Source organism: Paenibacillus faecalis, assembly GCF_900289175.1.
In the GTDB taxonomy this organism is placed as follows: domain Bacteria; phylum Bacillota; class Bacilli; order Paenibacillales; family Paenibacillaceae; genus Paenibacillus_AQ; species Paenibacillus_AQ faecalis.
Genome location: NZ_LT985747.1, coordinates 3,255,624 through 3,313,294, shown reverse-complemented (window position 1 = coordinate 3,313,294; position 57,671 = coordinate 3,255,624). Strand labels below are relative to the sequence as shown.

Annotated in this window: 50 protein-coding genes, 1 tRNA gene and 2 other annotated features (2 of these 53 cut by a window edge); of the genes, 47 read left to right on the top strand and 4 right to left on the bottom strand. The window is 46.0% G+C overall.

Features of this window, described 5'->3' with window-relative positions; translation table 11 throughout:
* Both C8268_RS15690 and C8268_RS15685 read right to left on the bottom strand, forming a co-directional pair.
* A protein-coding gene (locus tag C8268_RS15690; RefSeq protein ID WP_106768537.1) for an arginine--tRNA ligase crosses the window boundary here: on the bottom strand, positions 1–1,641 show its 5' portion. It extends 225 nt beyond the left edge of the window; the window shows 1,641 of its 1,866 coding nt (coding positions 1–1,641); its start codon is at positions 1,639–1,641; its stop codon lies off the left edge, out of view.
* A gap of 42 nt (positions 1,642–1,683) precedes the next feature.
* Positions 1,684–1,903: a binding site (T-box leader), on the bottom strand.
* A 95-nt stretch (positions 1,904–1,998) separates the two neighbouring features.
* Positions 1,999–2,427, bottom strand: a complete 429-nt coding sequence (locus tag C8268_RS15685; RefSeq protein ID WP_106768536.1) for an EamA family transporter — start codon at positions 2,425–2,427, stop codon at positions 1,999–2,001.
* 410 nt (positions 2,428–2,837) lie between these two features.
* On the opposite strand from C8268_RS15685, the gene C8268_RS15680 reads away from it, so the two are divergent.
* Positions 2,838–3,917, top strand: coding sequence for a matrixin family metalloprotease (locus C8268_RS15680; RefSeq protein ID WP_106768535.1), 1,080 nt, complete (start codon positions 2,838–2,840; stop codon positions 3,915–3,917).
* A 547-nt stretch (positions 3,918–4,464) separates the two neighbouring features.
* Here the strand turns inward: C8268_RS15680 and C8268_RS15675 are convergent.
* A tRNA-Arg gene (locus tag C8268_RS15675) sits at positions 4,465–4,538 on the bottom strand.
* A 333-nt stretch (positions 4,539–4,871) separates the two neighbouring features.
* On the opposite strand from C8268_RS15675, the gene C8268_RS15670 reads away from it, so the two are divergent.
* From C8268_RS15670 to ispG, 5 genes are all read left to right on the top strand, one after another.
* Positions 4,872–5,702, top strand: a complete 831-nt coding sequence (locus C8268_RS15670) for a hypothetical protein (RefSeq protein WP_106768534.1) — start codon at positions 4,872–4,874, stop codon at positions 5,700–5,702.
* A 145-nt stretch (positions 5,703–5,847) separates the two neighbouring features.
* Positions 5,848–7,197, top strand: a complete 1,350-nt coding sequence (tig, locus tag C8268_RS15665; protein ID WP_106768533.1) for a trigger factor — start codon at positions 5,848–5,850, stop codon at positions 7,195–7,197.
* A gap of 373 nt (positions 7,198–7,570) precedes the next feature.
* Positions 7,571–8,161 carry an ATP-dependent Clp endopeptidase proteolytic subunit ClpP gene (gene clpP, locus C8268_RS15660; RefSeq protein WP_106768532.1) on the top strand — a complete coding sequence of 197 codons (591 nt, stop codon included), beginning with the start codon at positions 7,571–7,573 and terminating at the stop codon, positions 8,159–8,161.
* 13 nt (positions 8,162–8,174) lie between these two features.
* Positions 8,175–9,434 (top strand): ATP-dependent protease ATP-binding subunit ClpX, encoded by a 1,260-nt coding sequence (gene clpX / locus C8268_RS15655; RefSeq protein WP_106768531.1) that lies wholly within the window; start codon positions 8,175–8,177, stop codon positions 9,432–9,434.
* 98 nt (positions 9,435–9,532) lie between these two features.
* Positions 9,533–10,642, top strand: a complete 1,110-nt coding sequence (gene ispG, locus C8268_RS15650; RefSeq protein ID WP_106768530.1) for a flavodoxin-dependent (E)-4-hydroxy-3-methylbut-2-enyl-diphosphate synthase — start codon at positions 9,533–9,535, stop codon at positions 10,640–10,642.
* A gap of 87 nt (positions 10,643–10,729) precedes the next feature.
* On the opposite strand, the gene C8268_RS15645 is transcribed toward ispG, so the two are convergent.
* Positions 10,730–12,084 (bottom strand): IS3 family transposase gene (locus tag C8268_RS15645; RefSeq protein WP_106768529.1). Its coding sequence is split into 2 segments (ribosomal slippage): positions 10,730–11,631 and positions 11,631–12,084, totalling 1,356 coding nucleotides; the frame shifts between segments, so codons are not numbered across the junction.
* A 299-nt stretch (positions 12,085–12,383) separates the two neighbouring features.
* Between C8268_RS15645 and lonB the strand changes: the two genes are divergently transcribed.
* The 41 genes from lonB to C8268_RS15440 all read left to right on the top strand — a co-directional run.
* Entirely contained in the window at positions 12,384–14,111 is a 1,728-nt protein-coding gene (lonB, locus tag C8268_RS15640) for an ATP-dependent protease LonB (protein WP_106768528.1), read from the top strand.
* A gap of 84 nt (positions 14,112–14,195) precedes the next feature.
* Complete coding sequence (gene lon, locus C8268_RS15635; protein ID WP_106768527.1) at positions 14,196–16,532, top strand: endopeptidase La; 2,337 nt, start codon at positions 14,196–14,198, stop codon at positions 16,530–16,532.
* A 15-nt stretch (positions 16,533–16,547) separates the two neighbouring features.
* Positions 16,548–17,150, top strand: coding sequence for a ribosome biogenesis GTP-binding protein YihA/YsxC (yihA, locus tag C8268_RS15630; RefSeq protein WP_106768526.1), 603 nt, complete (start codon positions 16,548–16,550; stop codon positions 17,148–17,150).
* A gap of 210 nt (positions 17,151–17,360) precedes the next feature.
* Positions 17,361–17,951, top strand: coding sequence for a non-ribosomal peptide synthetase module (locus C8268_RS15625; protein ID WP_106768525.1), 591 nt, complete (start codon positions 17,361–17,363; stop codon positions 17,949–17,951).
* Between the two features lie 293 nt (positions 17,952–18,244).
* Positions 18,245–18,643 carry an adenosylmethionine decarboxylase gene (gene speD / locus C8268_RS15620; protein ID WP_106768524.1) on the top strand — a complete coding sequence of 133 codons (399 nt, stop codon included), beginning with the start codon at positions 18,245–18,247 and terminating at the stop codon, positions 18,641–18,643.
* Positions 18,644–19,120: 477 nt separating this feature from the next.
* Positions 19,121–20,527 carry a glutamyl-tRNA reductase gene (hemA, locus tag C8268_RS15615; protein WP_106768523.1) on the top strand — a complete coding sequence of 469 codons (1,407 nt, stop codon included), beginning with the start codon at positions 19,121–19,123 and terminating at the stop codon, positions 20,525–20,527.
* A gap of 18 nt (positions 20,528–20,545) precedes the next feature.
* The gene (ccsA, locus tag C8268_RS15610; RefSeq protein ID WP_106768522.1) at positions 20,546–21,370 is read left to right on the top strand and encodes a cytochrome c biogenesis protein CcsA; all 825 of its coding nucleotides are present in this window, start codon (positions 20,546–20,548) and stop codon (positions 21,368–21,370) included.
* Between the two features lie 8 nt (positions 21,371–21,378).
* A complete protein-coding gene (locus C8268_RS15605; RefSeq protein ID WP_106768521.1) occupies positions 21,379–22,026 on the top strand; it encodes a precorrin-2 dehydrogenase/sirohydrochlorin ferrochelatase family protein in 648 nt (215 codons plus the stop codon).
* 2 nt (positions 22,027–22,028) lie between these two features.
* A complete protein-coding gene (gene hemC / locus C8268_RS15600; protein WP_106768520.1) occupies positions 22,029–22,985 on the top strand; it encodes a hydroxymethylbilane synthase in 957 nt (318 codons plus the stop codon).
* A 4-nt stretch (positions 22,986–22,989) separates the two neighbouring features.
* Entirely contained in the window at positions 22,990–24,552 is a 1,563-nt protein-coding gene (gene cobA / locus C8268_RS15595) for a uroporphyrinogen-III C-methyltransferase (protein WP_106768519.1), read from the top strand.
* Positions 24,553–24,587: 35 nt separating this feature from the next.
* Positions 24,588–25,592 carry a porphobilinogen synthase gene (gene hemB, locus C8268_RS15590; RefSeq protein ID WP_106768518.1) on the top strand — a complete coding sequence of 335 codons (1,005 nt, stop codon included), beginning with the start codon at positions 24,588–24,590 and terminating at the stop codon, positions 25,590–25,592.
* A 33-nt stretch (positions 25,593–25,625) separates the two neighbouring features.
* Positions 25,626–26,921, top strand: a complete 1,296-nt coding sequence (gene hemL, locus C8268_RS15585; RefSeq protein WP_106768517.1) for a glutamate-1-semialdehyde 2,1-aminomutase — start codon at positions 25,626–25,628, stop codon at positions 26,919–26,921.
* Positions 26,918–27,832, top strand: coding sequence for an RluA family pseudouridine synthase (locus C8268_RS15580; protein ID WP_106768516.1), 915 nt, complete (start codon positions 26,918–26,920; stop codon positions 27,830–27,832). Before hemL ends, C8268_RS15580 begins: the two co-directional genes overlap by 4 nt.
* Before the next feature lie 238 nt (positions 27,833–28,070).
* The gene (locus C8268_RS15575; RefSeq protein ID WP_106768515.1) at positions 28,071–29,507 is read left to right on the top strand and encodes a LysM peptidoglycan-binding domain-containing protein; all 1,437 of its coding nucleotides are present in this window, start codon (positions 28,071–28,073) and stop codon (positions 29,505–29,507) included.
* A 243-nt stretch (positions 29,508–29,750) separates the two neighbouring features.
* Positions 29,751–30,041, top strand: a binding site (T-box leader).
* Between the two features lie 183 nt (positions 30,042–30,224).
* The gene (locus C8268_RS15570; protein WP_106768514.1) at positions 30,225–32,891 is read left to right on the top strand and encodes a valine--tRNA ligase; all 2,667 of its coding nucleotides are present in this window, start codon (positions 30,225–30,227) and stop codon (positions 32,889–32,891) included.
* Positions 32,892–32,925: 34 nt separating this feature from the next.
* Positions 32,926–34,302, top strand: coding sequence for a bifunctional folylpolyglutamate synthase/dihydrofolate synthase (locus C8268_RS15565; protein ID WP_106768513.1), 1,377 nt, complete (start codon positions 32,926–32,928; stop codon positions 34,300–34,302).
* A 7-nt stretch (positions 34,303–34,309) separates the two neighbouring features.
* Positions 34,310–35,689: a UDP-N-acetylmuramate--L-alanine ligase gene (murC, locus tag C8268_RS15560; protein WP_106768512.1), complete on the top strand. Its 1,380-nt coding sequence runs from the start codon at positions 34,310–34,312 to the stop codon at positions 35,687–35,689.
* Positions 35,690–35,902: 213 nt separating this feature from the next.
* Positions 35,903–37,243: an SPOR domain-containing protein gene (locus C8268_RS15555; RefSeq protein ID WP_158702744.1), complete on the top strand. Its 1,341-nt coding sequence runs from the start codon at positions 35,903–35,905 to the stop codon at positions 37,241–37,243.
* Positions 37,244–37,374: 131 nt separating this feature from the next.
* A complete protein-coding gene (locus C8268_RS15550; RefSeq protein ID WP_106768510.1) occupies positions 37,375–37,617 on the top strand; it encodes a DUF4321 domain-containing protein in 243 nt (80 codons plus the stop codon).
* Positions 37,618–37,647: 30 nt separating this feature from the next.
* Positions 37,648–38,250: a Maf family protein gene (locus tag C8268_RS15545; RefSeq protein ID WP_199794969.1), complete on the top strand. Its 603-nt coding sequence runs from the start codon at positions 37,648–37,650 to the stop codon at positions 38,248–38,250.
* A gap of 38 nt (positions 38,251–38,288) precedes the next feature.
* On the top strand, positions 38,289–38,978 hold the full coding sequence (radC, locus tag C8268_RS15540) for a RadC family protein (RefSeq protein ID WP_106768508.1): 690 nt from the start codon (positions 38,289–38,291) through the stop codon (positions 38,976–38,978).
* A 39-nt stretch (positions 38,979–39,017) separates the two neighbouring features.
* The gene (locus C8268_RS15535; protein ID WP_106768507.1) at positions 39,018–40,052 is read left to right on the top strand and encodes a rod shape-determining protein; all 1,035 of its coding nucleotides are present in this window, start codon (positions 39,018–39,020) and stop codon (positions 40,050–40,052) included.
* 102 nt (positions 40,053–40,154) lie between these two features.
* Positions 40,155–40,982, top strand: coding sequence for a rod shape-determining protein MreC (mreC, locus tag C8268_RS15530; protein ID WP_106768506.1), 828 nt, complete (start codon positions 40,155–40,157; stop codon positions 40,980–40,982).
* A complete protein-coding gene (gene mreD, locus C8268_RS15525) occupies positions 40,979–41,512 on the top strand; it encodes a rod shape-determining protein MreD (protein ID WP_106768505.1) in 534 nt (177 codons plus the stop codon). Before mreC ends, mreD begins: the two co-directional genes overlap by 4 nt.
* Before the next feature lie 81 nt (positions 41,513–41,593).
* On the top strand, positions 41,594–42,256 hold the full coding sequence (locus C8268_RS15520) for a septum site-determining protein MinC (RefSeq protein WP_106768504.1): 663 nt from the start codon (positions 41,594–41,596) through the stop codon (positions 42,254–42,256).
* 3 nt (positions 42,257–42,259) lie between these two features.
* A complete protein-coding gene (gene minD / locus C8268_RS15515) occupies positions 42,260–43,054 on the top strand; it encodes a septum site-determining protein MinD (protein WP_106768503.1) in 795 nt (264 codons plus the stop codon).
* A gap of 150 nt (positions 43,055–43,204) precedes the next feature.
* On the top strand, positions 43,205–44,110 hold the full coding sequence (locus C8268_RS15510) for a M23 family metallopeptidase (protein WP_106768502.1): 906 nt from the start codon (positions 43,205–43,207) through the stop codon (positions 44,108–44,110).
* Complete coding sequence (locus tag C8268_RS15505; RefSeq protein WP_106768501.1) at positions 44,103–44,966, top strand: M50 family metallopeptidase; 864 nt, start codon at positions 44,103–44,105, stop codon at positions 44,964–44,966. The genes C8268_RS15510 and C8268_RS15505 overlap by 8 nt, the downstream gene beginning before the upstream one ends.
* A 102-nt stretch (positions 44,967–45,068) precedes the next feature.
* Positions 45,069–46,304, top strand: coding sequence for an Rne/Rng family ribonuclease (locus tag C8268_RS15500; RefSeq protein ID WP_106768500.1), 1,236 nt, complete (start codon positions 45,069–45,071; stop codon positions 46,302–46,304).
* 163 nt (positions 46,305–46,467) lie between these two features.
* Positions 46,468–46,779, top strand: coding sequence for a 50S ribosomal protein L21 (gene rplU / locus C8268_RS15495; RefSeq protein WP_106768499.1), 312 nt, complete (start codon positions 46,468–46,470; stop codon positions 46,777–46,779).
* A gap of 13 nt (positions 46,780–46,792) precedes the next feature.
* On the top strand, positions 46,793–47,137 hold the full coding sequence (locus C8268_RS15490) for a ribosomal-processing cysteine protease Prp (RefSeq protein WP_106768498.1): 345 nt from the start codon (positions 46,793–46,795) through the stop codon (positions 47,135–47,137).
* A gap of 5 nt (positions 47,138–47,142) precedes the next feature.
* Positions 47,143–47,454, top strand: coding sequence for a 50S ribosomal protein L27 (rpmA, locus tag C8268_RS15485; RefSeq protein WP_106768497.1), 312 nt, complete (start codon positions 47,143–47,145; stop codon positions 47,452–47,454).
* 154 nt (positions 47,455–47,608) lie between these two features.
* Positions 47,609–48,358 (top strand): Spo0B domain-containing protein, encoded by a 750-nt coding sequence (locus C8268_RS15480; protein ID WP_106768496.1) that lies wholly within the window; start codon positions 47,609–47,611, stop codon positions 48,356–48,358.
* Between the two features lie 13 nt (positions 48,359–48,371).
* Entirely contained in the window at positions 48,372–49,682 is a 1,311-nt protein-coding gene (obgE, locus tag C8268_RS15475; RefSeq protein WP_106768495.1) for a GTPase ObgE, read from the top strand.
* A 222-nt stretch (positions 49,683–49,904) separates the two neighbouring features.
* Complete coding sequence (locus C8268_RS15470) at positions 49,905–50,666, top strand: hypothetical protein (RefSeq protein ID WP_158702743.1); 762 nt, start codon at positions 49,905–49,907, stop codon at positions 50,664–50,666.
* A gap of 169 nt (positions 50,667–50,835) precedes the next feature.
* A complete protein-coding gene (locus C8268_RS15465) occupies positions 50,836–51,273 on the top strand; it encodes an ACT domain-containing protein (protein ID WP_106768493.1) in 438 nt (145 codons plus the stop codon).
* A gap of 57 nt (positions 51,274–51,330) precedes the next feature.
* On the top strand, positions 51,331–52,617 hold the full coding sequence (locus C8268_RS15460) for a homoserine dehydrogenase (protein ID WP_106768492.1): 1,287 nt from the start codon (positions 51,331–51,333) through the stop codon (positions 52,615–52,617).
* 64 nt (positions 52,618–52,681) lie between these two features.
* Positions 52,682–53,755, top strand: a complete 1,074-nt coding sequence (gene thrC, locus C8268_RS15455; protein WP_106768491.1) for a threonine synthase — start codon at positions 52,682–52,684, stop codon at positions 53,753–53,755.
* Complete coding sequence (gene thrB, locus C8268_RS15450) at positions 53,752–54,717, top strand: homoserine kinase (protein ID WP_106768490.1); 966 nt, start codon at positions 53,752–53,754, stop codon at positions 54,715–54,717. Before thrC ends, thrB begins: the two co-directional genes overlap by 4 nt.
* 4 nt (positions 54,718–54,721) lie before the next feature.
* Complete coding sequence (gene pheA / locus C8268_RS15445) at positions 54,722–55,624, top strand: prephenate dehydratase (RefSeq protein ID WP_106768489.1); 903 nt, start codon at positions 54,722–54,724, stop codon at positions 55,622–55,624.
* Positions 55,625–55,868: 244 nt separating this feature from the next.
* Positions 55,869–57,671, top strand: partial view of a LysM peptidoglycan-binding domain-containing protein gene (locus C8268_RS15440; RefSeq protein WP_106768488.1) — the 5' portion only. It continues 12 nt past the right edge of the window; 1,803 of the gene's 1,815 nt are visible here — the first part of the coding sequence; the start codon lies at positions 55,869–55,871; its stop codon lies beyond the right edge, outside the window.

Here is a 57,671-nt window from a genome sequence, read left to right as displayed (position 1 = left end):
GGCGCTGATGTGTCTCAGCAAGGCATGTTCCGCTTTTTCTAGAGTAGGAAATTGTGTTGGTATTAATGGCGTCATGCCTTTGTCAGTGGCTTTATTTAGTACACTCAATGCGCGGGCATAGGAATAGAGTAAGTAGACACCCGTATTTCCGGATATTTCGGCTGCTTGCTTCATATCAAATACCACTTCAGTTTGCAGAGCAAAACGCAGTAAATAGTAACGGATGGAAGCGGTAGCGATCTCTCGGCTGGACAAGCCCTCTTTATCGGAACGGGCTTCTTCGATGATGTTCTCCATCACGTCGATCAGCTCTGGTATTTTGATGCCGATACCTTGGCGTCCGGACATGGCATAAGAAGCTTTGCCATCCGATGTGTCCATTCCAAGGTCGGCTGCGGCAGATGGGCTCAAGGATACAACGCCGTAGCTGACATGGCGAAGTTTCTCGGCTTCTTTGGTAAATCCTAACCCTTCAAGCGCTTGCTTGACCATCGCCTGCGGATACTGCTGCCGATAATCAATCACGTTAATAACCATGTCACCCTTACCGAATGAATGCATCTCACCATGAGAGCTGGTTGTCCATAGATCTCCTGCGAACTTTTTGTACATAAAATCATTTTGCAGCAAGCCGTATTTCCAGAGATGGTAAGCTATATCCTTCGCAGTATAAGTTAAAATCCCGTTGGAGCGAACAAGCACCTTATCGACACTGTGTTCGGTTTCGTGATCATCTCCGGATTCCTGATCGGTTTGCTTTAACACCCAGCAGCCAGCCAGCTTGCCTTCTGTCTCTTGATGAAACAAGGAAGTTTTCTTAAGCAATTCAAACGCTGAAGCCCAAAATCCTTCTCTGACGATATTGCTTTCCCAGACGAGCAGATCATACTCTATGCCGAATTGCTTCATTTCTTCGATATGTTCACGTACGATTTTTTCAGCTACAAGATGCCCGATCCAGGACAAATTCTGATTGCCTTCTTCGAGTGCATGAAGCACCTCGCTTCTTTGGTTGACCAGCTCCGGATCTTTTTGATAAACCTTGTTTACTGCCGAGTAAATATCCCAGCAATAATCTCCAAAACGGATATGTTCTTTCGATAAGGGAATGTTCTGAAGACCGACGACGGTGTCTGCTAATTGATTGCCCAGATCATCGATGTAATTATGAACCTCCACTTCATAGCCGATTTTTTTCATTAACCGTACGAGCGTATCTCCGATACAAGAATTTCTCAGGTGACCGATATGTGCAGATTTGTTTGGATTGATCGAGGTATGTTCAATAACAACCTTTTTCGCTGGGGCCGGAGGCAGTTCAAATGTCGTTTGAGCCCATATGGACCAATCGATATAAAAATTAATGAAACCTGGCGGAACAACCTGGATACGAGGTATCAATTTTGCAAAAGACTCAGTTTGTTCAAGCTGACTTTTTATTTGCTCGGCAATACGTATGGGTGCATTGCGGAGGGTTTTGGTGAGCTTCATCGAAATATTGGTGGAATAATCGCCGTGATCCATATTGGCAGGCTGCTCGATTTGTACCGTAAGATCAGCCGGCAGAGCTTCTCCATGAACTGAGAGCACGACGTGCTGCACCGCTTGTTGGATGCTGGTAATAATGAATTGACTTAACATTTTTTGAGTCCTCCTTAAAAATAAAAAAAGCCCGTCATCTCATAAAGAGACGAGGACTGTTATGCTCGCGGTACCACTCTTGTTGCTAAACCACAGGTTTAACCACTTTCATACAATAACGGTGTAAGCCGGGACTTCCTACTTGTAGTTTCAGAAGACCTTCTCATGGGTCCGCTTCGTGACCGATTCTGTACCGGTTCCCACTCTCCCGGCTCTCTTGAACTAGACGCTCGATCAGTACTCTCCCAATCATTGAAGTTGTTTTTCGATTGTTACATATTATAACCAAACTATTTTAAAAATCAACCGCTAAGAAAAGGATCAATGTAAAGCCGTATGTAATCCGCATAAAAAAGATTATTTTACAGCTACCAAAAGAGCTCCAATAGCGATGAAAGCTACGCCAGCTGCGTTGATCCACGATATTTTCTCGCCGAGGAATAAGAAGGCCAGGATAACTGCGATCACAACGCTTAGTTTATCAATAGGACCTACCTGTGATACTTTTCCGTATTTTAATGCCAAAAAGTAAAATAGCCACGATAACGCACCGGCAATACCGCTCAGAACGATAAAGCTTAAAGCTTTTTTCTGAACTAAAATCTCACCCAGTTGAGCGAACTTTCCCTGAACGGCCACAACACCGAGTAAAAATAAAGCCATAATTACCGCCCGGATGGCGGTTGCAGAGTTGGCATCTATATTTTGCAGCCCGATTTTTCCGAAAATCGATACGAGTGCAGCTGTCACTGCTGATAGCAAAGCATATATAAGCCATAAAGGCATTATATCTTTCCTCCTTTAAAATAGATGATTTTATTTTTTCTAGTAAAAACTTACTACCTATGTAATCAGACGAAAATAACAATCGTAATAGTAGTAATGTTCTATCTTTTCTAATATTTTGTTAATTTATTAAATAATAGATTTTTGTCTGCTATAATTATTTGTGATTTTGTGCTTCAAGAGATGCAATCGAGTGAGGTGATACTATAGATAAAGGCATACACTAGTATACCTAACAAAATGGTTGAATGTCAGCTGCAAAATTCTCATACTTGCAAGCGATACGTCGCCGCTTGAACGAATGCAGCTGAAGAAGAAGATACTGTTGTATCGAATCGTTTCAACGAGACCTTTTTGCCATGGAAAACTGAACTTGGAGAACTAAAAATTCATTAAGGAGACAGGTTTTAATGTCAAAAAGAACATTACGTAAAATATTTTTACTTACGGTAACATTGGCTATTATTGTAAACGGTCATTTTGTAAATTCGACAAATGCACAGTCTCAATCGGAATATATCGCTGATTTTAACGGCGTATCCGCTCCAATCCCGGTTAATGTTCGCACAGCGCCATCAGATACCGCGCGTATTGTTGATCAGATAAATCCAAATACGCGTGTACAATTTTCTGGCTGGACAACAGGCAGTTCGTTTCAGAACTACTGGACAAATGCACCGGATAACCGATGGTTTTTTTATGAGAGAAATGGCGTAAAGCAATATGTTTCATCCGCTTTTATTAATGGGAATCCACCTGAGACAGTACAAAATGAGCCATCGGAATCGAATACTATTCAATTTAGCGGGATATCCGCCCCGATCCTGGTTAATGTCCGCACAGCGCCGTCAGATACCGCGCGTATTGTTGATCAGATAAATCCAAATACGCGGGTACAATTTTCTGGCTGGACAACAGGCACTTCGTTTCAGGACTATTGGACAAATGCACCTGATAATCGATGGTTTTTTTATGAAAGAAATGGCGTGAAGCAATATGTTTCATCCGCTTTTATTAATGGAAATCCATCTGATGCCAGTCAGCCAACTCAGCCAACTCAACCGACTCAACCGACTCAACCCAACCGAGCATTAGTTTCATATAATGTAAGAATTACTACGGATATTCCAGCTCTTGTACAGGCTTATGAAAATGCAATACGAAACTGGAATAATACCGGTGTTGTTTGGCTGTCACAATCACAAAATGCCCCCATAACTTTAGGTGAAGGCTATGCCAGAGGTTATGATGGATATGGATGGTGGCAATCGTATGGTTCAAATGTTACAGGCGGTACGGTCATTCAGTGGAATAGAGTCAGCCAGAGAAGCGCTTCTTATTTAGAAGCCTTGGCTACACATGAAATTGGACATGTATTAAAACTGAATCACAGGTCGGATTATTCTATAATGAATAACTATTGGTTAACCAGAACTACAAAGCCGACCGAAAACGATATTAATGACCTTAGAAGAATTTATAGTCGATAAAATTAAATGGATGCTTTTTGAGGCTGTCGAGAAAATCGACAGCCTTTTTTTTGAAGCCAATGTTCTGCTGAACCTGCACTACCTTCTGGAATACGCAAAAAACCGCCGAATGGCGGTTTACTTCAAGCGTCCCAATTCGGGATACAGCCTATTTAGGCCGACTGCGAAGTAATGCTATCGTAGCTTATGCTTCGACGAACCCCTATTTTGGGGTTCTCCCCCTTCTGGAATACGCAAAAAACCGCCGAATGGCGGTTACTCAAAAGCGTCCCAATTCGGGATACGGCCTATTTAGGCCGACTGCGAAGTAATGCTAACGAAGCTTATGCTCCGACGAACCCCTATATGGGGTTCTCCCCCTTCTGGAATACGCAAAAAAACCGCCCAATGGCGGTTTACTCAAAAGCGTCCCAATTCGGGATACGGCCTATTTAGGCCGACTGCGAAGTGAATGCTAACGAAGCTTATGCTCCGACGAACCCCTATATGGGGTTCTCCCCCTTCTGGAATACGCAAAAAAACCGCCCAATGGCGGTTTAACTTAAAGCGTCCCAGAAGGGATTCGAACCCCTGACCGACGGCTTAGAAGGCCGTTGCTCTATCCAGCTGAGCTACTGGGACATGATTTTTTCAAGCAAGAAATATCATACCATATGATAAAAGTGAATTCAATATATAAATTCAAAAAAATAACGATTAATCGCATCCGCATCGTGTTATATATTGTAGATATACGGTTTCATTATGTTCTTTATTATTTTTATGTTTAATTACTATCAGCTTTTTCTCTTGGTTTTCCGGTTTTTTAACTTTCCAGGGGATATGCTATAATCTACAATTATCAAAGCGGAAAAGAAAGGAGGTGTCCTTATAAAGGACTCGAGCTCCCCAGAAGAGAAGAACATCATCCTGTTCCCGAATACACTTGATTACTATCAGATTCAACTCACCGTTATGCTCGAAAACGAACGTTACGGGGAGGCCAAGGAGCTCCTCCAGTTTTTGCTTCAGTGCCAGGGCCAGAACGAGCGAAATTATGAAGAATGGCAAGCACTGCTGGAATGGCTGGAAGCTGCTTTTCCATCATCCGCTCCTGATTCAGATGAATCAGGTAACGAGAGTGTTGAGGATGAAGCCAGTATGGCTCGCCGTATGGCTCAGGACAAACTTGCCCAGGATGCGGGTTATGCGGATAAATTGCTTGATACCGTTATGAACGGACCGCTTACGGAGCAAACCGTGCTTGCACTGGAACAGCTTGCTTATCTTGATCATCCCGAAGTAGATGCGGCTTTAACAGGATGGCTTAAGGACCAGCCTCTTCATCCGCTTTTTCAATTCCGTGTGCTTCAAACTTTACGCCGCAGGGAGATGTCAGGGCTAGTAACGATCCAGAGGGACGAGGAAATCGTTGAGATCGAGATTGAACATGTTCCTTTGAGTCATAACGAATTTCCGGATGCCATTATGAAAATTTTGGAGCGTGTGGCTGAGAAGACAGAAATTCACGAACCGACTCTATATTATTTTGCTCAGGAACTGTGGACACAATTTGTTATGGCGATTTACGGTACAGCAACCTATCGTTCCATGCTGGATGGTGAAGAATCAACAATGGATATATGGGCTGCTGCCCTCCATGATATTGTGTCAGAGAGTTTGAAAGGGAACCGGAAAGAGGAGGAAATCCGTTCTTATTATGGAATTACCGATACGATGCGTTTCAAGTATGAAGGTGCGTATCGTTCCCTTAAACAATTTGTCTCGGCAGACGTAGATGATTGAGCGGGTAAGGGAAACGCTTACGGTATGGAGCCATAAGGGTTTGCCCTTGAAAAAGGAATTAATGTTGTTTATACTATAGTGGTTATTCGGTCGTGATATATTAATCTGCGCCGACCACGTGAAATTTTTGGAGGGGAAAGCATAAATGAAAGCAACTTGGGAAAAAATAGAGAAGAACCTTGGTGTTCTTGAAGTTGAGGTTGAATCAGACCGTGTAACGGCTGCCCTCGACAAGGCTTTTAATAAAGTAGTTAAACAAGTAAGTGTACCAGGTTTCCGGAAAGGTAGAGTACCTCGGTCCATTTTTGAAGCGCGTTATGGTGTAGAAAGCCTTTATCAGGATGCTATCGATATCCTGCTTCCAGAAGTATACAGCGAAGCTGTTGAGCAAGCGGACATCTTCCCGGTAGACCGTCCGGAAATTGATATCGAGCAATTCTCCAAAGGCCAAACGTTCAAGTTTAAAGCTAAAGTAACGGTTAAACCTGAAGTGAAGCTGGGAGAGTATAAAGGTATTGAAGTAGCGGCAGTGACTTCCGAAGTTACTGATGAGGAATTGAATCAGGAGCTTGAGCGTCTTCAAGAACGTCATGCAGAACTGATTGTAATCGACGAAGGCACAGCAACTTCCGGCGATATCGTAGTCATCGACTTTGACGGTTCAATTGACGGAGTTCCTTTTGAAGGTGGACAAGCAGAGCGTTATTCCCTCGAACTTGGAAGCAACACATTTATCCCAGGCTTTGAAGATCAGGTTATCGGAATGGGAACTGGAGATTTCAAAGACGTTGAAGTAACTTTCCCTGAAACGTACCATGCAGAGGAACTTGCTAACAAAAAAGCAGTCTTTAAAGTGAAAGTACATGAAATCAAGCGTAAGCAGCTTCCTGAGTTGGATGACGAATTTGCTAAAGACGTTAGCGAATTCGATACTCTTGATGAGTACAAGGAAGATCTGAAACAGCAGATTCTGAAACGCAAAGAGCAGGAAGCTTTGGGTGTTCAGGAGAACGAAGTTGTTGAAAAAGTGGCAGAAAACGCTGAAGTCGACATCCCTGAATCGATGGTTCAATCCGAAGTTCAAAACATGATGCGTGATTTCGACAACCGTCTTCGCCAGCAAGGCATGAACCTTGACATGTTCCTCAGCTTCTCCAACCAGTCCAAAGAGGATTTGGAAGCTCAAATGCAAGATGATGCGAAGAAGCGTGTTCGCAACAACCTTGTCCTTGAGCAAATTGCAAAAGAAGAGAAGCTTGAAGCAACTGAAGAGGAAATCAATAAAGAACTTGAAAATATGGCCGAGACGTATAAGCGTCCTGTCGACGAAATCCGTAACATCTTGGCTTCCAACGGATCTCTTGACAGCCTGCGTGAAGAGCTTGTTCTTCGCAAAACAATTGATTTCTTGCTGGAAAACAGCGTAGAAGGCGCTCCGGCTCCGAAAGAAGAGACAGAAACAAAAGAAGCAACTGAAGCGGAAGATAATAAATAAGGCGCTTAACAGAAGCTGCCATTTACATTGGATAAGGCACGTATTTCATGACGTGCCTTATTTTTAACCAGACACATCCAGTTTGCTGCTATATATGACATAAAATGGGCTGGTTTCTGAAACACAAGTTAAAGTACAAGTACATACTTTACTTATACTTGGCTTATCTTTCAGCGAGCGGTGCTGTAAGTCCCTCTCTAAAAGTCAGTCTGTTAAGGTTTATCGAAATACATAATGAGACAAGTTGGCAGGATATAATGTTTGAGAAATTCATAGAATGTAGCTATGGTTAAAAAATGACATGGAGCGTTGAACATGTTAGAATAACTTTTATAACGCGAAAGTATATTTTCAAGGAAAAGAGGTTGGTCGCATGAGTCTGGTACCTATGGTTGTGGAACAAACCAATCGAGGCGAAAGATCCTACGATATCTATTCTCGATTACTGAAAGACCGCATCATATTTCTCAGCGGTCCGATTAATGACGATGTCGCCAATCTTGTTATCGCCCAGTTGCTTTTCTTGACTGCGGAAGATCCGGAGAAAGACATCCATTTGTACATCAATTCTCCTGGTGGTTCTGTGACAGCCGGGATGGGTATATATGATACGATGCAGTATATCAAGCCAGATGTGTCCACGATTTGCGTCGGTATGGCTGCAAGTATGGGGTCACTGCTTTTGGCTGCCGGTGCGCCTGGTAAACGTTTTGCGCTGGAGAACAGTGAAGTTATGATTCACCAACCGCTCGGTGGAGTTCAAGGCCAGGCTGCTGATATTCAAATCCATGCAGATTGGATCATCAAGACCAGACAGAAACTTAACCGTATCTATGTGGAACACACGGGTCAATCCCTGGAAAAAATCGAACGTGATACGGACCGTGACTATTTCTTGAGCGCGGAAGAAGCAAAATCTTACCGTATAATTGATGAGGTCCTGTCTTCACCGATCAAATCTTAAGAGGTGGTATAGAATGTTTAAATTTAATGACGATAAAGGGCAGCTGAAATGCTCCTTCTGCGGCAAGTCGCAGGAGCAGGTTCGCAAATTGGTTGCAGGGCCCGGCGTTTATATATGTGATGAGTGCATTGATTTGTGCTCTGAAATTGTAGAAGAGGAGCTTGGCCACGAGGAAGAAATAGATCTGAAAGATATTCCGAAGCCACGGGAAATCCGTGATATTCTCGATCAGTACGTTATCGGCCAGGAACAGGCGAAGAAGTCGCTTGCCGTAGCTGTTTATAACCACTATAAGCGCATTAATACACAGAACAAGGTTGAAGATGTGGAATTGCAAAAGAGCAATATTTTATTGCTGGGACCGACTGGTTCCGGTAAAACTTTGCTTGCGCAAACGATGGCTAAAATCCTCAACGTTCCTTTTGCCATTGCTGATGCGACTTCTTTGACAGAGGCCGGATATGTAGGCGAGGATGTTGAGAACATATTGCTGAAGCTCATTCAAGCTGCAGATTTTGATGTAGAGAAAGCGGAGCGCGGCATTATCTATATCGATGAAATTGATAAAGTAGCCCGTAAATCCGAGAATCCTTCGATTACTCGTGATGTGTCTGGTGAAGGTGTTCAGCAGGCCCTTCTGAAGATTTTGGAGGGAACGGTAGCTTCCGTTCCGCCTCAAGGTGGACGCAAGCATCCACATCAGGAATTTATTCAGATCGATACGACGAATATTTTGTTTATTTGCGGCGGCGCTTTTGACGGCCTGGAGCAGTATATCAAGCGTCGGATCGGTAAAAAAGTGATTGGATTTAACGCTTCCGGTGAAGGTCATAAAGACCTTAAACCGGGTGAATACCTGAGCATGGTTCTGCCGGAGGATCTTTTGAAATTCGGTCTCATTCCGGAGTTTGTTGGACGCTTGCCAGTCATCTCCACACTGGAGCCGCTGGATGAGAAAACGCTCGTTCGGATTCTGTCCGAGCCGAAGAACGCTCTGACGAAGCAGTATCAAAAACTGCTTGAATTTGATAATGTCAATCTGAAGTTTGAACCGGAAGCTTTGGAGGCGATCGCTCGCGAAGCGATTAAGCGGAACACCGGTGCACGCGGTCTTCGCTCTATTATTGAAGGCATTATGTTGGATGTGATGTACGAGGTTCCTTCCCGTGATGACATTACGGATTGCGTCATTACTGAGAAGGTTGTCCAAGATAAGGTCATTCCTGAACTTTTGGGAAATGATGATGACAAGAAACAGGAAGAAAGCGCCTGATTCATGTTTTGAAATAAAATCAATGCTGATCTCCACTTCTGCCTGCAGTTATTGACGGGCAGTGGTGGAGCTTTGGTGTATATGGGAGAGGTTTAACCATGTTTTTGAGACAAGACACAAGGCCCGTAAAAGTGGGAAATCTCACGATTGGCGGAAGCAATGAAGTCATCATTCAAAGCATGTGCACGACCAAAACGGCAGATGTTGAAGCTACGGTTGCCGAAATATTGCGTCTGGAAGAAGCCGGATGTCAGCTTGTACGGGTAACCGTAAATAATGAAGAGGCAGCTGCAGCCATTAAAGAAATTAAGAAACGCATTCATATTCCATTGGTTGCAGATATCCATTTCAACTATAAGTTGGCACTTGCTGCTATTGAGAACGGAATCGATAAAGTTCGCATTAATCCGGGCAATATCGGAAAACGGGAAAAAATAGAAGCTGTTGTAAAGGCATGTAAAGAAAAAGGGATTCCGATTCGTATCGGAGTTAACGCAGGCTCTCTGGAGAATCACCTATTGGAGAAGTATGGTTATCCAACGCCTGAAGGTATGGTGGAAAGCGCCCTGTATCATATTGGTATATTGGAGGAACTGGACTTCCACGATATCATCGTATCCCTAAAGGCCTCTGATGTGCCTATGGCTATTGCTGCCTACACTAAAGCTGCGGAGGTTATACCATATCCTCTGCACCTTGGCATCACTGAAGCAGGAACATTGTTCTCCGGAACTGTAAAAAGTTCAGCTGGAATGGGTGCATTGTTATCCATGGGGATCGGAAGTACGATGCGCATTTCCTTGAGTGCTGATCCGGTTGAGGAAATTAAGGTGGGCCGTCAACTTCTGAAAACTTTCGGTCTGATTTCTGATGCTGCGACTCTTGTATCGTGTCCAACATGCGGCAGACTGGACATTGACCTGTTCTCCATTGCTAATGAGGTGGAAGAATATATCGCTGATATTAAAGTGCCGATTAAGGTTTCTGTTCTGGGCTGTGCAGTTAACGGTCCCGGTGAGGCACGAGAAGCTGACATCGGTATCGCAGGAGCACGGGGAGAAGGCCTGCTGTTCCGCTATGGGGAAATGATACGTAAAGTTCCCGAAGAAACGATGGTTGAAGAGTTGAAGAAAGAAATCGATCATATCGTCAAAGTGTATGAAGAAACCGGAGAAATACCTGGCCGGAAGCATAAAACGGGAGTGTAAGCACTCGAAATAACTATAACTTAAACAAAACAAACACAGGCTGCCTGAGGATGAAGTGACCCCCAAAAGTTAGACACGGTTATTTCATCAGGCAGCTTTCTCAAAATGAGTTCGGTACTGTACCGGACTCATTTTGAATTTTGCCTTCAACCGTTTAGTATTGTAGTATTCAATATATTTTTTCAGTTCTTTCTTGAAATGTTCCACATTTTCAAACTCTTTACAGTACAGAAACTCCGACTTGAGAATACCGAAGAAATTCTCTATGACGGCATTATCGTAACAATTCCCTTTTCGTGACATGCTCTGGAGAATGCCTCTCGACTTAAGCGCATGGCGATACGGCTTCATTTGGTAATGCCATCCTTGATCTGAATGAAGAAGAAGATGGTGCTCTTCCGGCAGACGCTTCAGTCCTGCATCCAGCATTTCAGATACCAGAGAATATGTTGGTCGTGAACCAATGGTATAGGTGATAATCTCCCCGTTGAATAAGTCCAAAATGGGTGATAGATACAGCTTTTCTCCAAACAACTTAAACTCCGTGATGTCCGTCACCCATTTCTCATTTGGCGCCTCCGCCGTGAACTGGCGGTCCAGATGATTCGGTGCAATCTTGCCCACTGTCCCTTTATACGACTTATACTTTTTCATGCGGACTAGGCATCTAAGGCCTAGCTTTTTCATGAGCCGCTGAACCTTCTTATGGTTTACTTTCCATCCACGGATTACCAGTTCATCACGAATACGGCGATATCCGTAACGCCCCTCATGTTCCGCGTAAATTGACTGAATTTCATCTTCCAAATCGGTATTCAAATCTGGTTGATTCATACGTGCTATAAGGTAGTAATAGGTGCTGCGCGGGACACCAGCCAGCTGTACGAGTGCCATCACCGGATATTTATGCCTCAGTTCCCAGACGACTTGTGCTTTGTCTTGTTTGGTGATTTTTCCTTGTTTCGAACTAAGGCATTCAACTTTTTTAGATACTCATTTTCCATTTCAAGCTGCTTGATACGTTCTTTAAGTGCTTCGTCAGACCCTTCAACTACGGATCGTTTGATAGACGAATTGGAATCTTTCTTCATGGATGGACGCCCCTTCTTTTTTGGCTCAAGGGCTTCTAGACCGCCTGTCTCCATCTTTTTCTGCCAGGAATACAACATGGAGAAGTCCGGAAGGTTGAACAGAGCAGCGGTATCCATGAGAGAAGCGTCTGATTGAGCCATATGATTGAGTACGTCCAGTTTAAAGCTTGCCGGATAATTTGTATAGCCGTTAATAAAGGCTGACTGACCATGCATCTCATAGAGCTTCAACCAATATTGGAATTGGGACTTAGTAACGCCCATTTGATTTGCGTATTCCGTCTGCGATATAAGATCAGGGTCATACCCTTGAATTATCGCCAATTTACTATCTTTCGTAAATTTAGTCATAAAAAAACTGCACCCCCAACTGTTAGAGTGTGTCTAACAATTGGGGTGCAGTTCAGGATTTATTCTTGGGTGGCCTTTTTTATCTTTGTGGTTTGCGCTTAAGCTTCATAAGCAGACGGATGGTTAAGGCAAGAGCGATTGTAGGAACGATTTCGTACGCTTAGCATCTTCCTTTCAGTGTACACTTTATTTTCAGATTCTTTGTTTTTCCTTTCCATGAGTCGTTTTACCAGCCGATAAACAGGCAATACTACCATGTATTAACGTTTTGACATAATGGAAAACGGGAGGAATAAATTATGAATCTGAATGTTTTGATCATGCTGGTTCAGCTGTTTTTTGCAGTGATTATCGGCATTTATTTTTGGAACTTGTTGCGAGGACAAAAAACGAGTAAAACAGCAGTCGATCGGGAGTCGCGTAAAGAGTTGGATAAACTCCGTAAGCTTCGTTCAATATCATTGACGAAACCGCTGGCTGAGAAGACACGCCCACAGACGATGGACGACATCGTCGGTCAAAAGGATGGCCTTCGTGCTTTAAAGGCGGCGCTGTGCAGTGCCAATCCCCAGCATGTTATTGTGTATGGACCTCCTGGGGTAGGCAAGACCGCAGCGGCACGGGTAGTCATGGAAGAAGCGAAGAAAAACCCGCAATCTCCTTTTAAGCAGGACGCCAAGTTTACGGAAATCGATGCAACAACTGCACGTTTTGACGAACGGGGGATCGCTGATCCGCTGATCGGTTCTGTCCATGATCCGATTTATCAAGGTGCTGGAGCGATGGGGGTAGCCGGGGTTCCGCAGCCTAAGCCAGGTGCTGTGACCAAAGCGCATGGGGGAATTTTATTTGTTGATGAAATCGGTGAATTGCATCCGATCCAGATGAATAAGCTGTTAAAGGTTCTGGAGGATCGCAAGGTGCTTCTCGAAAGTGCGTATTACAATTCAGAAGATGCCAACACGCCGGCGTATATTCATGATATTTTTCAAAACGGGCTGCCTGCCGACTTTCGGTTGGTCGGTGCGACAACGCGGTCGCCGGAAGAAATTACGCCTGCACTTCGCTCACGTTGTATGGAGATATTTTTCAGACCTTTGCTGCCAGAGGAGATCGGCAGGATTGCAGAGGATGCCATACAAAAAATCGGTTTGCTTCCTTGCCCTGAAGCGGTAGAGGTAGTCAAGCGGTATTCGACCAATGGGCGTGAGGCTGTGAACATGATCCAGTTGGCGGCCGGACTGGCGCTGACAGAAAATCGGGAGAGCCTTCGGGCAGCCGATGTCGAGTGGGTGGCGAGCAGCAGTCAGCTGCAGCCAAGACCGGATCGGAAGATTCCGGAAAGCCCTCAAGTTGGCCTTGTCAACGGGTTGGCGGTTTATGGGCCAAATATGGGAGCGCTTCTGGAGATTGAAGTGTCAGCCGTTCCTGCAGAAAAGGGCCAGGGCATTTTTAATATTACTGGCGTAGTGGATGAGGAAGAGCTTGGAGGCGGTTCCCGTAAGCTTCGGCGGAAGAGCATGGCCAAGGGCTCAATCGAAAATGTGCTGACTGTCCTTGGAGCGATGGGATACAGACCAAAGGATTTCGATCTGCATATCAATTTTCCGGGGGGGACGCCTATCGATGGTCCTTCCGCAGGGATTGCAATGGCAACCGCGATTGTATCTGCTATTAAAAACGTTGAAGTAGATAATAAAATTGCTATGACCGGTGAGATCAGCATTCACGGCAAAGTAAAGCCGATTGGCGGTGTTATAGCGAAAGTAGAGGCTGCGTTCCAGGCTGGAGCTACTACCGTGATCATCCCGAAGGATAACTGGCAGAGTTTCTTTGAGGACTTGAACGGTCTGCGGGTGATTCCGGTTGAATCTGTCGATGAAGTGTTGGCTCAAGTATTCAAGGGAGCTGTTTCCCCGGGAGTCGTTCAAATGCCTCAAACGGAATCATTTCCGGCGGCATCCCCTTCATTGCTCCAGGCCACGCCGCCGCGAAATGGGAAGATTACAGATGCCGGCAGCTGTTAACACCTACTTGAATGGTTTTTTATATGAAGATTTGATAAAATAGGAACAGTGTCAACATTGAGAGCCATTGGAGGTGTGAAAGCGATGGGACCAAGTAAATCCAAAGGTCGTCGTTTTCCTTTACTGCCTTTGAGAGGACTTCTGGTTTATCCAAGCATGGTGCTGCATTTGGATGTAGGGCGGGAGAAATCCGTTAAGGCATTAGAAAAAGCGATGGTTGAAGACAATTTGATTCTCCTATGTTCTCAATCGGAAGTGAACATTGAAGAACCAACGCAAGAGGATATTTTTCGGATTGGCACAGTAGCCAACGTAAGACAAATGCTCAAGCTTCCGAACGGTACCATACGTGTGCTTGTGGAAGGTATGGAACGGGCGGAGATTATTCAATATACGGATAACGAGGAATATTACGAAGTTCTTGCACGCGAACTTCCTGAAGAGGAGAACAATGATTCCGAAGTAGCCGCTCTCATGAGAACGGTTCTGAACCAATTCGAGAATTACATTAATCTGTCCAAAAAAGTGACGCCTGAGACACTGGCTGCGGTATCCGATATCGAAGAGCCGGGCCGACTTGCGGACGTGATTACAAGCCATCTATCTTTGAAGATTAAGGATAAGCAAGAGATTTTAGAAACGATCGATGTTCAGAAACGTCTTGAGAAGCTGCTTGATATTTTGAACAATGAGCGCGAAGTGCTGGAGCTTGAACGCAAGATCAATCAGCGGGTCAAGAAACAGATGGAAAAGACGCAGAAAGAATACTATCTGCGCGAGCAAATGAAAGCAATTCAGAAAGAGTTGGGTGAAAAAGAAGGACGTGCAGGTGAAGTTGAGGAGCTTCGCAGTCAGCTGAAGGAGCTTAACCTTCCAGAGCGTGTTAGCGAGAAGGTTGAGAAGGAAATTGAGCGTCTGGAGAAGATGCCTTCCAGTTCAGCTGAAGGTGGCGTTATTCGCAACTATGTGGACTGGCTGCTCACATTGCCATGGACCAAGCAGACCGAGGACGATCTGGATATTGTGAAGGCAGAGCAGGTTCTGGATGAAGATCATTACGGTCTTGAAAAGCCGAAAGAGCGTGTTTTGGAATACTTGGCAGTCCAGAAGCTAGTGAAAAAAATGAAAGGTCCGATTCTTTGTCTTGTAGGTCCGCCAGGGGTCGGTAAGACCTCATTGGCCCGATCTATTGCTCGTTCTCTTGAACGAAAGTTCGTTCGTATATCTCTGGGCGGCGTGCGCGATGAAGCGGAAATCCGAGGTCACAGACGCACCTATGTCGGTGCTATGCCAGGCAGAATTATTCAGGGTATGAAGAATGCAGGTTCAAAGAATCCTGTGTTTTTGCTTGATGAAATCGATAAAATGGCTTCTGATTTTCGAGGAGACCCATCTTCTGCTTTGCTGGAAGTGTTGGACCCAGAACAGAACAATACGTTCAGCGATCATTTTATTGAAATTCCGTTTGATCTGTCTCAGGTTATGTTTATTACGACAGCCAATGTGCTGCATAATATTCCACGTCCGTTACTGGATCGGATGGAAGTTCTTAATATTCCGGGGTATACGGAGCTGGAGAAGCTGCAAATTGCTCTGCGTTATCTGATTCCGAAACAGAAAAAAGAGCATGGGCTTGAGGCGGAGCAGCTGCAGATCGATGAGAATGCTATTCTTAAAGTGATTCGGGAATATACACGAGAGTCGGGTGTACGGAACCTGGAACAGCAAATTGCAGCATTGTGCCGGAAAACAGCCAAACAAATCGTAACTGATCATACGGAAAAAGTGACGATCGGTGAAGAGGATATCAAGGACTATCTTGGCATTCCGAAGTTCCGCTACGGAATGGCAGAGCTTGAAGATCAGGTGGGCAGTGTAACAGGGCTTGCTTGGACCGAGGTTGGCGGTGATACACTCACCATTGAAGTCACGGTTGTTCCGGGTACAGGAAAGCTGACGCTCACGGGTAAACTTGGTGATGTTATGAAGGAATCAGCTCAAGCCGCGTTTAGCTACACGCGTTCCAAAGCGCAGGAGCTTGGTATCGAGTCTGATTTTCATGAAAAGCTGGATGTACACATCCATATTCCGGAGGGAGCTATACCGAAAGATGGCCCATCTGCAGGAATTACAATTGCTACTGCGCTCATATCATCTTTAACCAAGCGCCATGTAGCACGTGATGTTGCCATGACCGGTGAGATCACTTTGCGCGGAAGGGTGCTGCCAATTGGCGGACTGAAGGAGAAGTCGCTTGCCGCTCACCGGGCCGGCTACAAAAAAATCCTGCTCCCAAAAGATAACGAAAGGGATTTGCGCGATATCCCGGACAGTGTAAAGAACGATGTTGAATTTATTCCCGTATCCCATATGGATCAAGTGCTTCAGCATGCGCTGGTGGAGCAGGCGGGAGTGCATTAGAGAGGAATACTGAATATGAAGGTTACAAAATCAGAGTTTGTCATCAGCGCTGTTCGTCCTGACCAGTACCCTGTAGACGCCTTGCCGGAGATTGCTCTGGCAGGGCGTTCCAACGTGGGCAAGTCTTCGCTAATTAACAGGATGCTTTCCCGTAAAAATCTGGCCCGTACTAGCGCGACTCCGGGTAAAACTCAGCAATTGAACTATTATCGAGTGAATGATGATCTATATTTGGTCGATTTTCCGGGGTATGGTTATGCGAAGGTGTCCAAAACACAGCGTGCTGCTTTTGGCGAAATGATCGAGAAATATTTGCTGAATCGCAAGGAGTTGAAGTTGGTCCTGCTTGTTGTTGATCTTCGTCATCCTCCTTCAAAAGATGATATCAACATGTACGGCTGGCTTCAGCATTACGGCCTGGATGTATGTGTGGTGGCGACGAAAGCGGATAAAATCCCGAAAACCCGTTGGCCCAAACATGTGAAGATAATAAAGGAAGCCTTGGGCTTTCAGCCGCAGCATTCGATGGTTATGTTTTCATCCGAAAACGGTTTGGGCAAGGATGAATTATGGGACATTATCAAGTCCTACGCCAACCTGGAATCGGAAAGCGAATGAGACGACCGAGAATTTTTTTATTCATACCGTAGAGATACAGTGTTTTTTCTGCATGAAAATGAGAATCCCGTTGATAACGTGAAGGAAATTCCCGCTTAATCCGTTTTTTTATGAAATTTGCTGAATAATCTCCATCTGCTGACAAGAAAAAAACTTTCTGCCTGCGTTATAATAATTGTAAGGATTGTTAAAAGAATTGAGGAGATTTTTATGGCTCATAGGTTAGCCACAGAGTATGTCAATGCAATAATGCAAATGACGGATGTTCAAATGACTCAATTTCTGCAAAGCACCATAGCATCCCAGATTAATTTTAGGGTTAAGGTAATGGAAGGCGGAGGGCAGGAGATTGTGCTCGAAGATGAAAGCGGGGAAGAAGTTCATATGCCTTTTGAACTACGGGGCGATGGCTTATATGTCTGTGAGCTGTCCTGCCGCGTGATAACTCCACATCTGACCAATGCTGTACGCAGGATTTTTACTGCGTTCAAAGGTTCGGGTAAGGTAAACCGCATTTATCGTGGATTTATCATGAGCTACGACTATCTTGGTGGAGCAGTAAGGCGCATTACACAGCTGTCAGAAGACGGATGCAGTCTGGTCTACGAGTACAAGGATACAGCAGGTGAACTGCAGCGTTTGTACAACAGCAATGAAACGGAGAAAGAGATCGAGTCCATCCACCGGAACATTAATGATCTTCTGGATCAGAGGATCGCTGCTGTTGCAGTGTCGGATATCGGGAATATCGATGAACAGCTTCGGAAATATAATCAGCGATTGTTCGTACTAGAGGCCTAAGCAAATAATGATGAATGAACAAAGCCTACCGTATTTATTCGGGGGCTTTTTTATATGATCGAAGTTGTAGGTTTTTCATTCCTGTAAAATAATTATTGCCATTTTTTAAAAAATGTATTGCATTTACCCCCTTTTGATGTTATTTTTAATCTCGTTGAAAAGAATATAGGAACCAGGATTCACTCAGGACATGTAATGTTGCGAGAGATTATTCCCTCGGGAAGTGAATGACGTAGGTCCTAGCGGATGAAATTTTTCAAACATTTTATTCCTAGGAAGGGGGAAGCCGGAAGATGGAATACTCAACTTTCGGAAGACACGTTGCTGTTGATACTTGGGGAGTCGACTTTGAACTGCTGAACAATGCTGAATTTTTGCAAGCTCAGATGGTGGAAGCCGCTGAAGCCTGCGGAGCAACGGTAATGTCCGTTCAGTCCAAGCAGTTTGAGCCGCAAGGTGCGACTGTGCTTGTACTGCTGTCGGAGAGCCATCTCTCTATTCACACCTACCCTGAGAGAGGGTTTGCTGCAATTGATTGTTATACCTGCGGGGAAACGGTAGATCCACAATTGGCAATTGATTACCTGGTATCCGTTTTGAAACCTGAAAAATGTTATGCGAAGAAGATCGTGCGCGGTTTAGGCGAACTGACTGTCGAAACGCCCGATATGAAACAGACCGAACTGGTGTAAGATGTCGTCTTAAATAACGTATACCGATAACCATGGATCTTCCATGGTTATTTATTTTTACAATCTTAGATTTCTTTCGCGAAACGAAGCTGTGCCTGTTAAAGGCGGCAAAGCCGTTTACGCTTGAATGATGAAGAAATGATGAATTTCATCCTGGCATATTGTCTCAAGAAACGCTTTTGTTTATATATAGAATGATGAAAGCGTTTCTTTTTTTGCTATTGGGGAGCTTAGGATTTTTTGTCGTATATGTCCAGTTGAAACATCTCACAATAACAAAGAAGGCATGCTTGATTAAGGGGAGTGTTATGAGATGAAGAAAATGGGGATTTCATAAACATTTCATAAAAAAGTCAAGGAATCCCGGCTGCCTGTGATATAATTATCATGGTCAAGCACGTTATTATCATTCTAGTCGTTATGTATTTAACAGAATTATACTAAATTCTCAAAAACCATTAGGCAGGTGAACATGCAATGCACATCGTCGTTGTTGGGTTGAACTATCGCACGGCGCCTGTGGAAGTCAGAGAGCGCTTTACGTTTGCTGAAAAGGATTTGCCCGAGGCGCTGAAGCAGTTGAAGTCAACCAAGAGCGTACTGGAGGGCGTCATTGTGGCTACCTGCAACCGAACGGAAATTTACGTTGTTGTAGACCGCCTTCATATGTGCGGCTATTTTATCCGCAGTTTTATGGAACAGTGGTTTGATATTAAGCGTGAGGAATTTACGCAACATTTATATATATATGAGGATGAACAGGCGATCGAACACTTGTTCAGAGTAACCTGTAGTCTGGATTCCATGGTGATCGGCGAGACACAAATTTTAGGACAGGTACGCAGCGCCTTCTTGAAATCCCAAGAGGAGAAAGCAACAGGTACTTGGTTTAATATGCTGTTCAAGCAAGCAGTCACCCTGGGCAAAAGAGTGCATTCCGAAACGTCCATCGGGGAAAGCGCAGTTTCTGTCAGTTATGCAGCTGTTGAGCTCGGCAAGCGAATATTTGGAACCTTTAAGGACAAGAAGGTACTTATTCTGGGTGCTGGTAAAATGAGCGAGCTGACTGTCAAGCACTTGTATTCCAATGGTGCTGCGGAAGTGATTGTAGCTAATCGCACGCGTGCTCGTGCCGAAGAGCTGGCCCGCAAGTTCCGTGGAACCCCTTGTGATATATCGGAAGCGATGGAGCGCCTTCATGAGGCAGATATCGTGATAAGCTCTACTGGCGCGGACGATTATGTTCTGAATCCGGCCCAGGTTAAGGAGAGTATGAAGAAGCGTCCGTCCCGGCCTCTTTTTATGATTGACATTGCTGTGCCAAGGGATATCGATCCTGAGGTGGGGGAAGTATCAAACGTGTTCCTTTACGATATCGATGATCTGGAAGGCATCGTGGAGAGCAATATGGAGATGCGCCGTACGGAAGCAGCCAAAATTGAAAGCATGATCGAAGAGGAAATGGATGCATTCCATCAATGGCTGAAAACGCTGGGTGTCCGACCTGTGATCCGGGCTTTGCAGGATAAATCAAACAGTATTCATGAAGAGACGCTCGAAAGTTTGTTTAACAAACTGCCTGAGCTCGATGATCGTCAGCGTAAGGTTATCCGTCGTCTAACAAAGAGCATTGTAAATCAGATGATGCATGACCCGATCAATCGTATCAAAGAAATGAGTGGTGGAAAACACGGTGGTGAAGCACTTGATTACTTCACGCAAATTTTCGCTTTGGAAAGTTTGATTGAAGATAACGAACAAGGAGCAGACAGTAAGGCTCTGAGCAATGCTGACCCATCAGAGATGGAATCTTTGGTCAAGTCGGAGGATCAACCTGCAGATCAGAAATCGGTCCGGGTTTCTTTGGCTCCTGCCGCTCTATAAGGCAGGTGACATTATTCCATGTCATTAAACCTAATTTATGATGTCGGCATTTGTATCTATGCCCTGAGCCTTCTGTTTTATATCTCGGATTGTGTGAAACGCAATCGGGCATCGAAGCGGATAGGCACAGGGCTTCTTGCTATTGCAGCACTTTTTCAGCTCGGTGCTCTTGTTGTACGAGTTGTAGAAACGGGCACATTTCCTGTATTTACTTCATTTGACTTTTTACTGCTCAGTTCTTTTAGTGTAACCGTAACTTCCATTGCCATTATTTTTACGAAGCGTGCGGAGTTTGCAGCACTTTTTATGAACATCATTGGTTTTTGCGTCATGCTGCTTAATGACTTACTGTTTACCGCAGGATTAAATCCGCTGGAGAGCTGGCAGACGGTTTACGGATTGTTGGTGCTGCATATTGCACTGGCAAGCCTGAGCTTTACAGCGTTAACCGTAGGTGCTGTTTTTGCGGGAATGTACATGTTTTTACACCGCAAGCTGAAAATCAAGAAGTGGAATGATATTGTTCGCAGACTGCCAAGCCTTGAGATACTGGACAAATATAGTTACTTTGCTTTGCTGATGGGCACACCGGTACTGATTTTATCTTTAGTTGTAGGTGGGGTGTCCATCGTTGCCGAGGGGCGCTGGACGTTGTTGGCAGATCTAAAAGTATTATCAACTTTAGTCGCGCTTGGTGTATATATTTACTACTTCGTTCGCCGGAATTTACAGCAGCGGTCGGGGCTGGAAACCGCTGTATGGGCATTAATCGGATTTGCTTTTATGGTGATTAATTTCATTCTTAACAATTGGTCCGAGTTCCATCGCTGGTCGGGAGTGTGATGAGTAATATGATTCGTTATGTTCCAATTATGCTCAACTGTGATGAGCAAACCTGCTTGATCATAGGCGGGGGACTGGTGGCTGAGCGCAAGGTTGATACGCTGCTGGGTGCTGGTGCCCAGATACATATCATTAGTCCTGTATTGAGTGAGAAGCTTCTTCAGCGGGTTGACTCGGGGCAAATTGAATGGACTGCTAGAGAATATAGAGAGGGCGACCTGACGGGAGCTTTTTTAGTACATGCGGCTACAGATGTTCCGGAAGTGAATGAGTTGGTCGCTAGAGAGGCACGCCGGCTTGGAATACTCGTTAATGTGGCAAGCAGTGGGGAATCAGGTACCTTTATTAATCCGGCTGTTATGAAGCGAGGCAGGCTGACGGTTGCGGTGTCTACGTCGGGTGCAGGTCCGCTGGCAGCGATGGATGTCTGTAATCATTTGGAAGAGCTGCTTGGGGATGAATTCGAGCCGTATCTTGAGTTTCTGCATACGATGCGCAGCGCGGTTAAGAAAGAGATTGCCTCTCCTTCTGCAAGGCGGAAAATTTTGCGAAAAATACATGAAATCGATATACTACAGGACATACGGCGAGGAACCTATACTCCGTGGAGTCCGGAACAGATCCAGCAGTGGATCAGTTACAATCGGGAGGAATAAGTATGCGTACAATTGTAGTTGGCAGCAGACAAAGCGCGCTTGCGCTTACCCAGACAGGACAGGTTATTGAGGATTTGAGGCGATTGGCCAAAGAAAATGGAATGGATGTTGATTTTAAAGTAAAGAAAATTGTAACAAAGGGAGACCGTATTTTGGATGTCACCCTGTCCAAAGTTGGCGGCAAGGGATTGTTTGTCAAGGAAATCGAGCAGGCGATGTTGGACGGTGAAATCGATATGGCCGTCCACAGTATGAAGGATATGCCTTCGATCCTGCCCGAAGGCTTGACGACAGGGGCTGTTCCCCGTAGGAAAGACCCGCGCGATTGCCTTGTTTCCCTCGAAGCAAATAACCTGGACAGCTTGCCGCAAGGAGCCAAGGTTGGGACAAGCAGTTTGCGCCGCTCCAGCCAGTTGAAGAAATATCGTCCGGATTTGCAGCTGGAGTGGATTCGGGGGAATATCGATTCCCGTTTGCGTAAGCTGGAGAACGGAGACTATCAGGCTATTATTTTGGCGGCTGCAGGTCTTCAGCGAATGGGATGGGAGGACCGAATAACGTCCTTTTTATCGATCGAGACATGTTTGCCTGCTGTAGGTCAAGGTGCGCTTGGCATTGAGTGCAGGGAAGAGGATACAGAGCTTTTATCGCTGCTTGCCCTTTATAATGATGAGGAGACATCCCGAACAGTAGCTGCTGAGCGCAAATATCTAAGTGAGCTTAACGGTGGATGCCAAGTGCCTATAGGTGCGTACGCGGTGCTGAAAGAGGCTCAAGGGGATCATTCATCCGCCGAACACGATATCATTCAATTAACCGGCATGGTAGGTACGCCAGATGGAGAGCTTGTATTGAAGGAAAGCGCTGAAGGTACAGATCCCGAGGCTTTAGGTATAGCGGTTGCTGATAAGCTGAAAGCCAAGGGAGCAGAGCAGATTCTGGCCCAGATTAGGGGATGATCGGATGGCAGGAAAGGTTTATTTAGTTGGAGCGGGTCCTGGCGATCCGCGGCTGATTACGATTAAAGGGAAAGAATGTATTGAGAAGGCAGACGTTGTAGTTTATGACCGTCTAGCCTCCCCTAGATTGCTGAAGTGGATGAAGCAAGGGGCTGAGAAGGTATATGTCGGCAAGCTTCCTGACAGGCATACGATGAAGCAGGAAGAAATCAATCAACTGCTGGTTGACCTGGCTTTGAGGGGAAAGACGGTGGTTCGGTTGAAAGGCGGCGACCCTACGATCTTTGGAAGGGTGGGGGAAGAGGCCGAGCAATTGTACCGCAACGGCATCGCCTTTGAAATCGTACCAGGAATCACTTCTTCAATCAGTGTACCTGCATACGCTGGTATTCCGGTTACCCATCGCGGCATTGCGTCCTCATTATCGATTATTACAGGCCATGAGAGTCCGGACAAGCTGGATCATATGATTCAGTGGGATAAGGTAACAAATGCAACAGGCACATTGATTTTTATGATGGGGGTAGCCAAGATTGGTTATATTAGCCGTCAATTGATCGCACATGGAAGACCGCCGGAAACCCCGGTAGCTCTTGTTCGCTGGGGAACCCGGGCTGAACAGGATACCATTACTGGCACGCTTGCCGATATTGAGGAAGTCGTCAAGGCTGCTGATTTTAAGCCGCCTGCGGTCATTATCGTTGGCGAGGTGGTGCTGAAGCGTCAGCTTCTGAAATGGGCCGAGCAGCTGCCTTTGTTTGGCAAGCGAATTCTAGTGACCCGGGCTCGAAACCAGGCCAGTCAATTAGTTAGACAGATTGAAGAGCTCGGTGGTGAGCCGTATGAATTCCCGGTTATTGACACGGTAATGCCGACCTCAACCCAGGTATTGGCGGATATCCATCAGGCGATGAACAACCTGAGTCAGTATAACTGGGTGTTTTTTACGAGTGTGAACGGTGTTGAATTTTTCTTCCGCCATCTTAATGAACTGGGCAAGGATATTCGCGCTCTGGCAGGTGCGAGAATCGCTGCGGTTGGACCAGCAACGGCGGGCGCATTGCGAGAACGGGGAATTACAGCCGAGGTGCTGAAGGAGCGTTTTCAGGCTGAAGGAATTATAGATGCCTTTGGGTCCGAGCTGAAGGCAGGTCAGCATGTGCTGCTTCCGCGTGGAGACCTTGGTCGGAACTGGCTGCCTGAGGAACTGACGAGGATGGGCCTTCATGTGACAGACATCAAAACATACGAAACGATCCTGTGCGGTGAAGATGATGATGAGCTTCTCAAGCTGTTTGAGGAAGGCGGAATCCATGCCGTTACGTTCACCAGCTCTTCGACCGTTACGAATTTGCTCCGTGTTTTGGAACGGATGGGTAAGGACGCTCAGGCTCCGCTCAGGCTGCTTCGTGACAGTGCAATTGCCTGCATCGGTCCGCTGACGGCTGAAACGGCGAAGGCAGCAGGGCTTAACGTGTCGATCATGGCTGAAGAAGCGACAATCGATAGCCTGGTTGAAGCTTTGTGTGCATGGAATAAAGATGAGCCGCGTCGTCGTAAGGATTGATTTTATACTATTTTCTTTGACCCGGAGGGATTAACATGAATTTTCCGATTGTACGCCATCGCCGGCTGCGTCAAAGTGCTGGCATTCGCAGCATGGTCCGTGAGACGGTACTGAATATTGAAGATTTGGTACAGCCTATCTTTGTAACCTATGGGACCGGGGTGAAGACTGAGATTTCATCGATGCCCGGTGTATTTCACTTCTCACTTGATATGTTGAAAGCGGAAGTGGATGAAATAGCGGCTCTTGGAATTCCGGCTGTGCTTCTGTTTGGTATACCGGAGAGCAAGGACAGTAAGGGGACTTCTGGTTTTGCTGAGGATGGAATTGTTCAGGAAGCGACACGTCTCATTAAGAAGTGGCATCCTGAGCTGCTTGTGATTGCCGATACCTGCCTATGTGAATTTACGGATCACGGACATTGCGGCATGGTGCATACTTTTGAGCGTGACGGGCAGGTTTATGGTGACGTGTTGAATGATGAATCGTTAGAGCTTTTAGCGCGTACAGCGGTTTCTCAGGCCAAAGCCGGGGCAGATATCATCGCTCCTTCCAACATGATGGACGGTTTCGTGCAGGCCATTCGTACAGCGCTGGATGAGTCTGGATTTGAGCATATTCCGATCATGTCTTATTCCGTTAAATATGCTTCTGCTTTTTATGGACCATTCCGGGAAGCGGCCGATTCTGCTCCACAGTTTGGTAACCGGAAGACATATCAGATGGACCCTGCCAATATGCGTGAAGCCATACGTGAAGCAGAGAGCGATGTGCTTGAAGGAGCTGATATGCTCATGGTCAAGCCAGCTTTGGCATATATGGATATCGTCAGAATGCTGCGGGACCAGTTCGATTTGCCGATTGTAGCCTATAACGTCAGCGGGGAATACTCGATGGTGAAAGCAGCTGCCCAGCAAGGCTGGATTGATGAACAAGCGATTGTGATGGAAATGCTCACAGGTATGAAGCGCGCAGGCGCCGACATCATCATTACTTATTTCTCGAAAGACGCAGCCAGCTGGATTCGCAGCCGTTCATAAGGATTGTCATTAGGACAGATAGGAGTGTTAAGAATGAGTCAAAATACACGGAAAGAAGAAGCATCACGCACAGCTTTTGAAGAGGCTAAGCAGTATATTCCCGGCGGCGTTAATAGTCCGGTACGGGCATATAAATCGGTGGGCTTAACTCCGATCTATATGGAGCGCGGGGAAGGAAGCCGCGTGTTTGATATTGATGGCAACAGCTTTATTGATTATGTCGGCTCATGGGGACCGCTTATTATGGGACATGCCCATCCCGAAGTTGTTGAAGCGCTCCAGAAGACAGCGGCCAAAGGAACCAGTTTTGGAGCACCGACGCTGCTCGAAACCGAAATGGCCAAACTTGTCTGTGAACGTGTACCTTCTGTCGAAATTGTACGGATGGTCAATTCCGGTACCGAAGCGACGATGAGCGCGATTCGGCTGGCTCGCGGTTATACGGGCCGCAGCAAAATTATTAAATTCGAAGGCTCTTATCATGGACATGCCGACAGCCTGCTTATTAAAGCCGGTTCAGGCATTGCAACGCTCGGTTTGCCGGACAGCCCCGGTGTACCGGAATCGGTAGCAACCAATACGATTGCCGTTCCATATAACGATTTGGAGTCAGTAAAGCTGGCGTTTGAGCGCTTTGGTAACGAAATCGCCGCCTTAATTGTAGAGCCTGTTGCCGGAAATATGGGCGTTGTTCCTCCAGTTGAAGGATTTCTGGAAGGACTGCGCAAGATTACAGAAGATTACGGCAGCCTGCTTATTTTTGATGAAGTGATGACTGGCTTCCGTGTAGACCTTCACTGTGCTCAGGGAAGGTTTCATGTGATGCCGGATTTAACCTGTCTTGGAAAAGTCATCGGCGGAGGTTTGCCTGTAGGAGCTTATGGCGGAAAACGTGAAATTATGGAGCAAATCGCACCGACAGGTCCAATTTACCAAGCGGGTACTTTAAGCGGTAATCCGCTGGCTATGGCAGCTGGCTACACTACGCTTAAGCTGCTGACACCTGCTGTATATGAGCAGCTTGAAGAGCGGGGGGCGCAGCTTCAGGCTGGCTTTGAACGCAATGCCCGTGAATTCGGTATTCCGATGACAATTAACCGAATTGGATCGATGGTATGTCCGTTCTTCACAGATCAGAAGGTCGTTAATTTTGAGACGGCCAAGAGCAGTGACCTGGATCTGTTCCGTCGTTATTTTGCAGCGATGGTTCAGGAGGGGGTTAGTGTTCCTCCATCCCAGTTTGAAGGCATGTTTATATCGGCCGCGCATACAAAGGAAGACATTGATGCGACGATCGAAGCTAACTACAATGCCTTTAAAAGCCTGTGAGTTACGAGGGAAGCTGGGTCCGGCGTGGTGAATGGCTGGAGCTGACGCCGGGCAAAGCCTTGACGGGACATCCAGATCGTGAGGAAGCAACGGCAAAGTGGCTTCTGGACACACTTGAAATGCCGGAGAAGCTGCTGCGGAAGCTCCGGCATCATGAAGGGATTCAGTGGAGAGGAGACAGGCTGCGGCTACATCTTTTTCCACTAAGAGAAGCAGGGATTGAACCGGTATGGAGCGAGCTGGATATTTTGTACGAGGATGATTTCTGTCTTGTTGTGAACAAGCCGCCCGGGATGGCTGTACACCCGGATGATCGCGACCATGAGGTAACGCTCAACCATGTTGTTGCTGCTTATTATGAAGCAGCGGGAGAGGCGATCGCAGTTCGTCATATCCACCGGCTTGACAAAGATACAACGGGCCCCGTTCTATATGCAAAAAACGAATACGCCCAACTCAAACTTGATGAAGCGATGAGACAAAAAGAAGTCGGCCGTATTTATGCAGCTATTGTTCAGGGGCGAGTGTCGCCGGATTTGAAGGTGATCGATCTTCCTATTGGCCGAGATCGGCATCATGCCAAGCGTCGTCGGGTATCGTTAACCGGCCAGACAGCGGTGACCCGGATCATTAAATCCGAGGTGTATCGGCAGGCTAGTGTTCTATATTTGAGCTTGGAGACGGGAAGAACGCATCAGATTCGCGTTCACTTAAGTCATATGGGACATGCAATTCTTGGAGACTCACTCTATGGCGGATATTCTGTCAGCTTTGACCGTCAGGCGCTTCATGGTGCTAAGCTCATTTTTCCTCATCCTTTTACGGGAGAACGGATTGAAGTTACGGCTCCGTGGCCTGAAGATCTGCTTGAGCTGAAGGAAGAGGTGACGAGCAAGCCTTTTCCGAGGTAGTTCGAACCTGCTAATTTATATTATATTTTGAATGAACGCCTGCTGATCCTTGTTTTAAAGGATGAAGCAGGCGTTTTTCATACGGGAATATAGGGGGATGAACAGCGTTTTTCGCAAGTGTCTGTAAAAAAGTCATGCTCTTTTGAATTTGGGCATATAGATAAGTTGAGTGACAATTTATGGGCTCATGCCGCGGGACCAGCCTGCGGATAGTATATGCCGAAAGGAGGACATTTCCGTGTTCGACCAGTCCTACGGATTGCGATTTGATATTTACGAACGAATTATTTTATCCGAAAATCTGCCCGGAATTGAAGAACTGGAAGAGGTTGAATTAATTCCGCATATTCAAGTCATCAGTCAGGAGGAGCAGGCGACACTTCGCGGGCATCTTCTACTAGCGGGGTTGTATAAAGGAGATACTGATTCGGGAGAGTCCGCGCCGCTGGAGCACTGGATTCCGGTGGAAATCACGGTTCCGATGAATCGGGTGTCTTCGCTGGACGATATAGCAGTGGAGATTGAAAATTTCGATGTGGATCTTTTGTCCACTCGAAGTCTGAATATTACGGGGGTACTATCGTTAAAAGGTATTCAGGCTGCTGGTCAAGAAGCTGCTGATCGCCCATGGAATGACGAAGGATTTACAGTGGTACATGCTCCCGAGCCAACTTCCGAAGATGCTGCAGATCGTGAAAAGGCTGCTCACCAAGAGGACAATGTAGTAGCGGAAAATCCATCGCCCTTTCACTTTCCACAACCGCAGGAAGGTTTTGTTCAAGGTCAACAGGTGACAGGTTTTGAATCGGATACAAGGGCTAGTCATCAATATGAGGGGATTCAAGGAGATTCATATCAGCAGAAAAATGAGTTTGGATATCAGACACAGCCCTCTCATTTTTACACAGAAGACAGAGCTACGGAACATAACATACATAGGGAAGAACCGCCTCAGGAATTCGTTCCGGCCCAATCCGATGAACCGGAGTTTTCGGATTCAAATCATCCGATGACACAAAGCAAAACGGAACAGGAACCGGTTTCGAATCCGAATGTATGGAACTTTGAACGAAACAACGAACTTGTGAGTCATCACCAGAGCTCCTCGGATGATTTTCCAGAAGTGAATGAAAGAGAAGAGAATCAGCAGGAATCGGTGACGGAAGCTTCTTCTCATCAAGAGCTGAATGAGCCGTCCGACGAGAAGATTGACGCAGCAGCCCCTGATCAAGATGGTGCATTCCTTGCCGATGATGCTTCTAAAGCTTTGGCTCAAGAGGTTCAAGAGGTTCCCCCGGAAAAACCGGAGTTGAAAGTTGCATTTACGAGCAAGGATAGCACGCTTAATAGCTCACCAAGTGTCGGCTTTTCTTCCCTGCTGCCCTCAGGCCGTACTGCACAGGAGCAGGAAATAACAGCTATCGAGGAAGAAGAGGTGTTGGAGGATCATCAGGAGGAAGCTCTTGCATCGGAAGAAGTTCAATGGAAATCCCTTTTTCTTGGAGGTCGGCAGGAAGATACCCCTTTCCGTAAAGTTCGATTATGTATCGTACAGCGTGAGGAAACGTTAGAGGATATTGCTGAAAGATACCAGCTAAGTCCTAGAGAATTGTTACTTTATAACAGATTGTCCGAACAGAACGTAGAGGAAGGTCAGGTGCTCTATATCCCGTAAATGTGAAACAGCCCTTATTTAAGAATAGCTTTGAAAAAATAAAGTGTCGGCAGGCTGCTCGGGGGATTTATCCTGGGGTAGCCTGTTTTATGTTGTCCCAAGTTTTAAACAATCAAAACTGCCTGTGGGTATATATGGCTTGAAATATTGACTATGAACAATAAGCAAGTTATAGTTGACTATAGCCAATTCAGTTTTATTGGAATACAATCTGGTAATACTGTATAAAGCATTTGCAAATTACAAACAACTGTGAACGGGAATAGTAGGAAGAGAAATGGCCTTCAGAGAGCGGAATTGCAGCGCTGAGAGATTCCGTAGGAACCATCTTTTGCCGAAGTCGCCCCGGAGTTGCCTGCTTGAACTTTAGTACAGGGACCGCCATGTGTTAAAGTTAGAGCATGCCGGCTGCAGCCGTTACCTGTGTAAAGTGTCGCAAGCGCTAGGATGTGCCGATTGTTGGTGGCCATCATGAACCAGCGTTTGTGAAACAAAGGTGGTACCGCGAGAGAACAATGGTCTTTCGTCCTTTGAGGACGAAAGGCTTTTTTATTTGCTTATCTTTAACGAATGAGTAATTTGATATTTTCTCGAAAGCGCATCTTATGTGGATGCAGGTGCTATAATGCTTTCTTCTTATGAAAAGTTTCTGTAAGCTATAACGGCTAAAACCATGTTGTAAGGCAATGCTGATTAAGTAACGGAGGGACGAGAACGATGGAGCACAAGGAAACTCAAACCTCGGCACAAATGCCGACCACGTATGATCCTAAAACAGCAGAACAAAAATGGTACACCTACTGGAAAGAAGGCGGGTTTTTCAACGCCGGGCAGCGCCCGGATGCCGAGCCATATACAATTGTCATTCCACCGCCAAACGTAACCGGTATGCTTCACATCGGCCATGCTCTGGATTTCACACTTCAAGATATTTTGATCCGTGTTAAAAGAATGCAGGGATACGATGCTCTGTGGCTTCCGGGCTCTGATCATGCGGGTATCGCTACACAAACCAAGGTAGAGGAAAAGTTGCGTGAGCAGGGGATTACCCGCTACGATCTTGGACGAGAGAAATTTCTTGAGAAAGTATGGGAATGGAAAGAGCAATACGCCAATACGATCCGTGATCAATGGGCCAAGATGGGCCTTTCTCTCGACTATTCCAGAGAACGTTTTACGCTGGATGAGGGCCTTTCCAAGGCAGTTCGAGAAGTTTTTGTCAAGTTTTATGAAAAAGGTTTGATTTATCGCGGAAAATATATTATTAACTGGGACCCTGCGGCGCGTACAGCTTTGTCCGACATTGAAGTAGAGTACAAAGAGGTACAAGGGCATCTGTATCATTTGGCTTATCCGTTGAAAGATGGGAGCGGCAGCATTACGGTGGCGACAACCCGTCCGGAAACGATGCTGGGGGATACAGCCGTTGCTGTTCATCCGGAAGATGAGCGTTACAAACACATGATTGGCAAAATGCTTGTTCTTCCGGTTGTTGGACGTGAAATACCGATTATTGCCGATGAATATGTAGAAAAAGATTTCGGCAGCGGCGCTGTAAAGATTACGCCAGCTCATGATCCGAATGACTTTGAGATGGGGCTGCGCCATGATCTGCCGCAAATTACGGTGATGGATGAAACCGGAACGATGAACAGCCATGCGGGCAAGTATGAGGGATTGGATCGCAGTGAATGCCGGAAACAAATCGTGAACGACTTGAAAGAGTCCGGTGTCCTGATCCGAATTGAAGATCACGTTCACCAGGTAGGCCACAGTGAGCGCAGCGGTGCTGTCGTAGAGCCTTATCTGTCCACACAGTGGTTCGTAAAGATGAAGCCATTGGCTGAAAGAGCCATCGAAGCACAAAAATCAGGCAAAGGTGTAAACTTCGTACCTGAACGTTTTGAAAGAACATATCTTCATTGGATCGAAAATGTACGTGATTGGTGTATTTCCCGTCAGCTTTGGTGGGGCCACCGGATTCCTGCCTGGTATTGCGGTCAGTGCGGAGAGATGCATGTGGCGCATGAAGACGTAGCAACTTGTTCCAAATGCGGAAGCACGAATCTTAAGCAGGATGAGGATGTTCTTGATACGTGGTTCAGTTCCGCGCTCTGGCCGTTTTCGACCTTGGGTTGGCCGGAAGATACCGAGGATTTAAAACGCTATTACCCGACTAACGTTCTTGTGACAGGCTACGACATCATTTATTTCTGGGTAGCTAGGATGATATTTACAGCTCTTGAATTTACGGATGAAAAGCCGTTTAAAGACGTCTTGTTGCACGGTTTGGTTCGTGATGCCGAAGGCAAGAAGATGTCCAAGTCGCTTGGCAACGGTGTTGATCCGCTGGACGTTATCGAGAAATACGGTACGGATGCCATGCGCTTTATGATATCGACGGGCAGCACCCCGGGGCAGGACCTTCGTTTCCGCTGGGAGAGAGTGGAGCAGGCCCGGAATTTTGCTAACAAAATTTGGAACGCCTCCCGGTTTGCTTTGATGAATCTGGAAGGCTTTAAACATAGTGATATCGACATCAGCGGCGATCTCGGCACAGCTGACCGATGGATTCTTCACCGTCTGAACGAAACTTCACGGGATATTTCGCGTCTAATAGATGCCTATGAATTTGGCGAAACCGGTCGATTGCTATACAATTTTATCTGGGATGATTTGTGTGATTGGTATATTGAGTTTGCGAAGCTTTCACTTTACGGTGAAGATCAGGAAGCGAAGAAAAAGACCCAGTCCGTCCTAGCTTATGTTCTGGACCGTACTATGCGCTTGATCCACCCGTTTATGCCGTTTATTTCAGAAGAGATTTGGCAGCACCTGCCGCATGAAGGGGATACGGTTATGCTGGCTTCATGGCCGACTTATGACGCTTCCCTGGAGAATCAAGAAGCAGTGACCGAAATGAATTTGCTGATGGATGTTATACGTGCTGTTCGGAATGTTCGAGCTGAAGTCAATGTACCGATGAGCAAAAAGATAGAAATGATCATCAAGGCTGCAGATGAGAATGTACTTGGCATTGTTGAACGTAATGTTGATTACATCCGTCGTTTTTGCAACACTTCTGAGTTCCAATCCGGCCTTGGTCTTGAGACGCCTGATAAGGCGATGACCTCTATCGTGACAGGTGCAGAGATTTATTTACCTCTGTCCGGTTTGATTGATATCGCACAGGAAATTTCCCGCCTTGAGAAAGAGCTGAAGCATTTGAACAGTGAGGTCGAGCGCGTGGAGAAGAAGCTGAGCAATCAGGGCTTTGTTTCCAAGGCTCCAGCTAAGGTGATTGAGGAAGAGCGAGCCAAGCAAGCAGATTACACGGAGAAGAGAAATAAAGTTATCGCCCGGATTGAAGAGTTGAAGGGCTAAGCATATTTTAATTATAAACCTGAAGGTGAGAAGCATGGGTAACTTAACCGGGGCTGTTCAAACAGCCCCTCTTAGAAGCTATGAGGATGCTGTAGAGTGGATTAACGGTCTGATACCATTTGGTATCCGGCCGGGTTTGGTACGCATACAAGCGCTGCTTGAGCGGCTGGGCAATCCTGAGCGGCGCTTAAAGTTTGTTCATGTTGCAGGCACGAATGGCAAAGGGTCCACCTGTGCATTTTTGACAGAGGTTCTTCACCGGAGCGGATATGATGTGGGCACCTTTACATCTCCTTACATTACGAAATTTACTAATCGATTTCAGTATAACGGGGAAGATATTTCTGAGGATACACTTCTCAAGCTTGCCAATCGATTGCATCCGCTCGTTCAGGAAATCGCGGCAACAGAGCTTGGTTCTCCGACGATGTTCGAAGTTTCTGCCGCACTCGCCATTTTGTATTATGCCTCAGAGTGTGTTCCAGATGTCGTTGTTTGGGAAACCGGTCTTGGCGGTAGATTGGATGTAACGAACGTGATCCATCCGGTCATCTCCATCATCACCAACATCGGTATGGATCACACAGATATTTTAGGAGACACGATTGCTGAAATTGCCTCGGAGAAGGCAGGGATCATTAAACCGGGGGTTCCTGTTGTCAGCGCGGTCACTCAGCCGGAAGCGATTCAGGTGTTGAAAGATGCGGCTGAACGAAATCGTTCGACGCTGTATTTGGCAGGGGATCACTTTTCTTATGAGCGGACAGGTGGCCATGCAGAGAGCCAGACCTTTCATTTTTCGGGACCTTTCCGTCAGATGGATATAGAGATATCTTTACTGGGAGAGCATCAATGTGCCAATGCAGCTTGTGCGATGATGAGCCTTGAGGTGCTTCATTATTACATGGCTTTTGTGATTGAAGATGAGCATATTAAGCAGGGATTTCTTGCTACCAAGTGGGCTGGAAGGTTGGAGCAGATCAGCTCATCTCCTAGGATTGTTCTTGACGGGGCCCATAACCCGGAAGGAGCGGAATCTTTGGCGAAAAGCCTTCCGAATATTTTTCAATACAACAAACTGAACTTAATGATGGGAATGCTGGCAAATAAGCATCATGAAGCGTATTTGAAGCATATACTGCCTATAGTGGATACGCTTATCCTGACCGAACCGGATTTCCGGAGAAAAATGGACGTCAAGGCGTTAGGGGACATCGTAGAGCAGTTAAGGGAGAAACACGCCAAACAAACGCTGCAAATCATCATAGAACCAGATTGGAAAAACGCACTTGAATTATTGAAGTCACGGACGGAAGCGGAGGATCTTGGGGTGGTGTCGGGCACGTTATATCTGATTGCCGACGTGCGTTCCAACCTCCTGGGCCTTTCCGATTCTGAAAAAGGTTGGTGATTAATTTTTGAATACATCAGAACATGTTCATTTTATCGGAATTGGCGGCTACGGTATGAGCGCCATTGCAAGAGTTATGCTGGAGATGGGATATAAAGTCACGGGTTCTGACGTGGCCTCACAGGAATTGACAGAAAAGTTGGCAGCTAAAGGCGCTAAAATCTATATTGGCCACACGGCAGAGCAGGTACAAGGAGCCGATATGGTTGTATATTCAACAGCTTTGCCTAGAGATAATGTGGAGCGGGTCGCTGCAGAACAGCAAAACATCCCGGTTCTTCATCGTGCCCAAATGCTTGCAAGGCTGCTGAATGAAGGCAAAGGTGTTGCTGTAGCAGGTGCTCATGGCAAAACCACAACTTCTTCCATGATCGCACTTGTGATGGAAGAGTGCGGAGTTGATCCGACCTTCATTATCGGTGGAGAGATCATGAACGTCGGCACGAATGCCAAAGCTGGCAAAGGAGAATATGTGGTAGCCGAAGCGGATGAAAGCGATGGTTCATTCTTGCAATACCACCCATGGCTTGGTGTTGTATTAAACATAGAGGCTGATCATCTGGAAAACTACGATGGTGATTTTAATCGTTTAAAAGCAGCTTATGTACAATTTTTGAGCCAGATCAGAGAGGATGGCACGGCGATCGTATGTGCAGATGATTCGAACATACAGGCTATACTGCCGGAGCTGCATCGTATTGATGTCACCACCTACGGTATACATGCCGAAGCCGATTATACGGCCAGCGACCTGGTACTTGGGGATCGCCATGTTTCCTTTACGATGTCACATCAGGGGCAGCTGCTGGGAACTGTGCAGCTCTCGGTACCGGGAAAACATAACGTCTATAACGCAATGGCTACAGTGATCACTTGTTTAAAGGCGGGCGTTCCGTTTGAAAATATTGTAAAAGGTATTTTCAAATTTACCGGAGCCAAGCGCCGTTTTCAGGTGCTGGGCGAAGCGAACGATATACTCATCATCGATGATTATGCCCATCATCCTACCGAAATCGAGGCTACGATCAGTGCAGCAAAAGCGACTGGAAAGAGAATCATTGCGGTATTTCAACCGCAGCGTTACTCCAGAACCTTTTTCCTGCTTGATGCGTTTAGCCGCGCTTTTGGGGATGCAGATGAAGTGATCATTACAGACATTTATTCACCGGCTGGCGAGAAGCAGATCGAGGGGATCAGCTCTGCCAGACTGGTGGAGCTCATTGTAGAGAACAGTAACGCTGGAGCAAGATATATCCCGTCCAAAGAGGAGGTTCTTCAAGACCTCGGCGGACGAGTAAAGCCCGGTGATCTTGTCTTGACGATGGGAGCCGGAGATATTTGGAAGGTTGGAGCATCTTTGGCAAAGTCCCTGAAAGAAAGCAAGTAAGGGGTGCTCTTTGCCCTTTCAAATGAGTTTACAGATCGTTTGATTCGAGAAGGTCGAGTTTGGGATTGCATTTGCTCCCGTATTCGACCTTTTCTTCATTATTGCTGCCTTGAAACGTTCCCGTTATTTATTTTCAAAATTGATGCGTACATAACTTGTCTGAGTCTATCATATAGGTATTTATAGATGAGGAGACAAGTGAGGTGTAGTGGAATGAGTAAAGCGCGGATGACGATTAGGTTTGATCATGAAGCTCCCAAAAGACAAGAGAACAGCGGTCATAAAGATGAGGTGCATGTCGCGCCACGGCCTGAGCCTCTTCGTAAGGCGGAAAGATACGGTTTGGAGCCCGATTTTGTTCGGGAAAAAATACAGTCACCTATCCATCAGAAGGCAGGAAAAGAGGATTTGCGAGTGATCCCGCCGCCTGCAGAATTGCTGAATCATAAACATGAATACTCCCGGGTTAACGGCCGATTGGCGGAGGAGAGGCGAAGAAAGGAGCAGCAGAAACATCACCGTCATGAGGAGGACAACAGTCAGGAAAGGCCGGAGTATATTGAGGATGGGCGTGTAGAGCCTGTTGAAATCGGTGATTGGAGTTCAGAACATGAATTCAGTCATCCTTTGTATGATAATGCGGATAGAGAGCATACATATTTGCAGGTCGAACAAATCCCGTCCAAGTCTGGAAATAAATATGGATATTACCGCCCCAACAAACCCAATTCCATGTGGAAGCTCGTCGCTTCTATAGCAGGCGCGATCATTACAGGACTGTTGTTTGGTTCATTTATATTATCCATGTTTAACGGCGGGGATTCAGAGAAGGGCACAGAAAACGTGGCAGGTACGACGCAATTTCCATTAGAGAGTACTGCTGTTCAGGAAGGGAACAATGATCCGAATGCTGCTGGAGCTGTACCTGTTTCGGTTTCGATTCCCCAGCAAACCTTTTACATGCTGCAGTACGGGGTTTTCAGCACACCCGAAGGAGCGGAGCAGGCTATGAGCGAGCTGATGCAGTCAGGCATCGCTGCTTTTGCGGACTCTTCCGGAGAAAACCGCGTATATGCCGGTGTGTCGCCGGATCGGGAACAGGCGAAGCTGCTCAGCAATCAATTGAAAGGTGAAGGGGTAGAGCTTTACGTGCGGGAGGTTACGATGCCTGGTGCTCAATCGGCCGTATTTGGCGGGGACGCTGCCGCCCTCGATATTTTCTTTGAAGTCAGCGGTAAACTGACAGAAAATCTCAGTTCGATATCTGCAACTCTGCTTGGTCAGGGGGCCCCTGAGCCAGTGGATGCCGAGCGTATGAAAACGATAACCGATCTTCATCTTCAGTGGACAGAAGCAGTTAAATTTGTAAACAGCGGAATGAGTCCGGAGACAGGGGCAAATTTGAAAACGATGGAGCAGGAAATGAACGGGTCCATTACAGCGTTGACAGAATACAACAAAAATCGAGCCAAAGGGCATTTGTGGGAAATTCAAGCAGGAATGATGAACTACATTGCGAACCAGAGGAAGCTTGTGGAAAGCCTTCAGTCCTAAAAGCGCAAATAGATAGAGAAATCCGGCAGGAGAACTGGAAATAGTTGCCCCAGCCGGATTTCTGTTTGTATTGCTTACGGATTCACCGTATAATAATTAGGGTGTCAAAAAATGGCGAGGGAAGAGGACCAATGAAGAAAAATGCAGGAATGCTTATTTTGTTTATACTGCTCGGGTGGCTAACCGGAACATGGATTGCAAAATTACTGCTGCCTGTCAAGTCTCTTTCTTTTCTGACTTCTTCGACGATGTTGGAGTGGTCGCCCGCAGCTAATTTGGACATCATAAATTATGACATTAACATTGAATTCAAATTTTGCCTGCTGAGCCTGATCGGGATAATTACGGCGGTCTGGCTGTATCGCAGGCTCTGACAACAAAGGAGATATTCCATCGTGAAAGAGATGGCATCAAGGCATATTATACTGGCATCAACCTCTCCACGGCGTCAAGAATTAATAGCATCACTTCGAGTACCATTTGAAATCATGCCAAGTGATGCTAGCGAGGAGATATCCTCTGGCTTGGAGCCTGAACAAATTGTTGAGATCCTTTCATTGCGAAAGGCCAATACGGTGTATCGTAAGCTGTCTGAGGCGAACAAACATGGAATCGTTGTAGGAAGTGACACGATTGTCGTATTAGAGGGGGATGTACTCGGAAAGCCGGTGGATGACCAAGATGCAGTACGTATGCTTTCCTTGCTCCAGGGCCGCACTCACAAGGTTTATTCAGGCGTCGCTTGTGTGGATGTTGTAACCGGACAGAGTATCGTTCGCCACCGTGTAACGTCAGTGAGCATGAAGCCGTTAAATCATGAACAGATCATGTCCTATGTGCGGAGCGGTGAACCTTCGGACAAGGCCGGCGCTTATGCCATTCAAGGCCTCGGTGCTTGTATTGTGGACAGCATTGAGGGTGATTACTTTAATGTCGTGGGGCTGCCGATATCCCTGCTTAGTGATATGCTTTCACAGATGGGTATGGATGTATTGTCTTCATTTTAGGTTTTAGATCGTTTTTATGAAGTACAGGAGGGGAGAATATGGAGTCGCCTGCATTTTTGCTACGCGACATCCCCCATGAAGAACGACCAAGAGAGCGCATGATGTCATATGGGGCGAGCGCTTTAAGTCATGCCGAGCTGTTGGCGATATTATTAAGGACGGGAACCCGGCATGAATCCGCTATTCATGTAGCTCAGCGGATTTTGAATCAGGTGGGAAGTATCCGTCAGCTCGTTGATCTTAGTATTGAAGAATTAACGCAGATTAAAGGAATCGGGACCGCCAAAGCAGTCCAGCTGAAAGCCGGAATTGAACTTGGACTACGTTTGGCCAGGTCGAGACATATGGAGCCGGTGATCATACGCAATCCGCGTGATGCCGCGGATCTGCTCAGTGAACAGCTGCGTTATCTCCAGAAGGAGCACTTTGTTTGTCTGTTTTTAAACACGAAAAATCACGTCATTGCCCAAGAAACGCTTTCCATGGGCAGCCTTAATGCCTCCATTGTTCATCCCCGCGAGGTGTTTAGAGCCGCTATCAAATGCAGCAGTGCATCGTTGATCTGTGCTCATAATCACCCAAGCGGCGATCCGACACCAAGCCCGGAGGATATAGCTCTAACCTCCCGTTTGGTGGATGCCGGGAGTATCATTGGAATTGATGTGTTGGATCACTTGATTATTGGAGAAGGGGCGTTTGTAAGTTTGAAGGAACGTGGCCTGATGTAATATAATAGTTCAGATTGAGAAGGAAAGGGAGATTGCAGCATGTTTGGTGGTTTTACGAAAGATTTAGGGATTGATTTGGGGACAGCTAACACACTCGTTTATGTCCGTGGAAAAGGAATTGCCGTTAGGGAACCTTCTGTGGTTGCTCTGCGTACCGATACAAAAACAATTGAGGCGGTCGGTGAATCCGCGAAGAAGATGATTGGGCGTACACCGGGCAATATTCGTGCAATTCGTCCGATGAAAGATGGCGTTATTGCTGATTTTGATACAACTGCAACGATGATTAAATATTTTATTCGTCAGGCGCAAAAGCAGCGTTCTGTATTTCCTCGTCATCCGAATGTTATGGTATGTGTACCATCAGGCATTACTGCGGTAGAGCAGCGTGCTGTGGAAGACGCTACGAAGCAGGCGGGTGCTCGTGAAGCATATACGATCGAGGAGCCTTTTGCAGCAGCGATCGGTGCGGATCTCCCTGTTTGGGAGCCAACAGGCAGCATGGTCGTAGACATTGGTGGAGGTACTACAGAAGTTGCCGTAATATCGCTTGGCGGAATCGTGACAAGCCGTTCAGTGCGAGTAGCCGGGGATGAAATGGATGATTCCATCATATCTTATATCAAGCGCCAGTATAATCTGATGATCGGGGAACGTACTTCTGAGCAGCTCAAGATGGAAGTGGGCTCTGCAATGCCGCTAGAGACGGTAGAAACGATGGAAATAAGGGGCCGTGACCTCGTTACAGGTTTGCCTAAGACGATTACGATTACATCTGACGAAATCAGTGAAGCTTTAGCCGATACGATCAATGCGATTGTGGACGCTGTAAAAGTAACGCTTGAGAAATGTCCGCCGGAGCTGGCTGCTGACATTATGGACCGTGGCATTGTATTGACCGGTGGTGGAGCTTTGCTGCGAAATCTGGATAAGTTGCTAGCTGAAGAAACTGGAATGCCTGTTATCGTAGCTGAAAATCCGCTAGATTGCGTAGCGATAGGCACAGGGAAAGCGCTCGATAATATTCATCTGTTTAAATCCCGCGGCGGCTCTGCTGTTCGTTCCAAACGGTAGTCAGGACAATTGTGTCAACCCCTGGTATGTGGGAGAGAAAACAGTAACGTTAGAGGGTGTTGAAAACTGTTTAAGCTGCTAGGTAACAAACGTCTGTTCATTATGCTGATCGGGCTGGTAACCTTTATTGCACTTATGGGATTTACGCTTGGTCCGAGATTGGGGTTATCCTGGCCTGAGAAGTTTGTAAGGGATACAGTAGGTTTTGTACAAGGTATTTTCTACAAGCCCGCTTCTTACATAGCGGGCTTCTTTGAAGATGTACGCGATTTAAAAGAAGTCTATGAAGAGAACGAGCGCCTGAAGAAAGCTGTAGCACAGTATGAGCGTGAGAGCGCGGATTACAACAGGATCAAGAACGAAAATCTCTATTACATGGATTTGTTGAAATTTACGGAAGCTCAAATGAATAGGTACGATTATGATTATCGTCCGGCTAATGTGTTAAGTGTAAACCAAGATCCGAACAACCATACATTGGTCATAGATATTGGAGCCAAGCAAGGTGTCAAGATGAACATGTCAGTGATCTCGGATGAGGGAATGGTCGGTGTAATAAGCCATGTCGGCAACTTTACCTCTACCGTAAAACTGCTGACGACGCTCGATCCGCAGGACGCCAATCGCCAGCAGATCGCAGCTACGGTATCTGACAAGGATACTTTCGGAATTATTGAAAGCTACGACAAGAAGTCACAGATGCTCAAAATGACCCGGATTCCACAAGATGATCCGGTTGAAGTGGGGGATTTAATCATATCATCCGGTAACGGTGGAGTCATTCCACGTGGTATGATTATCGGTACGGTAGATAGTGTCGAAGTTGGGGAGTTTGGACTGAACAAGACAGCAATGATCGACCCCGCTGCGAACTTCCAGGACTGGAAAACACTTCTTGTCGTGTTTACGCCAGAGGTGCCTCAAGGATGATGAAACGCCAACACATACTGATTTTGTTGTTGTTTCTATTGTTTATTTTGCAGGGGACGATTGGCTTTTGGCTGACACCAAGCTCGCTGCAAGGCAAAATTTCACCTAATTTTGTGTATGTTGCCATCCTGTTTGCAACGATGTATTACCACCGTCATACCGGGCTTGTGCTAGGTCTTGTGTTCGGGATGCTCCATGATGTTGTGTACTATGGTGAAATGATCGGTGCTTACTCGTTTGCGATGGGTGTTTCTGCATATGTTATGGGTTTTATATTTAAAACTCCGCGGGCCCCATTGCCTGTCATGATGACGGTAGTTATATTGGGCAGCTTACTTTTGGATAGCATGATATTTGGGATTTATAAATTATTCCAACTTAATCCGGATTCTTATAACTGGGCTCTGTTGAATTATATGCTTCCCAATCTTCTGATTCATTTTGCATTTGCCTTGATTATTTATGTACCTCTTCGGAAACAGTTTGAACTGCTGGCGAAAGATCCAAAGAGAAGAAAGAAGGCTTCCTGACTTTCAATCGACATTTTACGTGGGCCAGCAGGAACTTGAAGGTCTGACCGCGAAATGAATGAGGATGGGAGGGACAGGCTTATGACTGTAAAATCCAATCATGTAACGATTAAGGGCGTTAAGGATGGCCTGGTATTCCTGCTTGACGATCAATGTGAATTAGAAGAGCTGCTTAGCGAACTTCGTTACAAGCTAGAGCATAGTCATCAGAATATTTTGACCGGACCTATTATTCATGTAGATGTTAAACTGGGTTCCCGGCGTATTACTGAAGAAGAGAAGCAGTCTATTCTTGATATAATGAAGCAGAAGGGGAATTTGCTGATCCGTACGGTGGAATCCCCGCTCCTTGAACCGGAAGATATACCTGTGTCCGGTCCGGTTGTAAAAACCGGCATGGTTCGATCCGGACAGGTGCTGCACCATACCGGGGATTTGCTTTTCTTAGGGGATGTGAACCCTGGCGGGACGATTACGGCAACTGGAGATATATACATACTGGGTGCTCTTCGCGGGACAGCACATGCTGGCATTGACGGGAATATGAATGCGATTATCGCCGCCTCGTATTTAGCTCCCACCCAGCTTCGTATTTCTGATATGATCAGTAGACCGCCGGATGAATGGGAAACACGTGAGACGGTCATGGAGTTTGCCTATTTGCAAAATGGAAATATGCAGATAGACAAGATCAGTAACATTGCTCGATTGGGTCGGGATTTTAATGTGTTTAAAGGGGTGTAGAATATGGGAGAGGCAATCGTCATCACATCAGGCAAGGGCGGAGTCGGAAAAACGACTACGTCGGCGAACATCGGCACGGCGCTGGCGCTGCTGGGCAAAAAAGTATGTCTGGTAGACACCGATATCGGTCTTCGTAATCTTGACGTTGTTATGGGTTTGGAAAACCGGATCATTTATGACCTGTGCGACGTTGCAGAAGGGCGTTGCCGTCTTAATCAGGCGCTTATCAAGGATAAACGCTTTGACGAGCTTTACATGCTGCCTGCTGCCCAAACCAAGGACAAGAACGCCATTTCACCTGATCAGATGAAGGATATTGTACTGGAACTAAAGAAGGATTACGAATATATTATTATTGATTGTCCGGCAGGAATTGAACAGGGGTTCAAGAATGCCATTGCAGGAGCGGACAAAGCTATCGTTGTAACTACACCGGAGAATGCTGCGGTGCGTGATGCTGACCGGATTATCGGACTGCTCGAGAGCTCTCATGTTGAATCTCCAAAACTTGTAGTCAACCGGATTCGTCCAAACATGGTGAAGTCAGGTGATATGCTGGAAATCGAAGATGTATTGCAAGTTCTTAACATCGATCTGATCGGCATCGTTCCGGATGATGAGATGGTGATCAAGGCAGCGAATTTGGGGGAGCCAACGGTAATGAATCCGGAATATCCAGCGGCTATTGCTTATCGAAACATTGCTCGTCGAATTTTGGGTGATACTGTTCCATTAATGCAAATTCATCAGAAAAAAGGGATGTTTACACGCTTTAAGAAGTTTTTTGGTATGGGGTAATCTTATTTATAGGTTTATCGGGCCGGTGCAGTTTATTGCACTGGCCTTTCTTATTGTAAAATCCGGTATTCACTCTGCTCGAAGGCTTGTTCTAAATATCTTTCCTGGCTTCATAGGATAGAGTAAAACAAGCCCCAGGGGGAGAGGTACTTGGACATTAAAACATCTGTAAAACATCGGAGAGAGGCCAGAATTCGAGAACTATTAAATGGCAATCTGTCAGAAAAGAATAAAGAACGCAATATCGAATGGAATCACGAACGCTTCAATCCGTTTGCGAACGCCGCTAACAAACCTGTCCTTCGTTCAAATACACTGCAGGATTCCGATGCAAGTGATCCGGAAATCGAGCGCGATCCTGAAAAATTGTGGAAGCAGGGTTATCGCAGGTGGTATGACGATGATATGAAGCCTGACATTCCGCCGCGCAATACATCTTTTATTAAAGGTTTGATGCGCCGTTTTATGGTCAGTGTTCTGCTGTTTGGGGCCGTTTGGGGTATATTTTTGCTTGATGAACCATGGGCTTTTCGAATTCAAGGTTTTGTTATTGAAGGATTAAGCAGAGAAATGGATTTTCAGGCGGCTCAAACATGGTATGAAGAGCATTTTGGCGGTCCACCCTCGTTTATTCCTATATTTGGACATAGTGATCAAAATTCGACGAAGGTGAACGCTTCAGCTAAATTAGTGCCGCCTCTAGAAGGGGAGCTTATGCAATCCTTTGCTGTTGATTTTCAAGGAATTGTAGTCGTTCCCAAAGGAGATTCGCTCTTCTCTCACGAGATTAAAAGCGTGGATACCGGCCGAGTCCTTGACGTCAAAAAGCATGAGGATTCAAGCATTACGGTTACGATCCAGCACACTGGAGAAAGGACAGCTCAATATAGCGGGCTTTCAACGACGGATTTGAAGGTTAATGATTGGGTGCAGAGCGGAGAGGTTATAGGTATATTGCCTTCTACTGGCTCCGATGGAGAGCAGCCTGCTCTTTATTTTAGGTTAAAAGAAGGAGACCGCAGCGTAGACCCCGCGGAAGTGATCTCATTTGATTAATATTCGAGGGACTGTTCTGACGCTGCATCCTCTCTTTGTTATCGTTATGCTGGCCTCTGTTATCACCGGGCGTTTCCTCGAGCTCTTGACTCTTTTCGTTATCGTGTTTATCCATGAGCTTGGTCATGCGGGCGCAGCAATAGCCATGGGGTTTAAAGTAAGGTCGATTCAAATGCTCCCGTTTGGCGGAGTTGCCGTAATTGAGGATGACGGGCGAATGAATGCTTCTCGTGAATTGATCATTGCATTAGCCGGACCTCTTCAGAATGGCATCATGATCGGGATGGCGTGGTTATGTCAAATATCGGGCATTGGGGATGCCTCTTTTCTGTCCTATGTAATACAGGGGAATTTGTTGATCGCGCTGTTTAATCTTCTGCCGATTCCGCCCTTGGACGGAGGGAAGGTCTTGCAGGCTTTAATAAGCCTTGTGATTCCATACCACGCAATGCTATTATGGTCCGCGCGTACAGGGATGATCTGCAGCTTGTTCATGATCGGTTACGGTCTTTATCCGCTGCTTTCTGGCGATGGTGTGAGGCTGAATTTATTGATGATCGGTCTTTTTTTAGCTTATTCCAATTTTGAGGATCATCGTAATGTTCCTTATCGATTTATGCGTTTTCTTGTGAATCGAAATGGAGTGTATGAACATCAGCAGGAAAGAATAGGAGCTGCTTCGCCGATCGTTGCCGATTACTCGAAACCTTTAGATGATATTATGCGTCTATTTAAAAGAGAGAAGTATCATTTGATTTACGTCACGGATCGTCAGGGAGGTTTGCTCGCTGTTGTGCCGGAACAGCATGTGATCGCTTCTTATTTCGCGTCTGACAGGCCCCCTTGGTCTGCATAAATGTAAACTATTTTTTGTACAAAATTTACTTAAAATATATCCCGTTTACGCCAAATCGTGATAGGATTGTCAGTAGATTAGTCTTCCATAAGAGGTGAAGCCATGAAACAAATGATTGTTCACTGTGAACCGGATACGATTCAGATGGCCCTCATCGAAGATGGCAGGCTTGTAGAATATGCAGCGGAACGAGAGCGGGAGCAAAGTGTTGTCGGGAGCTTTTATAAAGGAAGAGTCGTCAACGTCCTGCCAGGTATGCAGGCTGCTTTTGTTGATATTGGATTGAAAAAGAATGCTTTTTTATACATCGATGATGTTCTTCATCCTCATTTGGAGAAGCAACCGAAGATGAAACCTTCAATTGCCGAGTTGCTCTCCGTTGGGCAAGAGTTGATTGTTCAGGTTATGAAAGAGCCAAGGGGCGGGAAAGGGGCGAGGGTAACGACCCATTTTTCCCTGCCAGGTCGATGTATGGTGTTTATGCCCAATTCCGATTACGTAGCAGTATCTAAAAAAATACAGTTTGAGGCTGAGAGAATGCGCCTGAAAATGATCGGTGAGCGATTAAGAAACGGCGAAGAGGGGATTATTATGCGTACCGTTTCCGAGGATGAGTCCATTGAATCCGTTGCGGGCGATTTGGAGCTGCTCCGGATGGAGTGGGAGCGAATTGTTGAGCGGTCAAACATATCGCAAGCCCCTGCTTTGCTACATCGTGACCTGGGAATTCTTCAGCGATTCATGCGCGATGCGTTTGATCCGCTGGAGGATGAATTGATTATCGACCGTGCGCGGGATGCGAAAGAAGCGAAAAGTTATTTATCTGATCTGATTCCCGGGATTACACCTAAAGTTCGGCTGTACGAAGGAAAAAATCATATCTTTCAAGCTTACGATGTTGAAGAACAGTTAAAATCAGCGTTTTCCCGGCAGATTTCCCTTCCTGGCGGAGGAACGATCATCATTGATCAAACCGAGGCGCTTACGGTGATTGACGTGAATACAGCCAAGTATATTGGCGGGGACAATTTTGAGGAGACGGTAACTCAAACGAATCTTCAAGCTGCTTTTGAAATAGCAAGAATGATTCGGCTGCGTGATATCGGCGGTATGATCATTGTAGATTTCATCGATATGGAAGAGGAAGAGCATCGGAATGAGGTTATTGCCGTCATGGAGGAAGGTATCCGAAAGGATCGAACCAAAAGTTTTGTAGTAGGCTGGACGAAGCTGGGCCTTCTCGAAATGACCCGCAAAAAAGCTCGTGAAAGCTCACTGGCTCCCTACTCCAAAGTTTGTGTGACATGCGGTGGGACTGGCGTTGTTAATAGATCATAAGTATTGACGAAATAGCATGTAATATGTTATGATCTTCAAGTATGTGCCTAGCGATCAATTGCTGCACATGCTGTAACCGCTCCGATCGGGTTGATAAGGACGGTCATGATATTGATTGGACACCTGAATCAGGCGAGTCTGAGACATGAGGAGGTGCAAGCAAATGTACGCTATTATTGAAACAGGCGGTAAACAATACAAAGTTCAAGAAGGCGATGTATTGTTCATCGAGAAGCTGAATGCAGGTGACGGAGAAACCGTAACTTTTGACCGTGTGTTGGCCGTTTCCAAAGAAGACGGTTTGGTAGCCGGTACTCCAGTCGTTTCCGGTGCAACTGTAACTGCGAAAGTGGAGAAACACGGTAAAGGTAGAAAGGTTGTTGTATTCAAATACAAACCGAAGAAAAACTACCACAAGAAACAAGGTCATCGTCAGCCTTATACTAAAGTAACCATCGAGAAAATCCAGGCGTAAGAAGGTGCGGTAAATGATTACTGTACGGATTACGCGTAAGGAAGACGGCCGAATTCATAGCTTTGAAGTCAAGGGACATGCGGATTATGCTCCTAGAGGACGGGACATCGTGTGTGCTGGTGTATCCACGGTCACGGTGGGAACGGTGAATTCCATTGAGGCGTTAACCGGTATAGCTATGAAGACCAAGATGAAGGATGGCTTTCTCAGCGGCGTAGTTCCGATTGTGGAAGACGAATCAACGTCTGGTCAGGTGCAGTTGCTTCTCGAATCCATGGTTCTGATGTTACAAGGGATTGCAGATTCATACCGTGAGTATATTCAAATACAAGAAAAGAATACTAAAAGAAGGAGGTAGACAACATGTTGAAACTGGATCTTCAGTTATTTGCATCGAAAAAAGGTGTAGGTTCTACAAAGAACGGTCGTGACAGTGAAGCGAAGCGTTTGGGCGTTAAACGTGCAGACGGTCAAATCGTAACAGGCGGCAGCATCTTGGTTCGTCAACGTGGAACGAAAATTCACCCAGGCACAAACGTGGGCATTGGTAAAGACGATACTTTGTTTGCGAAAATCGAAGGCGTTGTGAAATTCGAACGTTTGGGTCGTGATCGCAAGAGAGTGAGCGTCTACCCGGTTGAGGTCGCTCCTGTAGCGGCTGCAGTGGAAGCGTAAGTCTCGCTTCTGAATCGGCATACAGACAGGAAGTCTCCGGCAAATTTGCCGGAGGCTTCTTTTTTTGAAATGATGGGTGAATCCCTGCTAAAGACTATGGTATACTGTGGATTGTTAAATGTAACCCATTGTTGTGGAGGAACGGGGAAAAGCGATGAATTCCTGGAAATGGATAGCGGTTGGTATTGGATTATCATCCGTGCTGCCTGCAGCCTGGATGATATGGAATCCTACGTATACAGCCGGAGTTATACTGACAATTTGGTCGGCAGCCGCATCGTTTGGTAGTGCCTGGTATGTCCGGCGTACAGAAGCACAAAGGGAAGTACAAAGACGGCGAGCTTATCAGAGAAGCTTGGAGAAGATCGCTATTAAGACACTGAACCATCACCGTCATGATTGGATGAATGAGCTTCAAATATTGTACGGATATATTCAATTGGGGAAGCTTGATAAATCAGTGCAGTGTGTGGGAAGAATAAAAGAACGTATGCTGCAGGACAGTAAAATTTCGAAATTGGGCCTTCCTTCATTAGTTTTTTATCTGCATTCTTATCGAACTTTTAATACCGGTTTACAATTGGATGTTGAGGTTGCAGATGATGTTCAGCTTGAAGGGAAGCTGTCGGAAGAGACTGAAGAGCATTTTACAGAATCCATAATCGAAGTGGTTCGGATATACCAATTAGGCGGGCGCTCATCATGGGAAGAAGAACGTCTGTTAACCTTGACATTTGTCGTGCAAGAAAAAGAGCTGGTGGCTGAATTTACAGGAGAAGGTTATTTCGGAGATCAAGACAGTATTACACATAAAATAGAGCTTGCAGTTCATGAAAGTATTCGGGTGGAGAAAATCCATACGGACCATATGACTTACCGTTTATGCTTGCCGTATGTGACTTGAGGAAGGTGATTCCATGTTTGTAGATAAAGCGAAGATTTATGTCAAAGGCGGCGATGGCGGCGATGGTCTTATCGCGTTTCGTCGTGAGAAGTACGTACCTGACGGCGGCCCTGCCGGTGGAGATGGCGGCAAAGGCGGGGACGTGATCTTCCGCGTTGATGAAGGGCTAAGAACGTTGATGGATTTCCGTTATCAGCGGCATTTTAAAGCGAAGCGAGGCGAGAAAGGCCGAAACAAAAGCCAGCATGGGGCTAACGCGGAAAATACGATTGTAAGAATCCCTCCGGGAACGGTACTTATTGACGATGATACAGGCGAAGTGATCGCGGATATGACCCGTCATGGGCAGCAGATTGTCGTTGCCCGCGGCGGACGGGGCGGACGGGGGAATATCCGTTTTGCCACCCCGAACAATCCGGCGCCGGAGCTAGCCGAGAACGGTGAAGAAGGCGAAGAGCGCTATGTTGTTATGGAGCTCAAGGTCATGGCCGATGTAGGTCTTGTTGGTTTTCCAAGCGTAGGGAAATCTACATTGTTGTCAGTCGTATCGGCTGCGCAGCCTAAAATTGGGGCATATCATTTCACTACGATTACCCCGAACCTGGGCATGGTTGATGTTGGAGATGGACGGAGCTTTGTCATGGCAGATTTGCCGGGTCTTATTGAAGGCGCTCATGAAGGTGTTGGACTCGGTCATGAATTTTTGCGCCATGTGGAACGAACGCGCGTCATCATTCATGTTGTAGATATGGCTGGGTCTGAGGGAAGAGATCCGTTCGAGGACTGGCAAAAGATCAATGAGGAAATCAAATTGTATAATCCGGTTTTAGTAGAGCGGCCGCAGATCGTAGCAGCAAACAAGATGGACATGCCGGAAGCGGCAGAGAATCTGAAAATGTTTCGTGAACAAGTACAAGCCGTCCGCCCTGATCTGGAGATTATGCCGATTTCATCGCTGACACGTCAAGGTATTCAGGAGCTTCTGTACCGTACAGCAGCTATTTTGGACGAGATTCCAGAAGAACCTATTGTCGAAGATGTGCCTGAAGCTGCAGAGCGTAAAGTATATAAGTTCAATAAGAAGGATGATCATGCGTTTACGATTACTCGGGAAAACGAGATGTTCGTTGTGCATAGTGATCGGATTGAGCGCATGCTCAAACGGCTCCAGATGAACTCGCATGATGCAATTTTGAAGCTTGCCCGCACGCTCCGGCATATGGGCGTTGATGAGGAGCTCCGCCGCCGAGGTGCAACAGAAGGTACAATTGTGCGGATTGGAGATTTTGAATTCGAGTTTATAGAAGGCAGCAGTTATTATTAACAAGCAGGCGATACCGTTTAACTCACATGTTGAGGTTAAGCGGTATTTTTTTGTTTTTTCCATTTTTTTAATCCAAAATGTTCCGATTATCGTTTACAATGATATAGTACCTAAGTACCTACTTTTAAATGAAATGAAAGGATCATAATGTTCATTTTAAAGGTTGGGATATCATTTTTAAACGGGGAGAACGTAATAAATGACGCAAAGTGAGGGAACAGTTTGGTTAGAAGAATAGATATAAGAACCTGGATTCTCGGTGCAGGGGTCATATTGCCTTTGATAACGATTCTGTTATTTGGCTTTGCTGGAAACGGAGCGGGTACAAAAACGCTTCATCCATGGATATCCGGCGCTGCGGCTGCATGTGCAGAGGGAATCATCTTGTTCTTTATGTTACGGATAATGAGAGATACAAAAAGGTATGTTCGAACGCCATTTTACATTGCGTCTGGTGTGGTAGTCGGTATTTACGCGATTACGGTTTTCCTTGAAATCGTTCTTTTCGGGTATTGGTTTAAGCTAACAGAAGAATCCTATATATATATTCATTTCTTTACGTTCTTTTTATCGGCGATTGTACTTGGACTTATATCATTAGCAGGCAGGTATGTTCTATCTTCAGAAGATAAGGGGAATTTTCCCTCGTCCATTCAGAATGATACCGTTGCACGGATTTCATCCATCCGGATACAACTGGCGAGTATTGAAACCGAGAGAAACCAAATGTTGGACAAGCTTATGTTTGAGCTGGAGGAAAGCTTTCGCTACAGTGATCCGCTGACAGATGAATCTTCGGATCATATTGAAGATATGATACGGCAAAAAATTAGCATACTTGAGAATCAGATTAAGCTTATGGCGGAAGCAGAGCATGACCAGCAAATGATACTAATTGATGAAATCGATCAGCAAGTACATGAGATTTTAAACATATTAATGGAACGCAATACAGAGCGGATTCGGGTCAAAGCGAGCTCTTGAATGGAAAAGCATATAAGGGGATGTCCACAAAAGTTGATTAACCGTGGGCATTCTCTTTTTATATTTTAAGCACTCTTCAAAAAATAGTCTGAAATGTATTGCCCTCATTCTAGATATCCAGTATAATGTCCACTATACAAAAACATGAGTCTTTGAGGAGAGGACGTTTGTGAAGGAGCGGTATTATCTAGTTCGTGAGGATATTTTACCGGAAGCCGTTGTAAAGACCATGCAGGTTAAAAGGCTGCTCGCGTCCGGTGATGTCAAGACAATTCATGAAGCTGTTGAGCAGGTTGGTTTGAGCCGAAGTGCTTTTTACAAGTACAAAGATGGAATTCATCCCATCAATCAGCTGGAGCGGGATGAGATCGTCACGATATCCATCGATATGGAGCATCGTTCCGGCATGCTGTCCGAAGTGTTGGGACTTGTTGCCGGAGAGGGCGGTAATGTGCTTACTATTCATCAGAGCATTCCGCTGCAAGGAATAGCGAATGTTGTTATTTCTGTTGAAGTATCAAGGCTTACCGAGGAACTTGATCATCTGCTTGATGGATTGCGCCGGGTAACAGGGGTTCGAAGAGTGCAAATGATCGGTCAAGGATAGTTTTATCATTATCATTACAAAATGCAAAAGACATGTGGAATTCAGGAGGATGCGTAAATGAAGCCGGTTAAAGTAGGATTGTTGGGATTAGGTACTGTAGGTACAGGGGTGGTTCGTATTGTCGAAGGACATCAGGAAGATTTGAGCAGCCAGGTAGGCTCGCCTATCCTTATAGAGAGAATCGCAGTCAAGAACACGGAGAAAGAGCGCAGTGTTATCGTGGACAGCAGTAAGCTGACCGATGACCCTTGGGATGTGATTCGTGATCCGGAAATCGATGTCATCGTGGAAGTTATGGGTGGTATTGAGCATACGAAGGCTTATATTTTGGAAGCTTTGGATCGGGGAAAACATATTATTACGGCCAATAAGGATCTGATGGCTCTCCATGGGGCAGAAATTATGGCGAAGGCTCAGGAGAAGCAATGCGATGTATTTTATGAGGCTAGTGTAGCCGGGGGGATACCTATTATCCGTACATTGATCGAAGGCTTTTCTTCAGATCGTATTATGAAAATTATGGGGATCGTTAATGGAACGACGAATTATATATTAACCAAGATGAGCCAGGAAGGTGCTTCCTATGAGGATGTGCTGGCTGAAGCTCAGGAGCTTGGTTATGCAGAAGCTGATCCGACCTCTGATGTAGAAGGCTTGGATGCTGCACGTAAAATGGCTATTTTGGGCACATTGGGCTTCCGTATGAATGTAGAGCTGGAGGACGTAAGTGTAAAGGGAATTTCACAAGTGTCCAAGGAAGATATTTTGTATGCGAAGCAGCTTGGTTATGAAATGAAACTGCTTGGCATAGCCGATCGTGAAGACGAGCAGGTAAGCATCAGCGTTCAGCCGACGATGGTTCGTTTGGGTCATCCGATCGCTGCAGTAAACGGGGTGTTTAATGCGGTCTATGTATACGGAGAAGCGGTTGGCGAAACGATGTTTTATGGACCGGGTGCAGGTGAGATGCCAACGGCTACTTCAGTGGTAGCTGACCTGGTTGCTGTTATCAAAAATCTGAAGCTAGGTGTAAATGGGCTGAAAGCAATTGTGCCTTATAATGAGAAGAAGCTGAAGAGTGATGAGCAGATTAAGTTTAAAAACTTTATTTTGCTTCATGTGGACGATAAAGCAGGGGTGCTCGCACAAATTACACAGGTGTTTGCTGAATATGGTGTAAGCCTGGAGTCTGTGGTCCAGCAGCCGAATGATCAGACTCCTGATGCGGAGATTATTATCGTCACCCATCACGCCAGCAAAGCCAGTATGGACAAAGTGCTCGACCATTTTGAAGGAATGGAAGTTATTCGCCGCATCAAAAGCGTCTATCGTGTAGAAGGATAATCTGCTGCTCTATAGTGCCGCCTATTAATATTTATTTTATATTTTGAAGAGGAGAATAAGAGAGATGCCATATGAAGGATTGCTCCAGACGTATAAGGAATATTTGCCTGTTAACGAGAACACTCCGCTGCTGACGTTGAAAGAGGGGAATACTCCGTTAATTCGTGCCGAGAATCTATCGAAGGATCTGGGGATTGATCTGCATTTTAAATTTGAAGGATTAAATCCAACGGGATCGTTTAAAGACCGTGGGATGGTCATGGCCGTAGCTAAGGCTATGGAGGAAGGAAGCCGTACGATCATGTGCGCTTCCACAGGGAACACATCTGCTGCTGCTGCCGCATATGCTGCACGCGGCGGGCTTAATTGTATTGTGATTATACCGAACAACAATATTGCACTTGGCAAACTGGCTCAGGCGATGATTTACGGTGCAAAAGTGATAGCAATTGATGGCAACTTTGACCGAGCTCTTGAAATCGTACGGGAAATTACAGCCAAACATCCCATTACATTAGTGAATTCAGTGAATCCATACCGGATCGAAGGCCAAAAAACAGCTGCATTTGAAGTTGTCGATCAGCTCGGCAAAGCCCCTGATGTGTTGGCTATTCCGGTTGGAAATGCGGGAAATATCTCGGCTTATTGGAAAGGGTTTAAGGAGTATCATGCTGCGGGGAAAGCTTCTTCACTGCCGAAGATGCTTGGTTTTGAAGCGGAAGGAGCTATGGCTATCGTTAAGGGGGAGCCGATTCCTGACCCGGAAACAGTAGCTACAGCGATTCGTATCGGTAATCCCGCAAGCTGGAAAACAGCTGTTATGGCTGCAAATGAATCCGGTGGACAAATTAATTACGTTACAGATGATGAAATTTTGGAGGCTTATCGCAACATTGCATCACGGGAGGGCATTTTTGCTGAACCCGGTTCCGCAGCCTCGATTGCAGGCGTATATAAAATGAAACGCGAAGGATATTTCAAAGGCGGGGAAACGGTTGTTTGCGTTCTTACCGGACATGGATTGAAGGACCCGAACATCGCCATTTCAACCGTTAAATCTGAGCCGCTTGTTGTGTCGGATACAGAATCTGCCGTCATGGATGCAATCGCCAAGCTTGAAGGGGCTGCTCAAGTATGAGCTGCTCCGAAAGCGTTAGGGTCAGGGTTCCGGCAAGCACGGCGAACCTTGGTCCGGGATTTGATACACTGGCAATGGCATTATCGCTTTATGCATGGATCGAAATGAAGCAGGACGACCGCACCTACTTTCATTTATACGGAGATGAAATGAAGGGAGTGCCTGCAGACAAGAGTAATCTAACCTATAAGGTGGCCCAGATGGTCTTTGACGAGGCGGGAGTTTCTGTTCCGGAGCTTGCAATTTCCATGTATTCGGATGTTCCGCTGTCTCGTGGACTTGGCAGCAGCGCTTCGGCCATTGTCGGCTCGCTTTATGCAGCAAATGCTCTTATTGGATCACCTTTGCCAGACAGCAAGTTATTTGACATGGCCGCCTGTCTTGAAAACCATCCGGACAATGTAGGCGCGTCTTTATTTGGGGGGATCATCGCAGCGGCTTGGGATGGCAAGCATGCGGATTATGTTCGAATTGATCCGCCCGCTGATCTGGCTACGCTCGTTGTTATTCCTGATTTTCATTTAGCTACCTCGCAGGCGAGAGAGGCGCTGCCGAAGCAGATTCCTCTTTCTGATGCTGTTTATAATATCAGCCGCGCATCTTTGATGACGGCTGCATTGGCATCGGGCCGTCTGGATATGATCGGAGCCGCCATGCGGGATCGAATTCATCAGCCGTACCGCGCTGCATTGGTACCGGGGATGTCTGAGATTTTGGTGGAAGCCCCCAACAAGGGCGCACTTGGTGTAGCTTTAAGTGGAGCGGGTCCAACTTTGATTGCTTTCATTCAGCGTGGAGACGAGCGTATTGAAACTTTAAAAACCTATTTGATGGGAACGATAAGGAAGGAAGGAATATCGGCTTCCAGTTTGTTGCTCCAGCCGGATACGGAAGGAGTAAAGGTGCTTGATTTTACTGAGAGTACATCATTTTTGGATATGATTAGAGGGGAAGTGACGTGACTAAATGAAACGAATAGCACTTTTGCCCTCGGGCTCGGTATCGCATGAGGCGATTTTATATTTATTAAATGGTGAATCTGCAGAACTCATACATCATAAATTGATATCCGATGTTTTTATGTCCACGGTAGAGGGAAGAAGCGACTACAGTGTTATTCCAATCGAAAATACAATTGAAGGTTCGGTAAGCCTTCATATGGACTGGTTGGTTAATGAAGTGGATATCCCTTTGCAAGTTGAATGGGTGTACCCTTCCAGGCAGAATCTTATCGGCGATGCTTCAGAGTTTCGGGGAGAGGATGGAAGTGTTGATCTTCGGAAAATAAAAAGAATATACTCTCATCCGGTAGCTACAGCTCAATGTCGGCAGTTTCTGTCTAAATATGTTCCAGAGGCTGAGCTTGAGCCTTGTGGAAGCACTTCAGAGGGTGTGAAGATCGTGAAAGAAAACCCTGGAAAGAGCTGGGCAGCTATCGGTACATCTTTAGGGGCTTCAACGCACGGATTGAATATTCTTTCTGATAATATTACCGACCATGACAATAACTATACGCGGTTTGTTCTGATTGGTCATCAACCGGTTGAGGTGTCGCGTTCACCGGAGCATGTGAAAACAAGTATTCTGGTAACCTTGCCGGAAGATGCTCCAGGGGCTCTTCATCAAGTGCTTTCCGCTTTTGCATGGCGACGTTTGAATTTATCCCGGATCGAGTCCCGTCCAACCAAAAAAAAGCTGGGTAACTACTATTTTTATATCGATATTATGGATTCGGCAGATTCCGTATTACTAACGGCTGCATTGGGAGAAATCGAAGTTTTGGGATGTCAGGTGCGCGTGCTTGGCTCTTACCCGGGATTTGCATACGAGAGAGAGAAAACGAAAGGTGTAGCAGCCAGACATAGCTGAACAGCGGATCTATCTATGGACGCGAACGAGGACGGACCAGGATGAATATAAAGTGGGGGAAGAGTAGACCTATAAAAGCTGTCTAACTCTTGCAAAAGCAGTATAAGAAAAATCCTTTCATGTCGATGAAAGGATTTTTTTTGAATATAGGGATGTCATTCGCCCATTTCTTGCATAGGATGTAGTAACGAATGCGGGCGAAAAGCTTTAAAACGCCTAGAAGAGTGTAGGAGGTTTTAGCAGCGTGAAAATACACATCGTCAAGAAAGGCGACACCTTATATGAGATTTCGAAAAAATATGGAGTCCCTTTGAGTAAAATCGTGGATGCAAATCCGCAATTGGTCGATCCTAACAAACTTGACATCGGCATGAAAATAAAAGTACCTACTCAGCCCGTTCCGGTGCCAGTTCCGGAAGGAACGCAGCCCATTATTCATAAGCATGCCGTGAAGCAAGGAGATTCGCTATGGAAGCTTTCAAAGGCTTGGGGGGTTTCGTTAAAAGAGATTATTGATGCGAATCCTCAGCTCAAAAATCCAAATGCTTTATTGGTAGGAGAAGTTGTAAACATCCCTTCATCTGGAACATTTACAAGCAATGGAGAAGATCATAAAAGCGGTGGAACAGCTTATAAAGTAGAAAAGACAGTCCCGGGCAGCAAAACCTATACTGGACCTAAGGAAGAAATGATGGCTCCACAGCAAGTTATGCCTGAAATTCCCCAGATGCCTGTAATTCCGGAGTGTGAAGTTATGCCGGAAATATCAATGCAGTCTGAATTGATTGTGATGCCTGAAATGCCGCCGATGGAAATGCCGCCGATGGAAATGCCGCCGATGGAAATGCCAAAAAAGCTACCTATGAAGCCTGTTTATGAACATAAGCCTAAAATGATGAAACCGATTTGTCCGGAAAAACCTATTGAGTCGGTAGTAGAGCCATGTCCTCCTATGCAAGAGCACCTTGTACATTGTATGCCGCAGCTATTTAATTGTGCTCCACCGGATTTTATGTTTCCAACTGCTTCGCTTCATAAGTTTCACGAAGCGCCTTGTGGTTGCCATGAGGGTGAAGCAGTTATGCCGGCTCAACACTGGGGTCCTCCTGCACAACACTATAGCTATCCAGCTTATGACCATAAAGCAGAGCATGATGCATGGACGATGCCAACGTCACATTACCCAGGTATTCCGGAGCAACCGATGGCTGTTGAATATTCTCAGATGTCAGTAACAGAGCCGTATACAATGGGGGGACCATCATTTCACACCTATCCGGCACAAGTTGATATGAAGCAAACCTATCCCTCCTATGAAGCTGTAATGGGAGAGGAGGCTGTTTCTGAAAAAAAACCTTGCGGCTGCCATGGTTCCGAGAAGCCGACTTTATACGGTGAGCAGTTATATGAAGCGGAAGTTCCGCACGAAAACCCGGTGAACCCATATTATCACCCATACCACCATCATCCACATCACCATCCATACCAGCATCATCTACATCACCATCCATACCAGCATCATCTACATCACCATCATCTACACCATCATCCGCATCACCATCCATACCACCATCATCTACATCATCATCCGCATCACCATCCATACCATCACCATCCGCATCATCATTTTCCACATGGTGGTTATGGGCATAATTCAATGATGCCATACGACGGCGAAGGGCAGCATTCTAACCTGGAGCCGTATCAAGAGAGAGAAACTACAGGACAAACGACGGATGCTTTCGAACTGTTCGAGGATTTAAAGTCTCCATCGTGGACGGCAAATACGATGGGATTTTCGGAGGGGGCTTCGGAAGAAGATAGTAGGCCGAATGAACAGAATGGAATCAATGACTTAAAAACACAGTCTGAATTTCATAATACAAACAGCACAAGTGTTGATACGATGGATTTGAAGGAGGATATGTTGAAAGGGTTAGAAGTAGAAAGTAAAGTGTCGCGTGATACACGGACTAAAGTAAAGTCTAAATCAGTGACTAAAAAAAACCGTAAACAGGGGAGTAGGCCGAAGCGAAGAAATCCTTGG

Coding starts and splice junctions, on each gene's coding strand:
- C8268_RS15685 (WP_106768536.1), bottom strand. CDS start 2,427: ATGCCTTTATGGCTTATATATGCTTTGCTATCAGCAGTGACAGCTGCA.
- C8268_RS15680 (WP_106768535.1), top strand. CDS start 2,838: ATGTCAAAAAGAACATTACGTAAAATATTTTTACTTACGGTAACATTG.
- C8268_RS15670 (WP_106768534.1), top strand. CDS start 4,872: ATGCTCGAAAACGAACGTTACGGGGAGGCCAAGGAGCTCCTCCAGTTT.
- tig (WP_106768533.1), top strand. CDS start 5,848: ATGAAAGCAACTTGGGAAAAAATAGAGAAGAACCTTGGTGTTCTTGAA.
- clpP (WP_106768532.1), top strand. CDS start 7,571: ATGAGTCTGGTACCTATGGTTGTGGAACAAACCAATCGAGGCGAAAGA.
- clpX (WP_106768531.1), top strand. CDS start 8,175: ATGTTTAAATTTAATGACGATAAAGGGCAGCTGAAATGCTCCTTCTGC.
- ispG (WP_106768530.1), top strand. CDS start 9,533: ATGTTTTTGAGACAAGACACAAGGCCCGTAAAAGTGGGAAATCTCACG.
- lonB (WP_106768528.1), top strand. CDS start 12,384: ATGAATCTGAATGTTTTGATCATGCTGGTTCAGCTGTTTTTTGCAGTG.
- lon (WP_106768527.1), top strand. CDS start 14,196: ATGGGACCAAGTAAATCCAAAGGTCGTCGTTTTCCTTTACTGCCTTTG.
- yihA (WP_106768526.1), top strand. CDS start 16,548: ATGAAGGTTACAAAATCAGAGTTTGTCATCAGCGCTGTTCGTCCTGAC.
- C8268_RS15625 (WP_106768525.1), top strand. CDS start 17,361: ATGGCTCATAGGTTAGCCACAGAGTATGTCAATGCAATAATGCAAATG.
- speD (WP_106768524.1), top strand. CDS start 18,245: ATGGAATACTCAACTTTCGGAAGACACGTTGCTGTTGATACTTGGGGA.
- hemA (WP_106768523.1), top strand. CDS start 19,121: ATGCACATCGTCGTTGTTGGGTTGAACTATCGCACGGCGCCTGTGGAA.
- ccsA (WP_106768522.1), top strand. CDS start 20,546: ATGTCATTAAACCTAATTTATGATGTCGGCATTTGTATCTATGCCCTG.
- C8268_RS15605 (WP_106768521.1), top strand. CDS start 21,379: ATGATTCGTTATGTTCCAATTATGCTCAACTGTGATGAGCAAACCTGC.
- hemC (WP_106768520.1), top strand. CDS start 22,029: ATGCGTACAATTGTAGTTGGCAGCAGACAAAGCGCGCTTGCGCTTACC.
- cobA (WP_106768519.1), top strand. CDS start 22,990: ATGGCAGGAAAGGTTTATTTAGTTGGAGCGGGTCCTGGCGATCCGCGG.
- hemB (WP_106768518.1), top strand. CDS start 24,588: ATGAATTTTCCGATTGTACGCCATCGCCGGCTGCGTCAAAGTGCTGGC.
- hemL (WP_106768517.1), top strand. CDS start 25,626: ATGAGTCAAAATACACGGAAAGAAGAAGCATCACGCACAGCTTTTGAA.
- C8268_RS15570 (WP_106768514.1), top strand. CDS start 30,225: ATGGAGCACAAGGAAACTCAAACCTCGGCACAAATGCCGACCACGTAT.
- C8268_RS15565 (WP_106768513.1), top strand. CDS start 32,926: ATGGGTAACTTAACCGGGGCTGTTCAAACAGCCCCTCTTAGAAGCTAT.
- C8268_RS15555 (WP_158702744.1), top strand. CDS start 35,903: ATGAGTAAAGCGCGGATGACGATTAGGTTTGATCATGAAGCTCCCAAA.
- C8268_RS15550 (WP_106768510.1), top strand. CDS start 37,375: ATGAAGAAAAATGCAGGAATGCTTATTTTGTTTATACTGCTCGGGTGG.
- C8268_RS15545 (WP_199794969.1), top strand. CDS start 37,648: ATGGCATCAAGGCATATTATACTGGCATCAACCTCTCCACGGCGTCAA.
- radC (WP_106768508.1), top strand. CDS start 38,289: ATGGAGTCGCCTGCATTTTTGCTACGCGACATCCCCCATGAAGAACGA.
- C8268_RS15535 (WP_106768507.1), top strand. CDS start 39,018: ATGTTTGGTGGTTTTACGAAAGATTTAGGGATTGATTTGGGGACAGCT.
- mreC (WP_106768506.1), top strand. CDS start 40,155: ATGCTGATCGGGCTGGTAACCTTTATTGCACTTATGGGATTTACGCTT.
- mreD (WP_106768505.1), top strand. CDS start 40,979: ATGATGAAACGCCAACACATACTGATTTTGTTGTTGTTTCTATTGTTT.
- C8268_RS15520 (WP_106768504.1), top strand. CDS start 41,594: ATGACTGTAAAATCCAATCATGTAACGATTAAGGGCGTTAAGGATGGC.
- minD (WP_106768503.1), top strand. CDS start 42,260: ATGGGAGAGGCAATCGTCATCACATCAGGCAAGGGCGGAGTCGGAAAA.
- C8268_RS15500 (WP_106768500.1), top strand. CDS start 45,069: ATGAAACAAATGATTGTTCACTGTGAACCGGATACGATTCAGATGGCC.
- rplU (WP_106768499.1), top strand. CDS start 46,468: ATGTACGCTATTATTGAAACAGGCGGTAAACAATACAAAGTTCAAGAA.
- C8268_RS15490 (WP_106768498.1), top strand. CDS start 46,793: ATGATTACTGTACGGATTACGCGTAAGGAAGACGGCCGAATTCATAGC.
- rpmA (WP_106768497.1), top strand. CDS start 47,143: ATGTTGAAACTGGATCTTCAGTTATTTGCATCGAAAAAAGGTGTAGGT.
- C8268_RS15480 (WP_106768496.1), top strand. CDS start 47,609: ATGAATTCCTGGAAATGGATAGCGGTTGGTATTGGATTATCATCCGTG.
- obgE (WP_106768495.1), top strand. CDS start 48,372: ATGTTTGTAGATAAAGCGAAGATTTATGTCAAAGGCGGCGATGGCGGC.
- C8268_RS15460 (WP_106768492.1), top strand. CDS start 51,331: ATGAAGCCGGTTAAAGTAGGATTGTTGGGATTAGGTACTGTAGGTACA.
- thrC (WP_106768491.1), top strand. CDS start 52,682: ATGCCATATGAAGGATTGCTCCAGACGTATAAGGAATATTTGCCTGTT.
- thrB (WP_106768490.1), top strand. CDS start 53,752: ATGAGCTGCTCCGAAAGCGTTAGGGTCAGGGTTCCGGCAAGCACGGCG.
- pheA (WP_106768489.1), top strand. CDS start 54,722: ATGAAACGAATAGCACTTTTGCCCTCGGGCTCGGTATCGCATGAGGCG.